52 protein-coding genes (2 of these 52 running past the window's edge) are annotated in these 57671 nt (G+C 68.2%); 28 read left to right on the plus strand and 24 right to left on the minus strand.

The window, feature by feature from the left end:
• The 4 genes in view from ACWIBS_RS13755 to ACWIBS_RS13770 are tightly spaced (at most 21 nt apart) and all read right to left on the minus strand, a layout consistent with a single transcriptional unit that may run on beyond the window.
• Positions 1-1312: the 5' portion of an aldehyde dehydrogenase family protein gene (locus tag ACWIBS_RS13755; RefSeq protein WP_376127744.1), read on the minus strand. Its footprint begins 146 nt before the window's first position; only the first 1312 of its 1458 coding nucleotides appear in the window; the start codon lies at positions 1310-1312; its stop codon lies beyond the left edge, outside the window.
• A complete protein-coding gene (locus ACWIBS_RS13760) occupies positions 1309-2079 on the minus strand; it encodes an SDR family NAD(P)-dependent oxidoreductase (protein WP_376127746.1) in 771 nt (256 codons plus the stop codon). Before ACWIBS_RS13760 ends, ACWIBS_RS13755 begins: the two co-directional genes overlap by 4 nt.
• Complete coding sequence (locus ACWIBS_RS13765; RefSeq protein WP_376127748.1) at positions 2076-2831, minus strand: FadR/GntR family transcriptional regulator; 756 nt, start codon at positions 2829-2831, stop codon at positions 2076-2078. The genes ACWIBS_RS13760 and ACWIBS_RS13765 overlap by 4 nt, the downstream gene beginning before the upstream one ends.
• A 21-nt stretch (positions 2832-2852) precedes the next feature.
• A complete protein-coding gene (locus tag ACWIBS_RS13770) occupies positions 2853-3809 on the minus strand; it encodes a C-terminal binding protein (RefSeq protein WP_376127749.1) in 957 nt (318 codons plus the stop codon).
• Between the two features lie 196 nt (positions 3810-4005).
• Here ACWIBS_RS13770 and ACWIBS_RS13775 point away from each other — a divergent pair, with 196 nt between their 5' ends.
• The 9 genes from ACWIBS_RS13775 (at position 4006) to ACWIBS_RS13815 (ending at position 12909) form a co-directional block, all read left to right on the plus strand.
• Positions 4006-5034, plus strand: coding sequence for a BMP family lipoprotein (locus tag ACWIBS_RS13775; RefSeq protein ID WP_376127750.1), 1029 nt, complete (start codon positions 4006-4008; stop codon positions 5032-5034).
• Entirely contained in the window at positions 5027-6580 is a 1554-nt protein-coding gene (locus ACWIBS_RS13780) for an ABC transporter ATP-binding protein (RefSeq protein WP_376127751.1), read from the plus strand. The genes ACWIBS_RS13775 and ACWIBS_RS13780 overlap by 8 nt, the downstream gene beginning before the upstream one ends.
• Positions 6577-7677, plus strand: a complete 1101-nt coding sequence (locus tag ACWIBS_RS13785) for an ABC transporter permease (protein WP_376127752.1) — start codon at positions 6577-6579, stop codon at positions 7675-7677. The genes ACWIBS_RS13780 and ACWIBS_RS13785 overlap by 4 nt, the downstream gene beginning before the upstream one ends.
• Before the next feature lie 2 nt (positions 7678-7679).
• Positions 7680-8603 carry an ABC transporter permease gene (locus ACWIBS_RS13790; protein WP_376127754.1) on the plus strand — a complete coding sequence of 308 codons (924 nt, stop codon included), beginning with the start codon at positions 7680-7682 and terminating at the stop codon, positions 8601-8603.
• Entirely contained in the window at positions 8603-9043 is a 441-nt protein-coding gene (locus ACWIBS_RS13795) for a cytidine/deoxycytidylate deaminase family protein (protein ID WP_376127756.1), read from the plus strand. Before ACWIBS_RS13790 ends, ACWIBS_RS13795 begins: the two co-directional genes overlap by 1 nt.
• On the plus strand, positions 9024-9509 hold the full coding sequence (locus ACWIBS_RS13800; RefSeq protein ID WP_376127757.1) for a VOC family protein: 486 nt from the start codon (positions 9024-9026) through the stop codon (positions 9507-9509). The genes ACWIBS_RS13795 and ACWIBS_RS13800 overlap by 20 nt, the downstream gene beginning before the upstream one ends.
• Positions 9506-10684 carry a fumarylacetoacetate hydrolase family protein gene (locus ACWIBS_RS13805; RefSeq protein ID WP_376127759.1) on the plus strand — a complete coding sequence of 393 codons (1179 nt, stop codon included), beginning with the start codon at positions 9506-9508 and terminating at the stop codon, positions 10682-10684. The genes ACWIBS_RS13800 and ACWIBS_RS13805 overlap by 4 nt, the downstream gene beginning before the upstream one ends.
• 43 nt (positions 10685-10727) lie before the next feature.
• The gene (locus ACWIBS_RS13810) at positions 10728-12086 is read left to right on the plus strand and encodes an NAD-dependent succinate-semialdehyde dehydrogenase (RefSeq protein ID WP_376127760.1); all 1359 of its coding nucleotides are present in this window, start codon (positions 10728-10730) and stop codon (positions 12084-12086) included.
• 232 nt (positions 12087-12318) lie between these two features.
• Positions 12319-12909 (plus strand): hypothetical protein, encoded by a 591-nt coding sequence (locus tag ACWIBS_RS13815; protein ID WP_376127761.1) that lies wholly within the window; start codon positions 12319-12321, stop codon positions 12907-12909.
• A 295-nt stretch (positions 12910-13204) separates the two neighbouring features.
• Here the strand turns inward: ACWIBS_RS13815 and ACWIBS_RS13820 are convergent, their stop codons facing one another.
• The 5 genes from ACWIBS_RS13820 to ACWIBS_RS13840 all read right to left on the minus strand — a co-directional run bounded on the left by ACWIBS_RS13820 (position 13205) and on the right by ACWIBS_RS13840 (position 19225).
• Positions 13205-15943, minus strand: a complete 2739-nt coding sequence (locus ACWIBS_RS13820) for a class III lanthionine synthetase LanKC N-terminal domain-containing protein (RefSeq protein ID WP_376127763.1) — start codon at positions 15941-15943, stop codon at positions 13205-13207.
• On the minus strand, positions 15944-16219 hold the full coding sequence (locus tag ACWIBS_RS13825; RefSeq protein WP_376127765.1) for a hypothetical protein: 276 nt from the start codon (positions 16217-16219) through the stop codon (positions 15944-15946).
• A gap of 309 nt (positions 16220-16528) precedes the next feature.
• Entirely contained in the window at positions 16529-16813 is a 285-nt protein-coding gene (locus ACWIBS_RS13830; RefSeq protein ID WP_376127766.1) for a DUF421 domain-containing protein, read from the minus strand.
• Positions 16729-17079: a DUF421 domain-containing protein gene (locus ACWIBS_RS13835; protein ID WP_376127780.1), complete on the minus strand. Its 351-nt coding sequence runs from the start codon at positions 17077-17079 to the stop codon at positions 16729-16731. Before ACWIBS_RS13835 ends, ACWIBS_RS13830 begins: the two co-directional genes overlap by 85 nt.
• A gap of 412 nt (positions 17080-17491) precedes the next feature.
• On the minus strand, positions 17492-19225 hold the full coding sequence (locus ACWIBS_RS13840; protein ID WP_376127768.1) for an AMP-binding protein: 1734 nt from the start codon (positions 19223-19225) through the stop codon (positions 17492-17494).
• Between the two features lie 129 nt (positions 19226-19354).
• Between ACWIBS_RS13840 and ACWIBS_RS13845 the strand changes: the two genes are divergently transcribed.
• Positions 19355-20191, plus strand: coding sequence for a helix-turn-helix transcriptional regulator (locus ACWIBS_RS13845; RefSeq protein WP_376127770.1), 837 nt, complete (start codon positions 19355-19357; stop codon positions 20189-20191).
• A gap of 105 nt (positions 20192-20296) precedes the next feature.
• On the opposite strand, the gene ACWIBS_RS13850 is transcribed toward ACWIBS_RS13845, so the two are convergent.
• Entirely contained in the window at positions 20297-21634 is a 1338-nt protein-coding gene (locus ACWIBS_RS13850) for a DUF222 domain-containing protein (RefSeq protein WP_454137037.1), read from the minus strand.
• 386 nt (positions 21635-22020) lie between these two features.
• On the opposite strand from ACWIBS_RS13850, the gene ACWIBS_RS13855 reads away from it, so the two are divergent.
• The 3 genes from ACWIBS_RS13855 (at position 22021) to ACWIBS_RS13865 (ending at position 28808) form a co-directional block, all read left to right on the plus strand.
• A complete protein-coding gene (locus tag ACWIBS_RS13855; RefSeq protein ID WP_376128751.1) occupies positions 22021-25236 on the plus strand; it encodes a M20/M25/M40 family metallo-hydrolase in 3216 nt (1071 codons plus the stop codon).
• 358 nt (positions 25237-25594) lie between these two features.
• Positions 25595-27160: a helix-turn-helix transcriptional regulator gene (locus tag ACWIBS_RS13860; RefSeq protein WP_376128749.1), complete on the plus strand. Its 1566-nt coding sequence runs from the start codon at positions 25595-25597 to the stop codon at positions 27158-27160.
• Between the two features lie 304 nt (positions 27161-27464).
• Positions 27465-28808: a hypothetical protein gene (locus tag ACWIBS_RS13865; protein ID WP_376128747.1), complete on the plus strand. Its 1344-nt coding sequence runs from the start codon at positions 27465-27467 to the stop codon at positions 28806-28808.
• Positions 28809-28823: 15 nt separating this feature from the next.
• On the opposite strand, the gene ACWIBS_RS13870 is transcribed toward ACWIBS_RS13865, so the two are convergent.
• The 3 genes from ACWIBS_RS13870 to ACWIBS_RS13880 are packed head-to-tail and all read right to left on the minus strand — an operon-like array spanning position 28824 to position 32002.
• Positions 28824-30158, minus strand: a complete 1335-nt coding sequence (locus ACWIBS_RS13870) for a threonine/serine exporter family protein (RefSeq protein WP_376128745.1) — start codon at positions 30156-30158, stop codon at positions 28824-28826.
• A gap of 10 nt (positions 30159-30168) precedes the next feature.
• Positions 30169-31713, minus strand: a complete 1545-nt coding sequence (locus tag ACWIBS_RS13875) for a helix-turn-helix transcriptional regulator (protein ID WP_376128743.1) — start codon at positions 31711-31713, stop codon at positions 30169-30171.
• A gap of 46 nt (positions 31714-31759) precedes the next feature.
• Positions 31760-32002 (minus strand): LapA family protein, encoded by a 243-nt coding sequence (locus ACWIBS_RS13880; protein WP_376128742.1) that lies wholly within the window; start codon positions 32000-32002, stop codon positions 31760-31762.
• Between the two features lie 177 nt (positions 32003-32179).
• Here ACWIBS_RS13880 and ACWIBS_RS13885 point away from each other — a divergent pair, with 177 nt between their 5' ends.
• The 8 genes from ACWIBS_RS13885 (at position 32180) to ACWIBS_RS13920 (ending at position 42118) form a co-directional block, all read left to right on the plus strand.
• Positions 32180-33463: a metal-dependent hydrolase family protein gene (locus tag ACWIBS_RS13885; RefSeq protein WP_376128740.1), complete on the plus strand. Its 1284-nt coding sequence runs from the start codon at positions 32180-32182 to the stop codon at positions 33461-33463.
• 55 nt (positions 33464-33518) lie between these two features.
• Positions 33519-34928 (plus strand): glutamate decarboxylase, encoded by a 1410-nt coding sequence (locus tag ACWIBS_RS13890; protein WP_376128738.1) that lies wholly within the window; start codon positions 33519-33521, stop codon positions 34926-34928.
• Positions 34929-35009: 81 nt separating this feature from the next.
• Positions 35010-35723, plus strand: coding sequence for a hypothetical protein (locus tag ACWIBS_RS13895; RefSeq protein WP_376128736.1), 714 nt, complete (start codon positions 35010-35012; stop codon positions 35721-35723).
• On the plus strand, positions 35720-36763 hold the full coding sequence (locus tag ACWIBS_RS13900; protein WP_376128734.1) for a DUF998 domain-containing protein: 1044 nt from the start codon (positions 35720-35722) through the stop codon (positions 36761-36763). Before ACWIBS_RS13895 ends, ACWIBS_RS13900 begins: the two co-directional genes overlap by 4 nt.
• Before the next feature lie 2 nt (positions 36764-36765).
• Entirely contained in the window at positions 36766-37437 is a 672-nt protein-coding gene (locus ACWIBS_RS13905) for a GAP family protein (protein ID WP_376128732.1), read from the plus strand.
• 8 nt (positions 37438-37445) lie between these two features.
• A complete protein-coding gene (locus ACWIBS_RS13910; protein WP_376128731.1) occupies positions 37446-39101 on the plus strand; it encodes a cation:proton antiporter in 1656 nt (551 codons plus the stop codon).
• 7 nt (positions 39102-39108) lie between these two features.
• Complete coding sequence (locus ACWIBS_RS13915; RefSeq protein WP_376128730.1) at positions 39109-40029, plus strand: multidrug DMT transporter permease; 921 nt, start codon at positions 39109-39111, stop codon at positions 40027-40029.
• A 31-nt stretch (positions 40030-40060) separates the two neighbouring features.
• The gene (locus ACWIBS_RS13920; protein ID WP_376128729.1) at positions 40061-42118 is read left to right on the plus strand and encodes an FUSC family protein; all 2058 of its coding nucleotides are present in this window, start codon (positions 40061-40063) and stop codon (positions 42116-42118) included.
• On the opposite strand, the gene ACWIBS_RS13925 is transcribed toward ACWIBS_RS13920, so the two are convergent.
• A complete protein-coding gene (locus ACWIBS_RS13925; RefSeq protein ID WP_376128728.1) occupies positions 42071-42352 on the minus strand; it encodes a hypothetical protein in 282 nt (93 codons plus the stop codon). The genes ACWIBS_RS13920 and ACWIBS_RS13925 overlap by 48 nt on opposite strands.
• Positions 42353-42609: 257 nt before the next feature.
• Here ACWIBS_RS13925 and ACWIBS_RS13930 point away from each other — a divergent pair, with 257 nt between their 5' ends.
• Positions 42610-44700, plus strand: a complete 2091-nt coding sequence (locus ACWIBS_RS13930; protein ID WP_376128726.1) for an ABC1 kinase family protein — start codon at positions 42610-42612, stop codon at positions 44698-44700.
• A gap of 11 nt (positions 44701-44711) precedes the next feature.
• Here the strand turns inward: ACWIBS_RS13930 and ACWIBS_RS13935 are convergent, their stop codons facing one another.
• Positions 44712-45473, minus strand: coding sequence for a patatin-like phospholipase family protein (locus ACWIBS_RS13935; protein ID WP_376128725.1), 762 nt, complete (start codon positions 45471-45473; stop codon positions 44712-44714).
• A gap of 140 nt (positions 45474-45613) precedes the next feature.
• Here ACWIBS_RS13935 and ACWIBS_RS13940 point away from each other — a divergent pair, with 140 nt between their 5' ends.
• Complete coding sequence (locus ACWIBS_RS13940) at positions 45614-46570, plus strand: carbon-nitrogen hydrolase family protein (RefSeq protein ID WP_376128723.1); 957 nt, start codon at positions 45614-45616, stop codon at positions 46568-46570.
• Here the strand turns inward: ACWIBS_RS13940 and ACWIBS_RS13945 are convergent.
• On the minus strand, positions 46465-47085 hold the full coding sequence (locus ACWIBS_RS13945) for a MarR family winged helix-turn-helix transcriptional regulator (RefSeq protein WP_376128721.1): 621 nt from the start codon (positions 47083-47085) through the stop codon (positions 46465-46467). The genes ACWIBS_RS13940 and ACWIBS_RS13945 overlap by 106 nt on opposite strands.
• 188 nt (positions 47086-47273) lie before the next feature.
• Between ACWIBS_RS13945 and ACWIBS_RS13950 the strand changes: the two genes are divergently transcribed.
• Positions 47274-47639: a DUF7882 family protein gene (locus ACWIBS_RS13950; RefSeq protein ID WP_376128720.1), complete on the plus strand. Its 366-nt coding sequence runs from the start codon at positions 47274-47276 to the stop codon at positions 47637-47639.
• A 9-nt stretch (positions 47640-47648) separates the two neighbouring features.
• On the opposite strand, the gene ACWIBS_RS13955 is transcribed toward ACWIBS_RS13950, so the two are convergent.
• From ACWIBS_RS13955 to ACWIBS_RS13985, 7 genes are all read right to left on the minus strand, one after another.
• Complete coding sequence (locus tag ACWIBS_RS13955; RefSeq protein ID WP_376128718.1) at positions 47649-48170, minus strand: flavin reductase family protein; 522 nt, start codon at positions 48168-48170, stop codon at positions 47649-47651.
• Positions 48171-48184: 14 nt separating this feature from the next.
• Positions 48185-49264 (minus strand): LLM class flavin-dependent oxidoreductase, encoded by a 1080-nt coding sequence (locus ACWIBS_RS13960; RefSeq protein ID WP_376128717.1) that lies wholly within the window; start codon positions 49262-49264, stop codon positions 48185-48187.
• Positions 49261-50487, minus strand: coding sequence for an acyl-CoA dehydrogenase family protein (locus tag ACWIBS_RS13965; protein ID WP_376128716.1), 1227 nt, complete (start codon positions 50485-50487; stop codon positions 49261-49263). Before ACWIBS_RS13965 ends, ACWIBS_RS13960 begins: the two co-directional genes overlap by 4 nt.
• A 9-nt stretch (positions 50488-50496) precedes the next feature.
• Positions 50497-51495: an ABC transporter substrate-binding protein gene (locus tag ACWIBS_RS13970; protein ID WP_376128714.1), complete on the minus strand. Its 999-nt coding sequence runs from the start codon at positions 51493-51495 to the stop codon at positions 50497-50499.
• Complete coding sequence (locus ACWIBS_RS13975; protein WP_376128713.1) at positions 51492-52259, minus strand: ABC transporter ATP-binding protein; 768 nt, start codon at positions 52257-52259, stop codon at positions 51492-51494. Before ACWIBS_RS13975 ends, ACWIBS_RS13970 begins: the two co-directional genes overlap by 4 nt.
• The gene (locus tag ACWIBS_RS13980; protein ID WP_376128712.1) at positions 52256-53125 is read right to left on the minus strand and encodes an ABC transporter permease; all 870 of its coding nucleotides are present in this window, start codon (positions 53123-53125) and stop codon (positions 52256-52258) included. Before ACWIBS_RS13980 ends, ACWIBS_RS13975 begins: the two co-directional genes overlap by 4 nt.
• 138 nt (positions 53126-53263) lie before the next feature.
• Positions 53264-53674 (minus strand): NUDIX hydrolase, encoded by a 411-nt coding sequence (locus ACWIBS_RS13985; protein WP_376128710.1) that lies wholly within the window; start codon positions 53672-53674, stop codon positions 53264-53266.
• 38 nt (positions 53675-53712) lie between these two features.
• Between ACWIBS_RS13985 and ACWIBS_RS13990 the strand changes: the two genes are divergently transcribed.
• The 4 genes from ACWIBS_RS13990 (at position 53713) to ACWIBS_RS14005 (ending at position 56994) form a co-directional block, all read left to right on the plus strand.
• Positions 53713-55194: an SDR family NAD(P)-dependent oxidoreductase gene (locus tag ACWIBS_RS13990; protein ID WP_376128708.1), complete on the plus strand. Its 1482-nt coding sequence runs from the start codon at positions 53713-53715 to the stop codon at positions 55192-55194.
• Positions 55191-55436: a putative acetyltransferase gene (locus ACWIBS_RS13995; protein ID WP_376128707.1), complete on the plus strand. Its 246-nt coding sequence runs from the start codon at positions 55191-55193 to the stop codon at positions 55434-55436. Before ACWIBS_RS13990 ends, ACWIBS_RS13995 begins: the two co-directional genes overlap by 4 nt.
• 79 nt (positions 55437-55515) lie before the next feature.
• A complete protein-coding gene (locus tag ACWIBS_RS14000; RefSeq protein WP_376128705.1) occupies positions 55516-55995 on the plus strand; it encodes a transporter substrate-binding domain-containing protein in 480 nt (159 codons plus the stop codon).
• A 3-nt stretch (positions 55996-55998) separates the two neighbouring features.
• A complete protein-coding gene (locus ACWIBS_RS14005; protein ID WP_376128704.1) occupies positions 55999-56994 on the plus strand; it encodes a cation diffusion facilitator family transporter in 996 nt (331 codons plus the stop codon).
• 9 nt (positions 56995-57003) lie between these two features.
• On the opposite strand, the gene ACWIBS_RS14010 is transcribed toward ACWIBS_RS14005, so the two are convergent.
• Positions 57004-57671, minus strand: partial view of an FUSC family protein gene (locus ACWIBS_RS14010; RefSeq protein ID WP_454137038.1) — the 3' portion only. Its footprint extends 418 nt past the window's final position; only the last 668 of its 1086 coding nucleotides appear in the window; its start codon lies off the right edge, out of view; it ends in the stop codon at positions 57004-57006.

Genomic DNA, 57671 nt, shown 5'->3' on the forward strand with positions numbered 1-57671 from the left:
TCGTGGCCGGGTATGGTCCGCCGTGCTGCTGTGCATGGGTGACGGACACTCCGGTCGGCCACTGGTTCCACAGCACGCGGCCGGCCTTCTGCGTCAGGAGGGGGACGAGCTCACGGGCGATCGCGAGGTCTTCGGCGTCGTCGTCGGCTACCAGCGTCGCTGTCAGCTGGCCTTCGAGAGCCATCGTGAGGTCTCGCAATCGTGCCGGATCGGAGTAGCTGACGATCAAGCCGAACGGGCCGAAAACCTCGGTCACCGTCCCGTCGGGGTTCTTGAGCACGTCTTCGATATCCGCGTGCAGCAAGGTGAGTCTCGGCTCCGTCAGGCTCGTGTCAGCCTCGCGCAGGGGGTTCACCCCGTCGCGCGCCTGGAGCTCGTGGAGGCCCTCGACGTATCCCTTCAGAATCCGGTCGTTGAGCAAGGGTCCACCCACAGGAGCGGTGGCTTCGCGCAGTGCATCGATGATGTCGGAGCCAGTGGGCACCACGAGCATCCCCGGCTTGGTGCATAGCTGTCCTTGGCTGCCGGTGACGGACGCGACATAGCCCTCGGCGATCTCAGCTGTCCGGCTGCGCGCCGCTGCGGGTGCGACGAAGGCCGGGTTCACGCTCCCGAGCTCTCCATAGAAGGGGATCGGTACAGGGCGCGCGTTGGCGATGTCGAACAGTGCCCGTCCGCCCGCGATCGAGCCCGTGAAGGATGCCGCCTTGATGAGTGGATGACGTAGCGCTTCGACGCCGCGCTGGGTGCCGTGGATGACGGTGACCAGATCCGCGGGCGCTCCGACGCGCTCCACGGCTCGCGCGATCGCCGCAGCGGTCGCGTCGGAGAGTCGGGGATGCCCCGAGTGCGCCTTGACGAGCACGGCATTGCCCGCCGCGAGGGCTGCGGCGGTGTCGCCGCCGGCCACCGAGAACGCGAACGGGAAGTTGCTGCCGGCAAACACAAGCACCGGTCCAATCGGCACGAGCATGCGTCGCAGGTCCGGTCGAGGTGCACCCATCTGCCACTGCGGATCCGCGCGGTCGATACGCGCGTCGAGGAAACCACCCTCCTCGGCCACGTCCGCGAACAGACGCAGCTGGAAGGTTGTCCGTGTGAGTTCGCCGGCCAGCCGAGGCAGGGCCAGGCGAGTCTCCTCCTGGGCGATCGCGGTGAGGTTCGCGGCTGCAGCATCGAGCTCGTCGGCGATGGCGCGGATCACGCGCGCACGCTCGACGTACCCATACAGTGTCCACCGGTCGGATGCTGCGGCGACGCGGGACACTGCCTCGTCGACATTCTGCTCGAGAGAGCTGTCGCCTGTCGTCATGATGCCAGCCATCCGCCGTCAACGTTGAGAACTGTGCCCGAGATGTACTGCGACGCGGGGGAGAGGAGGAACACACACGCGTGTCCTATGTCGGTGGGATCTCCCAGTCGGCGCATGGGGATCCTGCCCATGATGCGGTCATGGTCTGCGGGGTTCTGGAGCAGCCCCTCGGTCATCTCCGTGGCGAAGTACCCCGGGCCGATGACGTTGGATCGGATGCCGTGTACCGACCATTCCGTCGAGAACGCGCGGGCCATGCCCACCAGGCCGGTCTTGGACACCACGTACGGCGAGATGTTCGGCAGACCGATGCTCGAGTTCAGCGAGCCGATGAAGATGTGGGAACCGCCCCGCGCTCCCGCGATCTGCTGCCGGGCGATCGCCGTGCTCAGGAAGTACGGCGCGTGCAGGTTCACCGCCTGGATCCGCAGGAATTCGGCCGGGGTGACGTCCACAGCAGGCTTCCGCAGCTGGATGCCAGCGGCGTGCACCACGGCGTCGATCGGCGCGATTCGTGAGATCTCCTCAACGAGTGCGTCGATGCGGTCGAGCTCGCCGACGTCGGCGGGGACCGCCTGCGCCGCACCGCCTTCGGCCGTGATCGCGTTGACCGTTCCGGCTGCCTGCTCGGAATTGCGCGCGACGATCGTCACACGACCTCCGGCGCGTGCGACCGCGTGCGCGATGGCACTCCCGAGGCCGCGGCTTCCGCCGGTGACCAGCACGTGCGCGTTGCCGAGGTCGAAGGGATGGGCGTCGATACTCATTGCGCTCCTGAGAAGTCGATGTGCGGGGCGAGCGCCTCGGCCGCGGCCGTGACGCGGTTGATGTGCGCGATCGTCAGTTCGCGCGCTGTCGGGGCATCGCTTGCGGCGATGGCCTCGGCGATGAGTCTGTGCTCTTCGTGGGTCTTCGATCGCTCCGGCGAGTACCCCGGACTGCGCAGATAGGTCGCGGCGAGGATCTCGTTGATCGGCAGCGACATGTGCGCGAAGAACGGGTTGCCCGTCGCCCGGGCGATGACGGAATGGAAGCCCAGGTCGGCGGCGACGTGCGCCGCGGTATTCGCGCTCTCGCCCTCGTGCACCACCTCGATGAACTCGACGAGCTCGAACAGTTCATCGAGTTCTGCGTCGGTGCGGCGCAGCGCGGCGTGCGCAGCCATCTCAGGTTCGAGTGCTCGCCGCATCTCCATGAGTTGCGGGAACGTGCCACCGCCGAGGCGCAGCATGAGCGCTACTTGACGGGAGAGATTGCGCTGATCGAACTGGGCGACCTGCATGCCTCGGCGCGGGCGGATGCTGACGACACCGCGTGCCACGAGAGTGCGCCCGGCTTCGCGGATGACGGTGCGACTCACACCGAATGCCTCGGTCAGCTCCGGCTCGGTGGGCAGTTGGTCGCCCGGCCGGAGGTTCTTCTCGAGGATGTGCGCCGTCACCGCATCGGCGACCTGCTCGGACAGCGGACGCCGCTCGGTGGTCGCATCGGACAGCGCGGTTGCGGGCGCAGGCATCATCGTCGTCGTCTCCTCGTTAGGTCAAGCGACCTGGCAGCGCAGGGCATCGCCGTTGAGAGCCCGGAGGGCCTCTTCACTCGCCAGACGCTGAAGATTATCGAGCGACTCCTCGTCGTAGAACGCGGCGTGCGGCGTGATGACCAATCGTGGCACGTCGCGCAGCGGCGAATCTGCAGGCAGCGGCTCGGCACGTGTGACATCGAGCAGCGCACCCGCGAGGTGGCCGGATTCGAGAGCGGCACCCAGTGCCTCTTCGTCGACGAGCCCGCCGCGGGCCGTGTTGACGAGGAGCGCGCCCTCCGGCATCCGGGACAGAAACGCGGCGTCGATGACATTCGACGTCTCGGGCGTCAGTGGCGCGTGCAGCGTGAGCGCGGTTGCTCGGTGCGACAACTCGTCGAGATCGACGCGCTCGACACTGGCGGCGGCGAGCACCTCGTCGGGGCAGAAGGGGTCGTAGGCGACGGAGCGGACGCCGAACGCCTGCAGGCGGCGATGTACCGCCTGAGCGATGCGACCGAACCCGAGATAACCGATGGTGTGCTGGCGAAGGCTCCGCACAGGACCGAGCCCGGTGGGCGTCACCCATCCGTCCGAGCGCAGGGCACGATCGTAGAGAGGCAGTCGACGGGCGAGCGCCACCAGCGATGCCGCCGCGTGGTCGGCCACGGTCTCGACGCCGTAGTCCGGCACGTTGGCGACGCGGATGCCTAACTCCGCGGCGGCGACCAGATCGACGTTGTCGACGCCGACGCCGTAGCGGATGACAGTGCTGCCCGGGCGCATCGTCTCCAGCACGCCCCGGGTCATCGGTGCGAAGTTGACGAGCGCGACATCCGCGTCGACGACTGCCTCCCCCGCAGATTCCTCGGTCTTGGCGGCGTACTCGCAGAACGACGCACCGGCGATGCGTGCCGCTGCCTGCTCGTGATGCGTATCCGCGAACGCGTGATCGGTGACGACGATGCGCTGACTCATGCGCGCCCCTTCCGCTTGCAGCTCGTGTCTGCGAACGGTGCTTCTCGGTGAGAAGCATGGGTGCGTCGTCGCAGCGGTGAAAGCACTGGTTGATCTGACAAGAATAGTATCATAATATGAATGCTGATCGAGTGAAGAAGCCTAGGCTGCTCGGTTTCGAGAACCCGTTCTTCACAACCCAATGGAGGGAAATCCTGTGATCACCAACGCTTCGCGCATCGGAACCCGATCGCTCGCCACGCTCACACTCGTCGGTGCTGCGACGCTCGTCCTCGCCGGCTGTGGGGGCCAGGCGCCCAATACGTCCGGACAGGGTGGCGCAGAGGATGCGCTCAACGTCGGGATCTTCGTCGACAACGCCTTCGGTGACGGTGACTTCTTCGACCAGGCGGCGCTGGCGCAGTCTTCCCTCGAGAGCGACTTCGATGCGCGGGTCACGACGTATGAAGGGCAGCTGCAGGCACAGAATTTCGCACCCCTGCTCCAGGATGCCGCGGACCGAAACGACATCGTCTACGTGCTCGGCTTCGAGGCCATCGACGCAATGATCGACGCGGCTACGGCAAATCCCGAGACCCAGTTCGTCTTCATCGACGGCGACGCGGGAAGCGAGGATGTCGTGTCGGCAGTGTTCCACACTCAGGAAGGCTGTTTCATGGCGGGTGCGCTCGCCGCGACAGTCAACGCCGACAACGGCTCGACGGTTGCCGGCTTCATCGGGGGCGTCAATGCGCCCGTGGTCGAGAACTGTGAGTCGGGCTACACGCAGGGCGTCACGCACGTCGACTCCGCGCAGTCGGTCGCGTCGCAGTATGTCGGCAGCTTCGTCGACCCGTCGAAGGGATCCGAGATCGCCTCGTCGCTGGCGTCGACGCGCGGGGCGTTCGGCATGTTCGCCTACGCCGGACTGTCCGGCTCGGGCGTTTTCGACGCCGCCAAGTCGGGTGTCGACATCGCACCCATCGGCGTGGTGGCAGACAAGTCGTCGCTGGCACCCGGCAAGGTTCCGGGAAGCCTCATCATGGGCGTCGACAGTGTCATCCTCGACCTGACCCAGCAGTACATCGATGGTGCGCTGAACGGCGGAGACGTTGTCGAGTTCGGTTTCGCCGAGGGCGGCTGGGACATGGCCTACGACGAGGCGATCCTCGGAGCTGACAACATCGCTGCGCTCGAGACGTTGCAGGAGTCGATCATCGCGGGCGATGTGACGATCAATGACTGACAAAGCCCCCGTGGCAGCCCCGGTCCTGGAGCTGCGCAACATCTCCAAGCGCTTCGGCGACGTGCTCGCCAACGATCGGGTCGACCTCACGCTCTATGCCGGCGAGATCCACGCGCTCGTCGGAGAGAACGGTGCCGGAAAGACGACGCTCATGCGCATCCTCTTCGGGATGTATCGCGCTGACACGGGCGCTGTGCGACTCAAGGGCAAAGAGGTTGCCTTCCATCGCCCGAGCGACGCGATCCGTGCCGGGGTCGGCATGGTGCACCAGCACTTCATGCTCGTGCCGTCGTTCACGGTCGCCGAGAACGTGGTCCTCGGCGCGGAGCCATCGCGCGGTGGCGGATACAGCGCCCGAGCGGCGGCCGAGGCGATCGCCCCCGTCGCGAAGCGTCTGGGGGTCACCGTCGATCCGCAGGCAATCGTCGGAGACCTGAGTGTGGCGACGCAGCAGAAGCTCGAGATCATGAAGGTGCTCTACCGCGGAGCACAGATCATCGTCCTCGATGAGCCGACCGCCGTCCTCACCCCCGCCGAGACGACCGAACTGTTCGCGCTGCTGCGGCGGCTGGCATCCGAAGAGAATGCGGCGATCGTCTTCATCTCACACAAGCTGCGCGAGGTGTTCGAGGTCGCCGATCGGATCACCGTGCTGCGGCAGGGCCGGACCGTCGAGTCCTTCCTCGCGGCCGAGACCGACACGGAACAGGTCGTGGCGGCGATGACGGGACGCAGCGATGTGAACCTCGGTCGCGTTCAACGCGTGCACCACATCGCAGAGACCCCCGTGCTCGATGTCAGCGGGCTCACGACCGAGAAGGCCACGCACGACGCGGCCCTTGAAGACGTGAGCTTCACGGTCCGTCCGGGTGAAATCGTGGGCATCGCCGGTGTCGAAGGCAACGGCCAGACCGCGCTCGCCGAGGCGCTCGTCGGTGCGATCCAGCCCGCCGGTGGACACATCCTGCTCGACGGGACCGAGCTCACCGGACTCTCCCTCGCGCGTCGACGCGATCGAGGGATCGCCTTCGTGCCCGAAGACCGCCAGCGTGAGGGGATCCCGATGAATGGATCCGTCCTCGAAGGGCTCGCAGCGGGCAAGATCCGCCGTGTCCTGCGCGGGCCGTGGCTCGTGAACGCATTGCCCAAGAGCACCCGCGAATGGGCCAAGGAGATGGTGGATCGCCACCGGATCCGCACTGCGTCGATCGACACGCGATGCGCGTATCTCTCGGGCGGAAACCAACAGAAGATCGTGATCGCGCGCGAGCTGGAAGAGAGTCCGAAGCTGCTCGTTCTTGCTCAGCCGACGCGCGGGGTCGACCTCGGGGCGATCGATTTCATCTACTCCCGCATCGTCGAGGCCGCGGCCAATGGATGCGCCGTTCTGCTCATCTCAGCGGACCTCGACGAACTGCTTCGGCTGAGCGATCGCATCCTCGTGATGTACGACGGACGCATCGCCGCCGAGGAAGAGGCGACCACCACTTCCCGTGAACAACTCGGGGTGCACATGGTCGGACTCGGAATCAGGGGTGAATCATGACGGCCACGACGACGTCCATCATCATCGCGCAGTCCAAGCGCGCCACGGCTCACACGCTCCGCTCGGTGCGCAACGGAGCATTCGTGCTCGTCATCGCTGTCGTCGCAGCTGTCGTGCTTATCCAAGCCCAGGGGTACGCCGCTCTGCCGACGATCGCGGCGGGCTTCGACTACTCGCTCGGCTCGCTGAACGCCGTGGCGCGCACATTCGCGTGGGGGCTTCCTCTCGTGGTCGCGGCCCTCGGTGTCTCGCTGGCCTTCCGGTCGGGCATGTTCAACCTGGGTGCCGAAGGTCAGGTGTTCGCCGGTGCTATGGCCGCAGCCCTCGTGGGCGCCTACATCGGGCCGATGTTCTCCCCGCTCCACCTCGCCCTCACCACCCTCGCCGCGGCAGTCGCCGGCGGTCTCATCGCCGGCGGACTCGGCTGGCTGCGGGCGAAGTGGAACGTGGACGAGGTCGTCTCGAGCCTGCTGTCCAACTACATCGTGATCCTGTTCTGTGCGTACCTCGTAACCGGTCCTTTGCGCGATCCCTCGCGCCAGAGCGGCACGACCGAGCGCGTGCACGACACGGCGATGTTCTCCGAGCTGATCCCGCGCACGGGGCTGACATGGGGCGTGATCGTCGTGCTCGCCATCGCTGTTTTCGCCTGGTGGCTGAGCGAACGCAGCGTGACCGGCTACCGCTGGCGCATGACGGGAAACGCCCCCGGCTTCGCCGCAGCGTCGGGAGTGAGTACGGTCCGATCGCAGATCCGCTCCATGGTGATGAGCGGCGCGCTCGCCGCCGTCGCTGGCTCCATGCTGGTCACCGCGTCTCAGGGACGCTACTGGACCGAGATCGGCGCTGGCATCGGATGGGATGCCGTACTCATCGCCCTCGTCGCCCGAGCTCGCCCGATCCCGACGATCATCTGGGTCGGCATCTACAGCATCATGCGTTCGACGGCACGCGGGATAGAGCAGGTCTCGCTCGTTCCGTCCGAGCTCTCCAGTGTGCTGATCGCCATCATCATCATCGTCGTCGCGGCGCGTGCGGGGCTGTTCGCCCGGGTCTCCGACCTGTTCACGCGTCTGACGACGCGAAAGGAGCGTTGAGCATGGAGATCCTGGACGCGTTCCTGTCCTCCGGTGTCCGGTTCGTCACGCCGATCCTGCTCGCAGCACTCGGGTGCCTTCTGACCTCATGGACGAAGGACCTGAACGTCGGGCTCGAAGGCGCCATGCTCTTCGGCGCGTTCTTCGGTGTCGTGATCGGTTTGGCGACAGGCGATGCCCTCCTCGCCGTGACGCTCACGGTGCTGCTCGGCGCGGTTGCCGGAGCTTTGTTCGGAATCCTCGTGTCGGTCTTCAAGGTCAATGTGTTCGTGGCCGGCATCGTGCTGAACATCTTCGCCGCGGGCGCGACCGTCTACATGCTGCGCAGCTTCTATGGAGTGAAGGGGACGCTGAGTGACACGGCCATCCCGTCGCTGGCGAAGATCACGGTTCCCGGTCTCGACGGCGTGCCGATCGTGGGTGCCATCCTGTCCGGGCACACGGTGCTGACCTATATCAGCTGGGTCATCGTGATCGGCCTCGCCCTGGCGGCCCGCTATACGATCATCGCGCGCCATCTCAAGGCCGCGGGCGAGCACCCGGAGGCGCTTGAGTCTGCGGGAGGCAACGTCACCCTCATGCGCGTCCTCGCACAGGTCTGGTGCTTCATGCTGTGCGCGCTCGCGGGGGTGCAGCTGAGCATGGGCCAGCTGTCGCTATTCACCGAGGGGATGACGAGTGGGCTGGGCTTCGTCGCGCTGGCGGCGGTGATCTTCTGCCGCGGCCGGGTCGGCCTGCTCACGCTCATGTGCGTGCTCTTCGGGATGGCCACGGCCACCTCGATTCTCGTTGACGAATCGATCATGCCTCCGCAGTTCGCACAGATGCTGCCCTACGTGGTGGCGTTCATCGGACTCGTCGTGCTCGCCAGGACGTCCAAGTCGGGTGGCATGCGCATCGCCACCCCCAAGCTCGAGGAGGCATGATGACCCGTGTCCCAGACGCATCTGAGGTCGAATTGTACGACGCGGCCAAACAGTTGCTCATTGCCCGGCACGACCCCGACATCCACCAGGTCGCTGCCGCTGTGCGCGCCGACGACGGCAACGTCTACCTCGGTCTGCACATCGGGTCCCGGCGTGTCAACGTGTGCGCCGAATCATCGGCGATCGCGAACGCCGAGATGGCGGGCGCGGGTGACCTGCGCACCATGGTGGCGGTCTGCAAGAACGACGCCGGCGACATCGTCGTCACCAACCCGTGCGGCGTGTGCCGTGAGCTGATGGGCACCTACGCGCCGAACGCCGACGTCATGGTCGATGACCGCGGTGACGTCGTGATGGTCGGTGCGGATGCCCTGATGCCGACCCGCTGGATGTTCCCCCACGAGAACGATTGGACCCCCCATGAGCCTGCTGGCCAATAGCGGTGGCGCGCACCGCCGCCCGACCATCACCGACATCTGCCTGATCACCCCCGATCTTGACGGAAGCATCGCCTTCTATGTCGAGACGCTCGGGTTCACGCTGCGTAGCCGCATGCCCGGCTTCGCCGACTTCCAGGGACCCGGTGTGATTCTCGCCCTGTGGGAAAGTGGCCAGCTCGAGAAGACCACGGGTGTCCCAGGGCACGCTGCCGCCGGGCCCGGACGCACAGTCATGCTGGCCTGCGAGGTGGAATCGCCAGCCGAGATCGACCGCATCTACGAGGAGTACCGCGGTCGGGGCGTGCACTTCTCGGCCGAGCCCCGCGACTATCCATGGAACGCCCGGTGCATCTACTTTGACGGCCCCAACGGAGAGTTCTGGGAGTTCTTCGCGTGGTATGAGGGCGGTGAGCCCGGCATCGTTGACGCCGGGTCGGCCGTCCAAGAGCAGCGAGGTGCGAAATGAGCACTCGACTGCGCGCACATGACGTGCTGCCCGCCGACGCGGACGCCCTCCTTGTCGGGCGCGTCCATTCTGCCGAAGCAGCGGGCGCGAGTCTGGTCGTCGTGGATGGCGACCAGCTCGTCGATATCACCGACCTCGGGCCGACGACGACTGTCCTGTTCGCGGAACCCGATCTTCCCACGCTGCTGCGCAGTGCGCGTTCCGACGCCCGCCGTAAGCGATGGAGTCTCGACTCAGCGCTCGACTTCGACCCGCAGCATCCGACCGCAGCCGACGTGCGGCTCCTCGCTCCCATCGACCTGCAGGTCGTGAAGGCTGCGGGGGTCACCTTTGTCGAGTCGATGCTCGAGCGCGTCATCGAGGAGCGCGCGGGCGGTGATGCTGCCCGTGCCGACAGCATCCGTGACCAGCTCGTTGAAACCATCGGTGGTGCCATCTCGACGATCCGGCCGGGATCCGCTGAGGCTGCGAAGGTGAAGCAGCTGTTGCAGGCGGAGGGGCTGTGGTCGCAGTACCTCGAGGTCGGCATCGGCCCCGACCCGGAAATCTTCACGAAAGCGCCCGTCCTATCGGCGATCGGCTCCGGCCATGCCGTCGGGGTCCACGCCGAATCGACGTGGAACAACCCGGAGCCCGAAGTCGTGCTCGTCGTGCGCGGTGACGGTGTGGCGATCGGTGCGGCCCTGGGCAACGACGTAAACCTGCGCGATTTCGAGGGTCGCAGCGCGCTTCTACTCACCGAGGCGAAGGACAACAACGCTTCGTGCGCGATCGGTCCCTTCGTCCGCGTCTTCGATGAACAGTTCGACATGGATACCGTGCGCGGTCTCGACGTCCGACTGAGAGTCGACGGACCTGACGGGTTCGTGCTCGACGGATACAGCTCGATGCGCAACATTAGCCGTGACCCGGAGAGTCTGATCCAGCACGCATGGGGCGACCATCACCAGTACCCTGACGGCTTCGTGCTGTTCACGGGAACGCTGTTCGCCCCCACACAGGATCGACACGCGCCCGGTGCCGGGTTCACGCACGAGCTGGGCGACGTCGTCAGTATCTCGAACCCGTCGCTTGGAACTCTGGTGAACACCGTCATGCATGCCCAGAACGCTCCGCGATGGGAGATCGGCATCTGGGAGTTCGTGTCCAATCTGCGCAAGCGCGAGTTGCTGTAGTCGCGCCCGCACCGCCGAAACCACATCGACCAAGGAGACTGACATGTATAGAGTTGTGAACCCCGCGACCGGGGAGACGCTGAGCGAGTACCCCACCTTGAGTGACGCAGAGCTCGACAACGAGATCGAGACGGCAGCGGACGCGTTCCGCTCCTGGCGCGAACTCACAGTCGCCGAACGCGCCGCTATCACGCGGCGCGTGGCCGAGGTGTTCGCCGCGCGCAGCGACGAGCTCGTGCGAACCATGACGCGGGAGATGGGCAAGCGTCCTACGGAAGGCCGCGGCGAGATCGAGACCGTCGTGTCGATCTTTACCTATTACGCCGACAGGGCCGACGATCTCCTTGCCGACGAGGAGTTGGAGATCGTCGGCGGGAAGGCGACGATCCGACGCCTCCCGACGGGCGTCATCCTCGGCATCATGCCGTGGAACTACCCCGCCTACCAGGTCGCCCGTTTCGTCGCGCCCAACCTCGTGCTGGGAAACACGATGGTGCTCAAGCACGCATCCAACTGCCCCGAGACGGCGCTCGCGATCGCGGACGTCCTGCGTGAGGCGGGCGTTCCTGAGGGCGCTTATCGGAACGTCTTCATCGATACGTCACAGGTGGAGCGGGTCATCGCCCACCCGGCGGTGCAGGGTGTCTCGCTGACCGGAAGCGAGCGCGCGGGCAGGGCCGTCGCCGAGGCCGCGGGGCGACACCTCAAAAAGGTCGTACTCGAGCTGGGCGGCTCGGATCCCCTCGTCGTGCTCGATACCGACAGCGTCGCTGACACGGCGGCCACGATCGTCGAGTCGCGTCTGAGCAACGCCGGCCAGGCGTGCAACGCGCCCAAGCGCGTCATCGTGCTCGACGAGCTCTACGACGAGATGCTCACTTCGGTCGTCGCCCAGGTCGAGCGGTACACGGTCGGTGACCCCGACGATCCCGCCACGATGCTCGCGCCGCTATCCTCGCGGAAAGCAGCGGAGGACGTCGTCGCTCAGGTGCGGCAGGCCGTAGAAGACGGCGCCACACTGCACACCGGTGGTGATCTGATTGACGGTGCGAGCGCGATGATGACACCAGCAGTGCTTACCGGCGTTGAGCCTGGCACCGCTGCGTACGCCGAGGAGATCTTCGGGCCCGTCTTCGTTCTGTTCTCGGCCGTGAACGTCGAGGAAGCCATCGACCTCGCCAACGACACCGGCTTCGGACTCGGCTCGAGCGTGTTCAGCAACGACCGTGACCGTGCGCGCGAAGTGGGCTCGCGCATCGACGCGGGAATGGTGTACGTCAACCAAGCCGGCGGATCTCAAGCAGATCTGCCGTTCGGTGGAATTAAGCGAAGCGGCTTCGGCCGCGAGCTCGGCCCCTACGGTATCGACGAGTTCGCGAATAAGATGACGATCCGTCACTGACGATCCGACTCTGAGGGAGTGCGCCATCGCCGTTCGTGCACGGCGGTGGCGCACCGATCGCTGACGGGGCGGGCCGGGCGTCTATCTAGAACGTCGGTGCTTCGCTAACACACCGATAACGGCCACCGTCCATACGTTCCGAGCGCGGTCGCCCTGGGAATTCCGTGGGTATGCGCGGGAGACGGCGGGACGCGGGCGTAGCGTCGCTCGGACCGAGATGAAGGAGCAGGCCATGTCCATTCGCACTCGATCCGCCGCAGCATTCGTCGCCGTAATTCTTGCCGTCTCGCTCACCGCGTGCGCGACACCGGCCACGACAGGGCCGACCGATCCGGTGGGCATCAGCGCGACGCCGACGGCATCCTCGCCGGCCGCAACGGCAGGCCCCGATGAGATCGAAGGAATTCGCGTCGGCGAGCCGTTCTCCTCGGCGACTGCGGCGATCCCCGAATTTGCGACGACACCCGGGTGTGAATGGGTCGGCTCGGCGCCCCGCGACGGATACAGCCTGGTGGTCCAGCGCGAAACCGATGGCGACGATGACGCGCCGGTCGTTCTGGTCGCGGTGTCCGCCCCCTCCGATGAAGCCGCGGCCGCGGGCCCGATCACGCCTGAGGGGATCGGAATCGGCTCGAGCGTCGAGGATGCGCGCGCGGCGTACCCGGACGCGGTCGAGATCCCAGGCGTCGGCGACCGTCTCTACCTGAAGGTTCCCGGCGATGCGGGTGCGGCGCTCTTCCTCTCGTACTCGGATGGCGGCGACGTGATCTGGGCTCTCACGGCCACGTCACTGCAGACACCGCCGTACGAACCGTGCGCCTGACCCTGGCGCGCATTCGACTGAGGTCATCAACGGCGGCGCCGACGGCGCTGACGCCGGCGACATTTCCAGGCAAGACTGCGTTTGCCTGCAGCGCCGAAGCGAGCTTCGACGAGATCGCTCGGGCGGCTGTTTGGCCTCCCATTCTCGATCAGAAGGTGCGGTCGCCCTTGACGACGCTGCTCGCGGCCACCGGTAGACGACAGCATCTCGTTTAGGCGCGGACGCTGGTGATCATCGGAGGCGAAGCTCGGTGCGGCTCAGTATGCCGGTGCGCGGTGGGAGAAACCGTCGAGGCTCAGTGTGCCGGTGCGCGGTGGGAGAAACCGTTGAGGCTCAGCTGCCTCGGGCGAGTGTCGGGTTCGGCGAGACGTAGCAGAGTCATCGCGATGCCCGCGTATCCGAGCATGTAGTCGGGGCTCGTCACATTCGGGGTGTCACCGAAGTACAGCACGCCGTGCTCGGTCGCGGAGGCGTACGCATCCAGCAGGCGTCCGACCGCAGCGGCCTCGGTCAGGTAGTTTTCGTTCTTGGTCGACTGGTAAGCGTCCAACAGCAATTCGATAGTCGCCGCGTGCCCGTGGCACTGGGCGGGACCGAGGTGTCGTCCTGAGCTTGCAACTGTGCGCGCCGCGCGTCCGAGCAGTTCCAAAGACCGTGCTCCGATCCCTGCTTTCCCCGCCGATCGGAAGAAGATCGCGATCCCTGCACCACCGTGGCACCACGACCCGGTCATTACACCCGAACCGTCCGCGTGGTCGGGCCAGCGCGTCCCCTGTGACGGGGTGGTCACCGCGAGAGACTCCAGCCGTTCAGCGATCTGACTGGCCGTTTCACGCCACCGCTCTCCGCCTGTCGCATTGTGGAGGTCGATGAGAACGTCGCCGATCCCGGCGTAGCCGTGTGCGTAGCCGGTGCCGATGGGGCCGGCGAGTTTGCCGAAGCCATCTGCCAGGGACCAACTGAGTCGTCCGTGTTCATCGGGTTTCGCATCGTCGAGGAGTCTCGTGCCCGCGAATTCAGCGTGTTGCAGGTGGCGGCTGCCACCCACGACCTGGTGAACGAGCAGGTGGAACCTGACGCGTCCGGCTAAGCCGTTGAAAAGGTCGGGTGCTGTTCCGGGCATGCGCGCGACATCATCGCTGATTTCTTCCGCGATTGCGATCAGTCCGAGGTCATCGAGCACCTGTCCGGCTCGCAGGATGGCTGCGCCCCGGCCCGCAAGGCCAACGTAGAGCCCGGCCAGCGGAGCACCGTCGGCGACCGGCGCATACCGCAGCGAGAGCGCAGTTCGGCGGAGCACGTCGCGTGCCTCCTCATCACCGTCGCATGCGTCAACGAGTTCGGCGTAGGCGAGCACTGCGCCGGCACCACCTATGTTGATGTCGCCGGCATCGAACCCGCGAGCCTGCGGATGACGTGTTCGCCAGAAGGTCCGATCGCCGTCGCGGTGAACCGTTGCGTCCATGGCGGAGAAGAGTTCTCGTGCACGGCGCATGGCGTGTTGTTGGGCCGTCTGCCCATCGTTCGCAGTGTCTCGGTGTGCCGCGGTGGCGTTCGCCACGTCATGCCGAAGGGAGTCCAGAGCTTTGGAGATATCGTGCATCGTGGCCGGACGGCTTGCCCGATCCGACCGCAGACAGCGCTCGATCAGCTGAGCCAACAGTGGATGCATGCGCGGGTTCATCAGTAACGGTCGGCGTGCCAGAAGGTCGTTCACATCGGGCGCCTGAGAGGGTTCGGCGCCCGTGGTGAGGAAGTAGAGGAGCGCACCGAAGGAGAAGACGTCGTCCGCGACGCTCGACGATTCGCCGTCTCTTTGCTGGGGCGCCATGTACCCGGGCGTGCCGTAACCTCGACGGTCGGGAGCCGCGTAGCCGACGGGTGCGGCGAGCTCGAAGTCGATCAGACGCGGGCGGTCATCGTTGCCCAGGATCACATTGGACGACTTGAGATCGTGCAAGACCAAGCCGCGCTCATGAATTCCGGCGACCAGCGAGGCGAGTTCGGACGCGATGCCGACCACCCAGTCCTCGTCATATTCGGCGCCTGTTTCATACCGGTCGCTCACAGCGCGCGTGATGGTGGAGCCGGGGATGTCCTCCAAGGCCAGGAAGAGATCGTCCTTGAACTCGAACAGACCGTACTGCCGTGGGATCCGCGAGTCGTCGGCGAGCTGAGTGAGGATGTTCGATTCGTGGCGTAGCCGATCGCGCGCGTCGAGACCGCTCGACTCGATCACCCCGCCGCGTCGGGCGTGTTTCAGCACGACTGTCTGCCGCGTGTGCAGATCGAGCGCGAGATGCACGGCACCCCGCGCACTCGTGTGCAGCGGCGCCCCCACGACGACGAAGCGTCCAGCGACGAGTGCGGGGGAATCGCCGGAGTCGCGGTCGCCTGATACGTCGTCGTCGTCGCCCTCGAGCGTGGCGAGCGGATCGGAGACCCAATCGGGACGCGAGAAGCGCGACCCTCGCTCGTCCGGGACGGGAACGCCGTCGGGCCCGAGGAGAGCGGGCAGGTACTCGCCGAGCGGGGTTTGCAGCCACCGTGCGCGAAACGAACCGTAGCGGTAATAGACGATGCTGCCGGGTCGTACCGGGCGATCGGAGGAGATGACCGGGCCGTGAAGATGCGACGTCGCAGCATCCACCTCCCGCGCCAGCGTGACGAAACCATCGTCGCTCGGCGGATACACCGTGATGAATTTTCCGACCTGGCTGAAGTTCTCGCCGTGACCCTGATTGAGTATTCCGAGAAGCTCGTGTGAGCGCAGCACCTTGAAGGCGCAGTCGTGAGAGAGCAAGACGGGCAGTGCTGATTCGAGCACGGCGTCGGCTGTCAGCGGCGAGGCCGACAGGTGGATCTTCCAACCTTGCTCCGGCACCGAGGTGTTCGAGGAGACACGGATCCAGTCGTCAGCATGCGCGAGAGACCACCGATCCGACGCACGTCGGACGGCGGCCTCGAGCGTCGTTATCACGGACGGCCGAGGAGCCACCTCGATTTCGTCCGACGGTGCGGGGGCGCCTGGCACCTAGTGGATGGAGACGAAGCACGTGCCGGGACACATGCTGATGGTGAACCAGCAGGTCCCGTCGCAGCACTGGTGCCGCCGAGCTTCCGTTTCCTGCAGACTTGCGTCGTAGTTGAGTACGGCGTCGACCGAGGCCGGCGGAATCCCCACCCCCGTGAGAACCGACGTCGGCTCCTCCTTGAACATGCGGGCAAGCTCTGGGTCCGCATTCACCTTGGCGTTGAGTTCCGCGATCGCCTCGCGTACCTCATCTGGCATCATCGTCAGCGTTGACATCGTCGTTCCCTCCGCGATCCTCTCGGACCGATTGGTTAGCATACAACCACACTCCCGGTCGGCGCGCACCGCTTTCGTCGCGGCATTCTGGTTGCATGAGTGACTGACCGTGCCGCGCACCGTGGGGGTCTTTCGCCTCCCGACCGACTGGCGCCGGGGTGCTTTCGCTCACTTGCTCTCGGCCGAGTACTCGGCGAAATGATCGTGGCCGGGCCGTTGGCGCACTACTCAGCAGTCGACGAGCGAGGCTGCCGCCGCGCGCGGTGACGGCCAGTAGTGCGAGCGTTTGAGCTCGCCCGCGCGTGTGAATCACGGAGCCTGCGGCTCGATCGGCTGATCGGGCTCCGCCCCGTCGCGACGGATGATGCTGATCTCGCCGTTCGGTTCGATGAAGGCCCGGCGCACGTCGTTCATATCCTCGATGCCGTGCAGTCGCAGCTGGCTCCTCAGCTCTTCCAGCGATAAGAACTCCCGCCGCATCGCTCGGCGATTGGGTCGCCCGTTCTCGATCAGAAGGTGCGGTTTGCCCTTGATGATGATCGCCGCCCGCGGCCATCGGTAGGCGACGGCGTCGAGAGCGATGCTCCAGCCCATGATCGTCGCGACCAGGATGATCCCATCGGTGATCGAGGACGCGTCCCGATGAGACCGGGTGCGGCCGCTTGGGCGATCAGGACGATGACCAGCAGATCGGTGACGCCCAGCCCGCCGGACTCGCGCTGGCCGAGGAATCGCTCCAACGCGAGCAGCACGAGGAAGGTGACGGTACCGCGCAGCACCAGTTCGACGAGCGGCAGGCTCGGCAAGAACATCGCTTCCCAGTCGAACATGCCGCCTCCCGAAGGATTCAGCGCGCCCACTCGCGCAGACTTGCGTTCAGGTTAGTCGGACACCCCGGTGTCAGAGCGACTCCCAGAGTGTCGAGCGCCCGTGACGACCGCGGTGCGCGCATCGGGGATGCCGCCGGCCGCTGCCGCCATGACCTCAGGTGACCACTCGCCATCGCGAGAAGGGCCGGCGCCCGGACGCGCGACAGGTGGTGTGCGGCATCCGTTCAGTTGATGATGAAAGACGTCACGGTCCGTGCGGGAGCGGGGGGAGCGACGCCCGTCATCGCGGCGTTGCGCTGATTCACCTTCGTCAGTCGGGCGTCGTGCACGGCGTGCCGCAGGTGCGCGATCGGTCCGAGCCGGGACAGCGCTACGCGCGGCGCAGCCCTGACGCTCGACGAGCTCGTTCAGATGACCGTGGGTCTGCCCTGACGCCCGCGCCTCACGAACGGCGGGCCGCGAGCGGAGTCTTCTTCGCGGATGCCGCGCGAATGTGGTCGTCACGCCACTCGTGTGCGACCTCCTCACCGCGCGCGATCCGCTCTTCGCGCTGGCGCAGGTCGACGCGGCGGATCTTGCCCGAGATCGTCTTGGGCAGCTCGAAGAACTCGATGCGTCGGATGCGCTGGTACGCCGAGAGGTGGTCTCGCGCGTAGACGAGGATCGCGTCGGCCGTTTCGGCGGTGGGTTCGACGCCGTCGGCCAGCACGACGTAGGCCTTCGGCACCGCGAGCCGCAGTTCGTCGGGAGCAGGGACGATCGCCGCCTCGACGACGGAGGGGTGCTCAACGAGCACGCTTTCCAGCTCGAACGGACTGATCTTGTAGTCCGACGACTTGAAGATGTCGTCGGTCCGCCCGACATAGGTGAGGTAGCCGTTCTCGTCGCGCACGGCGATGTCGCCGGTGTGGAAGTACCCGCCCGCGAACGCGTCGCTGTTCCGGGCGGCATCCCCGACGTACTCGGTCATCAGGTTGGTCGGCGCTTCACCCGTGTCGACACAGATCTCGCCCTCGTCGGCGGGTTCGCCGGTCACCGGATCGATCAGCACGATCGGGCATCCCGGAAGCGGCCGGCCCATCGCGCCGTCGCGGATCTGCTGGCCGGGGGAGTTGGCGATCACCGCCGTCATCTCGGTCTGGCCGAATCCATCCCGGATCGTGAGTCCCCACTGCGTGCGGACCTGCGCGATCACCTCCGGGTTGAGGGGCTCGCCGGCGGACACCGTCTCGCGGAGAACGCCCGGACCCGCCGAGAGATCGGCCTGGATCAGCATCCGCCACACCGTCGGTGGAGCGCAGAACGACGTGACGCCCTCGACGCGCATCGTCTCGAGCAGCCGCTCGGCGTCGAACCGCCCGTAGTTGTAGACGAAGATCGTCGCCTGCGCGATCCACGGGGCGAAGAAACAGCTCCAGGCGTGCTTGGCCCATCCGGGCGAGCTGATGGCCAGGTGCACGTCGCCCGGTCGCAACCCGAGCCAGTACATCGTCGTGAGATGACCGACCGGGTAGGAACTGTGCGTGTGCTCCACGAGTTTCGGCCGGCTGGTCGTGCCCGACGTGAAGTAGTGCAGCAGGGGGTCGGTCGCCCGCGTACCAGGGTGCGAGACGGGAGCAGCCGGCGCGCGGAAGGCATCTTCATAGGCTGCCCACGTCGCGGGGCCCTCGCCGATCCGGATGCCGGTGACCGCGGTCGCCATGCCGTCGAACTTCGACGCGTGCTCGGCCGCGGCGATGACGTGCGTGACCGAGCCGCGCACGAGACGGTCTTCGAGGTCGCTGCCGCCGATGGCGAGTGTCGTGGGCAGGATCACGGCGCCGATCTTCATGAGCGCCAGCATCGATTCCCACAACTCGACCTGGTTGCCGAGCATCAGCAGAACCGCGTCGCTGCGGGAGACCCCGAGGCCCATCAGCCAATGCGCGAGCTGATCAGAGCGTGACGCCATCTCGTCGAAGGTGCGCGTCGTGCGCTGGCCGTCCTCTTCGACGATCACGAGCGCAGGTGCGTCGTTACCCCGTGCGATCGCGTCGAACCACTCGATCGCCCAGTTGAACTCACCGTCGATCGTGGGCCACGAGAACTCCGAACGCGCGCGGGCGTAATCCTCTCGGAGCGCGACGAGCTGATCTCGAGCCTGCCGGAAGCGCTCGCTGTTGACGGTCGTGGCCATCGGATTCCTCCCCATCGAAGACATGCTGAGACAAGCTTCGCGATCCGTGCACCCGCGCACCATCCCCCAAAGGGGGTGCGTGCCGGGGCGAGGATACAATCGGCGCGACACGGCAAGGAGGGCGGTCGGATGCGCAGACGCGAAGATATGGACGCACTGCGACGAATGCTGCGCGGCATTCGCGTCGCCTCCCGGTTTCCGATCGTCTTCGGAGGCGTCGTACGGGGTGGCGGGCTGCGGCTGACGGAGTTCTCCGGAACGACCACCGACAGCCTGCGTGAACTGGTCGTCGAGCCGGGCAGCGGTGCGGGCGGACGGGCGCTCGCGGGCAAGAGCATCGTCGTTGTCACCGACTACCGTCGTGCGACATCGATCAGCCACGACTATGACGAGCCTGTCCTCGCCGAGGGCATCCGGTCGGTCATGGCGGCGCCGATCGTCGTGAACGGCGCGACGAGGATGGTCGCGTACGCGGCGACGCACCACCCGGTGACGTGGGGGACTCGTGCGCGAGACGACTTCGCCGTCGCTGCGGACGCACTCGCCCGAGAGATCGAGATCCGTGACGAGGCGGACCGCCGCATCACTCTGCTCGAAGCGGCCGCGGCCGAGCGTGATGTCGAGCTCGCTCACGCGGCCCAGGAGGTGTCGGCCGAACTGGACGAGTTGGCGCAGCTCATCACGGACGAGTCCGTCGCGTCACGCGTTATTGCGGCGTCGCGTCGACTCGCGGGTGTACAGCCCGCGTCGAGCACGACGATCCTCACCCGTCGCGAAACCGAAGTGCTCGAGCTCGTCAGCTTGGGTCTGACGTATGCCGACGTGGCGCGGCAGCTGAGCCTTCAGCCGGCGACGGTGAAGACCTACATGAAGAGCACGATCGCCAAGCTCGGTACGAACAGCCGTCACCAGGCGGTGATTCACGCACGCAGGCAGGGACTCCTCGGGGCGGTCGCGGAACGCTGAACGACTCCGTCGCCAGGGTGTGCGACTGCGCGGGTTCGCTGTTGCGGCCGGGTGGGTGTCCGAGCGGATACCTCGCGGCTGTATGCGTGTCGCGGTTCGTCGCCGTTAGAAGGGTGGGGGTTCGGTGGAGGTGAATCCGGTGGGTGTGGTGACTTCGACGGTGCCGTTGTCGCGGGTGCGGTAGGCGAGCTTGGTGCGATGTCGATGGGTGTGGTCGGGTGGGCAGAGGGGGCGGAGTTGGCGGATGTTGGTGGGTCCGCCGTGTGCCCAGGGGGTGGTGTGGTCGATGTCGGCGTCGAGGGCGAGGCGGGTGCAGCCGTCGCGGGCGCAGGTGCCGTGTTGGAGGGTGAGCCAGTCGCGTTGGGCGGTGGTGGGTCGGTAGGTGCGGCGGTCCATGTCGAGGATGACGCCGGAGATCGGGTCGGTGATGATCCGGTGGAAGGCGTTGGTGTCGAGGAAGATCTGTTTCGCCGCGAGGGGTGACAGGGGCCCGTGTCCGACGATGGTGGCGCTCTCACCGAGGCCCGCGCGGACATCCGCGCCGGCTCCCGTGCTGGCACCGGCCTGGTCGACGCCGCCGGCGCTGCCGCGGCCGGGCTTGCTGCTGCTGGCGAGGAGGGTGGCGGGGATGGTGACGAACACTTTCGTTTTCACGGCGGTGGGGGTGCCGATGCCGCGGGCCCAGGCGGAGAGCAGGTCGGCGCGGATCTGGTCGCGGGATCGGGTTTCGTGGGGGTGTGTGGCCAGGTGCTTCGCGGTCGCTGTCAGGCGGCGTTTGATCGCGACCGCATCGATCGAGGGCACCAGGGCTGACACCCATGCCATGCCGTCGCCGACGTGTTCGACCAGGACCTTGCGATCCCGCAGCGCCGCGGTGTGCCGGGTGTCAGCGGTGCGGGCATCGAGGGTGTCCAGCAGGCGGGCCAGGCGGGACCGGAACCCGGCCGGTGTGACGGCGACCGCCCATTCCTCGGCCCGGGAGTCCAGTTCGCGCAGCGCCGCAGCGGAGACGGCGCGTTCGTCATCGGAGGCTCCGAACGGGGGGAGCAGTCGGGCGGCGCCGGTGACGGCGGACTCCACGAGCGAGAGCGAGAGGAAGCCCTCTTCGGCACGCTGCCACAGCATCGGCAACCGGGTACGCGCGTCACGGACCAGCCGGGCCACATCCTGCACCGCCCGCTCGGACAACTGCAACCGCAACGCGATATCGACGATCACCGCACGCTCGGCCAGATTCGACCCCGCCCGGCCCTCGACCGACGTGTACACGTACGGGTGGCGCACCGCGGTATCGATCGCCTCGACGATACGACCCGCACGAAGAGCCAGACGACGATTCGCGTCCATATGGTCGGCCAGCGCAGCATCCAAAAGATGACCCAAGATCTCTTCGGCGGGCAGGCGTGCCGGTGTCATTTCTTCGGGATACGGGTCCTCCGCCATACCCTCGAGTATAGTACAAAGCTACGACAGGAGGAAGGGTTTGCCGGAGAAAGATTCGATCGGGTGTCCCTGTGGCAGGGCTCGCCACGCTATGAGTTCCAGGGCCGAAACGCTCACGGCAGGACGACGGTGCCGGGGTGTCGCCCATCGACGTCTTCGCGACCGCCGACGGAGCGACGCTGCGGCTGTTCGCTCGCGTGCGTGGACGATGGCCGGGTCGCGGCATCCGTTCTTCTGGTCCCGCTCGCGTCCGATGCGAGACCGTTGACACGCTGGGAAAACACTGGGAGCGTTTGGCGAGCAAGGATGTTCGCCCCCACGTTCATCCAGATCCAGCCAGGGAGATCACGATAATGCGGAAGAAGCCACTTGCACTGACACTCGGCGTGTCTCTGCTTCTGTCCATGGGTATCGCCGGCGGAGGCGCCGCGGCCCAGGAAGGCACGAGCGGTGTCGGCGCAGACGACCGCTTCGAGCCGAACGTCACCTACGACCTGTCGGTGTCAGGCGATGAGCGCGACAAGATCCACGCCGAAGTAGAGGCGCTCGCCGGTCTCGTGGAACGCGCCCGCGTGGGCGACGGCACCTACGACCCTCTCACCCTCGTGGGCGCGATGCTCGACGGCTCAAGCTACGACTCGATCTCGCGAGGCGGCACGGCCGCGACGGCGTACCCCTTCCCCGTCAGCAACACCGAGGCCAACCAGTACGAGTACGACCGGAAGGTCGCCAAGCTCGCCTGGGTCGTCAAACTGGCCAACGACCTCGGCTTCCCGGTGGTCGTCCAGCGACAGGCCGACAAGTACGTCTACATGGAGATCGGCGATCCGGATGCACCGGAGATGATCATGGCGCTGAGCCACCTCGACTCGCCGACCTCATCCGTGACGGCCGCGCAACTGGAGCGGTGGCGCGATGCCGACGGCAACCTCGGGATGGACGGCGCCTACCATTCGCCCTACATCCAGGACGGCTGGATCTACGGAGCGGGCATCCAGGACGACAGCGGCCCGACGCTGGCCACGCTGCTCGCGGCCAAGGCGCTCATGGAGGCCGGGCTTCCGCTGGATCGCCGCATCCGCATCGTGATGGGCATCTACGAAGACGGCGGCCCGGGAACTCCCACGGCGGCGAACACCGCCACCTTCCAGTCCATCCCGTACAACGCCAACCCGAGCTTCTACGACAACTGGGCCTACAAGAACCTCAACCGCGAGGAGATGCCGATCGCGGCATACACCTCCGACTCGCGGTTCCCGGTCATCGTCGGCAACTCCGGCTCGGTCACGCCCCCGGTGTCGATGGATCTGTCCGCTGACAGCGCCAAGGCGTTCCGGCTGACGGATGCCACCGCGGGGGTGACCCTGCGCGCCGGCGACCCGACGCTCAAGGACATCGCCTACGGAAGCACGACGCAGATCGCTTCGCGAGCCACCTTCACCCTCGACGTGGCCGGCGCAAGCGCCGCCGAGCGTGAGGGATTCGTCGCGGCGGTCACCGCGGCCGCGACGGCGAAGGGCTGGCTTCCGGCAGCCGCCGGCACCACCCCGAAGGTGCAGACCACGATCACGGGCGACTCGCTGACGCTCGAGGTCAACACCGACGTCGCGATGGAGATGCCGACCCCGCAGTACGGCAAGAACGCCGTCGTGTGGGGCATGTTCCTCATCTCCGAGGCGCTCGGGTCCCGCGGCGTCACCGCGGCGGACATGCAGCTCAAGAAGGCCGCCGAGGGCATCGCCGACCTGTTCTTCCGTGACGGCGTCGAGGGGGAGGCCTACATCGGCCGGTACATGGGGATTCCCGAGGCGCTGCTGCGCAATCCGAGCAACGGCACCCCGAACCTGACTTTCGCCCTCATGGCCAACATCAACTCCGAGGTGCCGCGGAGCTTCTACACGGCCGAGACGAGCAGCCTCAGCATGCCGATGTACGTGCGCAGCATGCACGTCACGGCCGAGGACTCCACTCAGGCGATGACGGCGGTCGCGGCGGCGTTCGAGTCGAAGGGCTTCACGATCGGCGCTCTCGGAGCACCCATCGGCGCCGGGCTGTACGTTACCCACGACAACCCGCTGACGGCTCTTCAGTACGGCAGCTACAAGGCCTCGATCGACCACGATCCCGCGGCGTTCGCGGACCCGTACGCCCTCCGGGACATCGTCTATCCGCAGGGCACGACCGGTGGCACTCTGGCGAGCAACTTCCGCAACAAGATGACCGCGTTCGGCGCGGTGATCCCGGGCAACGAGCGCTGGTGGCACACCGCCAACGAGCGGATGTCGCTGGATTCGGCCGTGCAGATGACCAAGATGATGGCCGACGGCATGCTCGAGATGGCCCGGTACACCGGGCCGGCCGGTGCGAAGTTCATGTGGGCGGACATTCCCGGACTGAACGCGGACCGCTCCGACCTCGACCTGCTCGACGTCACCATCGGGACCTTCCAGGACGCATCGGCTGAGGTCGGTGCGAGCCGGCTGGACGGCCGGGCACTGCTCGGCGCCACCTCGTTCAACATCCCGATGTGGGAGGGGCGCGGCAACAACACGCGGCCCGCGGCGGCGTTCGAACTCGGACACGCTCCGGGCGGGGTCTACCTCCCGCTCGACAACCCCGAGTACCTCAGCTCGACCTATGTCGCACCGATGCGGCTCGAGTTCAAGGTGGAGCGCCCCGATCACCTGTCGGATGCCGCGTGGGCGACCTTCGTGGACGGCGGGTACGGCGCCTTCGAGTTCAACGTCCTCGTCGGCGACGAGGTCGTGCCGCTGTCGGTTCCCGACGGGCAGAGCGCGGACACCTACTTCTCGTCGCGCACCTCGGCCACCAACCCCGACGCCGTCTACCTGTCGGTCAACCTCGCGATCACGGATGCCCCGTACTCCGGGGTGCAGGCTGTTCTCGCGGATTCCAAGACCGACCTGTACACGGTCAACCCGACGTTCCTCGAGACGAACGCCGACCCGTTCCCCGAACGCGGCGCCATCGAGCAGCGGGGATTCTTCCTGCTCGGTGACGGAGCGAAGAACGCGGAGTTCTCGTCGCCCGGCGCCGTGTACGTGACAGTCGACAACGCCGTCGTCGACGCCGAGCCGACGGCGGTCGTGAAGAAGCTGACGGGCGACACGAACGAGTTGACCATCACGGTGAACGAGACGCGCGTCGACGGCAGTGAGTCCTCTGTCACCGAGACGTTCACGATCGACAACAACGCCGCGGGCACGTACACGGTCGGTGAGTACAAGGTGTATGTCGACACGAAGGGCAACACCCAGGTGCGGGAGATCTACATCGTCGAGGGCGAGCTCGTCGGCGTCGATGTCGACGTGACGCCGCGGACGCTCGCGGGCAAGGTCTACCTCTCGGTCGAGGCGACCAACACGGCAGCGGTGCCGGCGGACATCGTGATCACCACGGCATACGGCAACAAGACGTTCTCGGCCGTTGCGCCCGGAAAGACGGTTGCGGTGTCGGTCAACTCCCGTATGGCGTCCGTGCCCGCGGGGGAGGCGTCGGTGAGGGCGAGCACGTTCGTGGACGGTGAGCGGGTGGCCGTGACGGAGACTGCTCCGTACGGGGCGTATCCGCCCGGACGCTGATCTCGCGACACCACCGGGGTGGGGATGCTCTGGCATCCCACCCCGGTGGTCCGCGATTTCAGACGAGCCGGCGCGTCGGCGACTCGCCTCGGGTGATCCGAGGGTGACGCGGAGGGTGATGTGGCTGCACGCGTTCATCACCCCGCTCCCACCATGCGCTAGACAAGAGTCACAGCGACGAGTCAGGGGTGATTCGACGTTCTGGAACGAACAGGTCCAAGGGGGGGACCTACGAGTCAGATTCGCAGATTCAGAGGAACAGATCAGTGGAAGCTACTGTGCACCGCTCGTGTGACCTATCGACCGCGCATTCAGCGAAACCGCCTGTCGAGCCGGGGGGTCTCCGAGAGGCCAGGTCGTGAACTTCAACGACCCCCAGCGGGCCGAAGCCGAACTGCGCCGGGCGATCGATTCCGGGAACGCGGACTCGATCGCGCAGGCGGCGACGTCGAACATCTGGCCGCTGTTCTCCGCGCACCACGACATGCTCGTCGCCGCCATCGTCGCGCTTCCGAGCGCGACGCTCGAGCGCCATCCCGTACTCAGGGTGCTGCATCCGATGACTGCCGTGCTCGCACAGACGACGCGTCCGTTCCTGCCCGTCGCGCCTCCCGACGATTCGCGCGCGATGCCCCCCGCCGAGGTCGATGCGCTCGTCGTCGCGCACATGATGGCGTGCCGGATGAGCGGGAACGTCACCGCTGCCCTGGGCTACGCGCGTCGTCTCGAGGATCGCATGATGCGCACCCGCGTCGAGGCTCGCGACCGGATGGACGGTCCGCTCTGGTTCTACCACCACCAGATCGGCACGACCCTTCTCGTCGCCGGGGACACCGGACGGGCCCTGCTCGAATTCGCGACGTCCCGCCAGCTCGGGTCGTTCTCGATGCAGCCCTATGCGGAACGCGTGGCCCTCGGCCAAGCGGCGGTGGCGCACGCCGTGCGCGGCGCGCTCGCCGAAGCGGAACGCGTCCTTTCGGATGCTGCGCGGATGCCGGCACCCTCGGCCGCTTTCAGGGCGTTGAGCGCGACATCGGAGCGGACCGCGGCAGCGCTCATCGCCGTCGAACGCATGTCGGACGACATGGACGACCGGCTGATGGAGCTCGAATCGTATGACAGCATCCAGATGACGTGGCCCTTCGCGCTCCTTGCGCGCGCTCGCGCCTTCCTCGCTCGGCAGCAGCCGGAAGACGCGCTCGAGGCGATCCAGCTGGCAGCGGGATCGCACCGCACCGATCCCGGCTCTTTCGCAGCGGAGGTGATCGCGGCCATGTCGATCAAGGCTCTCCTGGCGATCGGGGACATCCCCCGCGCTCGCAGCATGGCGAACGAGCGCCCCGACGCAGGGGTTCTCACCCGATTGGCGACCGTGCGCGTGTCGTTGCACGAAGGCCGGTTCGACGACGCCTCGCAGGCCCTCCAGTTCCTCGCCCGCGACCGCCGACTCGGACCCGCTCAACGCGCGGAGTCCGTGCTGCTGTCGGGATGGCTGGAGCTGGCGAGCACTCATGATCTCGGTCGCGACACGGCACTGCAGATTTGCCGGATCGCCCGGCGGGCCGACAACCGACGACTGCTCGCGATGATGCCGCGCCAGCTCGTCGATCACGTGCGGCAGCGGTTGTCGAGCGAGTCCGCGGCGGATTTCACCGCGGTGACCGCGGGTCTGGCGAACTTCGAGATGCGGGCTCGTCCAGCGCTGACCCGGGGTGAACTGCGCGTGCTGAACGCGCTCCCGATGAACGATTCGGTCGCGGCGATGGCGTCGAGCTTCCATGTGTCGCCGAACACGATCAAGTCGCAGCTGCGTTCGCTCTACCGCAAGCTCGGATGTTCCACGCGTGCCGAGGCGATCAGCGTGGCGCAGCGACTGAACATCCTGGAAGTCACGCCCGCGCCGGCCATCTCGGCGCGGGCATAGGCGGCGCCCGAGCGCGCACCGAGGTGAACGGAGGGTGATGCCGCGGATGACCCACCGGGCGAAATCTCCCACGGAGCCCGGGGACGGTGCCCCGGACGCGGGATAGTCTCCGGCTGACAGCAGTCGCGTCCCTCGCCGGACGAGATCCCCCACGAGCACCGGAAGGCCATACATGTCCGCCACACCCGACCGCGCCGTCACCGGCATCCGCATCGCTCTCGCCACCGGGGGGATCCGCGCCGTGTCCTACGGGCGCACCGCCGCGCGCGCGACGACCGGCGCGCGCGTCTAGGCGGCGGCACCGGTGTCTGCTCGCGAGGAGGACGACAGCGTCTTGCAGGCGCGGATCGCGCAGCTCGAGGCGGAGAACAGACGCCTGATCGAAGCGGATGCCGCGCGCTCGGCGCCCGGTCCGCGCCGAGGCCGATCGTGGCGGGCCTTCCTGTCCGCGATGTGCATCGTGCTGGCGGGATTGCTCGTGCCCGTGTCGATCGTGGGCGGCTGGGTGCGGGCGGAACTCGTCGACTCCGACCGGTTCGTCGCGACGTTCGGCCCGCTCGCGGAGGACCCCGCCGTCCAGGCGATGCTCGTCGCCGAGATCTCCGGAGTCATCGATGACCACGTCGACGTCGCTCAGCTGACCGACGACCTCTTCGATGGCGTGGCGACTCTGGACCTGCCGCCCCGGGCGCTCGCTGCCCTGGAGCTGCTGCGCGTGCCGGCCGCCGCCGGGGCGCGCGGCATCGTCGACAGCACGGTCACGCGAGTCGTGGAATCCGAGACCTTCGCGGACGTCTGGCGCACCGCGCTCGGCGCGAGCCACCGTGCGCTCGTCATCGCGGCGACCGGGGGAGCCGACGGTGGCCCGGTCACGATCGACGGCGCGGGCGTCATCGGCATCCAACTCGGTCCGATCATCGGCGAGGTCAAAGCCCAGCTGATCGATCGGGGTGTGACCTTCGCGAGCGTCATCCCGCAGGTGGACCGAACGATCGTCGTCGCGCAGAGTGACGCCCTCGTCACGCTCCGGCTCGTCTACGGCCTGGCCGTGACCGCGGGATGGTGGCTGCCGGTCATCGCTCTGGCTCTCTTCGCCGTCGGGGTGCTCGTCGCGCGCCGACGCACGACGGCGATCCTCGGCGTCGGCGTCGCGTCGGCTTTCGGAGGCGCGACGCTCGCCGTCGCGCTCGGCGTCGGCCAGCTCGCACTCGAGCTCGCGCCCTTGGAGGCCGGAGTGAGTACCGACGCGCTCCTGGCGATCTACGAACAGGTCATCGCCGCGATGCGTCAGACCGCCGTCGTCGTCGCCGTCGTGGGAATCGCCGCGGCGACCCTCGCCTGGAGCCAGGGCCGCTGGCGGGCCGCGACCTCGCTTCGCCGTCTCGTCGCCGCCGTGAACGCGTCCGTCCGGCAGGTGCTCGCACAGCGCTCGATCGGCTCGGGTGCGTTCGGAGCGTGGATGGACCGTCGCCGGGTGCTCGTCCGGACGATCATCGGGGCCGGGGCCGTGCTCTGGCTCGCCGCGCTGCGACCGCTCGGGATAGGCGACATCGTGGTGGTGATCGTCGTCGCACTGGTCGCCTGGTGGTTCTGCGAGCTCGCGCGCCGGCCGGGGACGCCCGAGATCGACGACCCGCTCGCGGCGTGATCTCGGCCCGGGCGGTCACGCCTGCGGTCGCCGCCAGCCCTTCGCCAGCACAGTGGCATCGCGACTGAGGCCGCCACCCAGCAGCATCCCGATCGCGATGGCGATGAGGGACCCGAAGGTCCGCAGGATCGTGCTGGTTGCTCCCGCCGTACCGGATGCCGCCTCACTCAGCCCGATGAAGCCCATCGACCCTGGCACGAGCACCCAATACGCGCACGTCAGCATGATCGCCGTCGACGCTGCGGGTGTGAGACGGCGGGCGAGGTACACGGCCGGGATCACGATGAGCGCGCCGATGAGTCCCGACAGCTCGGCCCCGACGAGCAGGTTGCCCAGCAGCTGCGCCGAGTGCGCGACGACGAGGGCGTACACGATCCAGATCAGAGACCCGGACGGCGCCGAGGAGAAGAGGTAGTAGCCCAGGCTCACGAGGAGGAGGCCGACCCACGGTGCCCAGGCACCCAGTTGAGCGGGAGCCGTGGTGATGGCGGGAGGCTCGCCGGCGACCGAGATGCCCGCGAAGACCCCGAAGGCGAGAAGGCCCAGCCGCGCGAGCCCGAAGACGAGCCGGCTCGCTCCGGCCATCACCTGGCCGGAGGTGAGTTCGACCGCGGCGATGGTGAGGGTGAGTCCCGGGAGGAACGAGACGAGCGACGGTGCGACGAGCCGCAACACGTCGTCGTGGACGAGCGGACGCACCAGCAGCGAGATCAGGAGGGTGACCGTGAAAGCGGTCGCGACGGGCAGGAGCAGCGAGAGCGTGGGGATGCGGGCGCCGATGAACACGATGGCGCCGACGATCACGCCGAGCACGACATAGACGGGCAGAGCGGTGACGGTGGGATTGAGCACCAGGCCGAAGCCGACGGTCAGGAGCGCATAGCCGATGACCGTCAGGATCGAACCGAATCGCGGCGGTGCGGCTTTGATCTCGGCGAGCGCCGCGACGACCTCTGCCGGCTCGGGCGCCTGCGCGAACGCGCGCTGGACGACACGCTCGACCGCGCCCGCCTGATCCAGCCGGAGGGGCTCCTGGTCGGCGGCGACGAATGCCATCTGCGCCGGAGACGTCGAGGGATCTTCGAGGAGCACGAGCGTCGGGAGGACGAAGATGCGCAGCTCGGGTCGTTCGTAGCGCACGGCGAGCTCCTGCAGCGTCACCTGGACATCGCTCGTGGCCTGAGAAGAGGCGAGCAGCGTCGCGCCGAGCTGCCCGAGCATCCCCGACACTCCGGCGTCTCGCTCCGCGGTCGCGTCGGCGCCCGCGTCGGGGTCGGCGGGACGCAGCGCGAGCAGCGCACCGCGGGCCCGGGCGAGGAACCCGGGTTCTCGCTGTCCGCCACGCGACATCGTCGACTCCTCAGCCGACCGGGACGGCGATGAGGCGGTGGCGGATCGCGACCTTGAGCGCCTCTTCGCGCGTCGAGCAGCCGAGCTTGCGGTAGATGGACTTCAGCTGCGACTTCACCGTGTTGGGGGAGACGTGGAATGACGCCGCGATGGCAGCCGTGGTCGGGTGCAGGGGGAGCGCGTTCAGGACGCGGAGCTCACCGGGGGTGAGCGCGGGTGTGCGATGGCTCTCGGTGTGCGTGAGCCCCGCCGTCGCGTCATCGAAGGCGGCGGCCTCCGGCTCCGGAAGGTCCGCACGGACGAGCGAGATCAGCTGCTGCGGCATCGTTGCGAGGAGCCGGCGGACATTCCTCTTCGCGGTGAGGCGCGCGATCTGCCGTGCGGTCTCGGGATCGACCGCGTCGGTGCGCATCATCTCGACCCACGTCGACAGCAGGAGCGCCTCGACCCGCTGCCCGGGCCCCAGGGTGAGATCGGCCGAGATCTGCCGCACACCCCGCGCGGCGAGGTCGAGACGCGAATCCTGCAGCGCGAGTCGAACGGACGCGATCGTCGTGAGGGTGCCGGCCTTGGCGTTCGTTCCCGCCACGCGCCGTGCTCCGGCCGCGTCTCCCGCGGCCCACAGCGCCTCGATGGTCGCCGAGTGGATGACATCGGACGCGAAGGATCCGTGCTGAGTGGGGTGCGCATCGCTCGCCAGATGAAGGGCTTCCAAGGCGTCGTCGGCGCGATGACGCGCCAGCAGCGAGCGCGTGCGAGCGAGGAGCGCGAACGGCCAGCTCAGCTCGATGCTGTCGTAGGACTCCAGATCCGCGAGCAAATCGTCGACGTCGTCCACCATCCGCTCGACGCCCACGAGCGCTGCCGCGGTGCGCTCGGTCATCGTGCTCGAGTTGACGTGCGCACCGGTCGGCGGCGGCTGGTGCACGAGCTCGGCCAGCGCGAGTTCGGCATCATCGAGCGACCCGCGCACGGCGTGCGCGAGGGCCGTGCGCCCGAGCGCCAGTCGTTCGGCATCCGCCTGAGGCGAGAGCCGTCCGAGCTGTCGCGCGGTGGCGAACTCGAGCAGCGCGCGTGAGGAGTCGCCCGCGGCGAGCAGGGTCGACCCGATCTGCTGGTGGTAGTACCACAGCGGTCCGTCGATGCGCTCGCGCGATTCGACCCGCACCTGCTGGATGCGCTCCTCGAGACGACGCGCATAGATGAGGGCCGCGGTGACATCACCGCTGAACCGGAACGCGATCATCTGCACGAGAGTGAGGATGTCCAGTTCGTCGGGGGACATCGATCGGGCGTCGTCGGGATAGATCAGCGGCTTGAAGGGACGCGTCGTCCGGGCGAGCACCGGTGTCATGCGGTGCACGATCCGCAGGACGGGATACCGGGCCAGGACCGAGTTCGGCAGGGCCTCGGTCGCGGCGGTCAGCAGCTCGAAGTGCGCGCTGTAGAGCGGCCACACGTTGGACATCGCCGCCCGCGCGATCGTCTCCGGCTTTCCGGACGCGATGGCGCGTCGCAACTCGGCTTCGGCTCTGACATCGTCGTGGAGGTTCATCAGGAGGCATCCGGCCGCACCACTGTTGTGCACATGCGGGCGGGCGCTACTTCTTGCGCGGGCGGAACCAGGGGAAGAGGGAACCGATCACGACGCCGGCGATGAGGACCGCGAGGAACCATCCCCAGGCGGGCATCGTGAACTGCAGGAACAGGAACCGCAGCGTCGCCGGTCCGACGTTCGAGAAGACGAAGGTCAGCGCAGCGATCGACAGGAGGATCGCGAGGATCACTTTGCCGTTCGCGGCGCGAGTCTCCTTCTCCGCCGCGGTAGTTTCCTTGTCAGGCATACGTTCTCCTTCTCGCCCTGCGATGAGCGTCTCGCAACGGACCCTATCCGCAAACGCACCTCGCGCACGATGGGGTGAGATGCGGGTGATCAGTGGGTGAGAGGCGAGATGACGGGCCGGGCGAAATCCTCTGGGATCCGGCTCGCGATATGAACGACGCGGAATAGTCTCGCCGGCATGACCCCAGGCACCAAGGCACCGCAGAGAATGATCATCCGCAACGTCCGCGTGTTCGACGGCGTGAGCGACACGACCCAGGACAACGTCGACGTCCTGATCGAGGGCGCACACGTGGTCGCCGTCTCGTCGTCACCCGTCGCCGGCGACGCGTCCGACGGCGTGCTCGAGATCGATGGCGGCGGGCGATTCCTGATGCCGGGGCTGAGCGATGCCCACGTCCACCTGATGGGCAACGCCAACAGCATGATGGAGTTCCTGCAGGGCCCGACCGGAGCCCTTTACGGCAACACGATCGCCGAGGCCAAGCGCATGCTGCTGCGCGGGTTCACGACGGTCCGCGACATGGGCGGCGACACCGCGCCCGTGAAGTCGCTCATCGACCGCGGCGTGTTCGAGGGGCCTCGCATCTTCCCGAGCCAGGCGATGATCTCCCAGACCTCCGGTCACGCCGACTTCTCGTTCGTGTACGACGTTCCGGAGGAGTTCGGCGGCAAGCCCAGCCGCACCGAGGACATCCACTTCACGCGCATCGCCGATGGTGTTCCCCGCGTGCTGGCCGCCGTGCGCGAGCAGCTCAAGCACGGCGCCAGCCAGATCAAGCTCACCCTCGGCGGCGGTGCGGCGTCGATGTACGACCCGCTCAACACGCTGCAGTACACGCCGGACGAGATCCGCGCCGCCGTCCAGGCGGCGACCGACTACGGAACGTATGTCGCGACGCACGTCTACACGCCGGCCGGAATCGCGCGTGCGATCGACGCCGGTGTGGCCTCGATCGAACACGGTCACCTGGCCGACGAAGAGACCATCAAGCGCATCGCTGACGCGGACATCTGGCTCTCGACGCAGCCGTTCGCCGAAGACGACCACCACTACCCCGACCCGTCGCGAGCGGCGAAGAACACCGAGATCTGCCACGGCACCGAGCAGGTGTACGAGTGGGCGAAGAAGTACGGCGTCAAGACCGCGTGGGGCACCGACCTGCTGCTCGAGCCGCAGTCGGCTCCGCGGCAGAGCGTCATGGCGGCCCGTCTGAGCGAGTTCTACACGAACGCCGAAGCGCTCAAGATGCTCACGTCGGGCAACGCCCAGCTCTTCGAGATGGCCGGTGAACGCAACACCTACCAAGGCGGCAAGCTCGGCGTCATCGCCGAGAACGGCTGGGCCGACATGATCCTCGTCGACGGCGACCCGCTCACCGACCTCTCGCTCATCGCGGACCCGGACACCAACTTCCGCCTCATCGTCAAGAACGGTCAGGTCGTCAAGAACACCCTCTGATCGGCCTGCTCGACGCCGACCGATTCTCGATATCCCCGCAATGTCAGGAGTGAAAGTGACTTCCAACACCAGCAAGGCGCGTCAGTCGACCAACATCGACCCGACGCTCGCCATCAACCCCGTCTTCGTCCGGCCCGGCGAAGCGACCGAGTTCGACAAGTTCGTCATGCCGGACGGCCCGAGCCTTCCCGAGACCGCCTATCAGATCGTGCACGACGAGGCGATCCTCGACGGCAACTCACGCCTCAATCTCGCGACCTTCGTCTCCACCTGGATGGACGACCACGCGCTGAAACTGTACACCGAGGCAGCCGACAAGAACATGATCGACAAGGACGAGTACCCCGCGACGGCGGCGATCGAGGACCGCTGCTGGCGCATGCTCGCCGAGCTGTGGCACGTCCCCGACACGGCCGACACGATCGGCACCTCCACGATCGGCTCGTCCGAAGCGTGCATGCTCGGCGGTCTCGCCCTGAAGCGCCTGTGGCAGGAGAAGCGCAAGGCCGAGGGCAAATCGACCGAGAAGCCGAACCTCATCATGTCGGCGGCGGTCCAGGTCGTGTGGGAGAAGTTCTGCAACTACTGGGACATCGAGCCGCGGTACGTCCCCGTCACGCCCGACCACATGGTGCTGGACGGCTTCGAGCTCGAGAAGTACGTCGACGAGAACACCATCGGCGTCGTGGCGATCCTCGGCCAGACGTTCACGGGGGCCTACGAGCCCGTCGAGGCGATCGCGAAGAAGCTCGACCAGATCCAGGCCGACACGGGACTCGACGTGAAGATCCACGTCGACGGTGCTTCGGGCGCCATGGTCGCGCCGTTCTGCCAGCCCGACCTGGTGTGGGACTTCCAGATCGACCGGGTCAATTCGATCAGCACGTCGGGTCACAAGTACGGACTGGTCTACCCCGGCGTCGGCTGGGTCGTGTGGCGCAGCCAGGCGGTGCTCCCCGAGAGCATGATCTTCCACGTCAGCTACCTCGGCGGCGACATGCCCACGCTCGCCCTGAACTTCTCGCGGCCCGGTGCTCAGGTGCTGCTGCAGTACTACCAGTTCCTGCGTCTCGGACGTGAGGGCTACCGCGCCGTCCAGCAGAACTCGATCGACGTCGCGACGTACCTGTCGAGCGAGATCGCGAAGATCGGTCCCTTCGAACTCATCAGCAAGGGCGACACGATCCCCGTGTTCGCCTGGGTCCTCAAGGACGGCTACACCGACAAGTGGAGCCTCTACGACCTCGCGGACCGCCTGCGCATGAAGGGCTGGCTCGTGCCGGCCTACCCCATGGCCGACAACATGTCGGACATGGTGCTCCAGCGCATCGTGGTCAAGGTCGGGCTCAGCCGTGACCTCGCCTCGGCGCTTCTGGCCGACATCAAGGGCGAGGTGGAGTTCCTGCAGTCGCTCACCGCGCCGCTTCCTCGCGAAGTGGCCAGCGGGTCCCACTTCCACCACTGATTCGACCGTGTGCGGGGAGGACGCTCGGCTGCGTCCTCCCCGCACACGCGATTCACCGACCGAAACACGGATGGAGAGACCATGACGACGGCGGCCATGACGGTGGACGTTCCCCGGCGCTTCTTCGTGCCGACCGTGACGAAGCAGTGCTGGATCTTCATGATCGGCTCGTCACTGTTCGCTGTGGGGTCCGCACCCGGACTCAGCGATCTGATGGGCGCGAGCGCATCGAACCTCTGCTATTTCGTCGGCGCCTGGTTCTTCACGACGGCGGGACTCATCCAGCTCTTCCTGAGCGGCGCCATCGCCGTCCCGGTGTCGTACGCGCCCGGACGGATGGTGCGTGCCGAGTGGCTCGCCGCCGCGACGCAGACGTTCGGGACGCTCATGTTCAATGTGAGCACGACGGCCGCCCTGCATGCGAAGACGGTCACCTCTCAAGAGCATCTCGTGTGGAATCCGGATGCCGGCGGCTCGGTCGCCTTCCTCGTGAGCGGCGTCCTCGCCTTCGTCGCGTACGCGCACCACGCGCGCCTGCTCGACCTGGGCAAACGCGCGTGGTGGTCGGTGCTGGTCAACTTCATCGGCTGCGTCGCGTTCGGCCTGTCGGCGGTGGGGTCCTACATCCTCCCCGGCGGCGACACGATCAACAACGCTCTCGCCAACGGCGGGACGTTCGTCGGCGCGATCTGCTTCTTCCTCGCGTCGCTCATCGTGCTGCCCCAGTGGAACCGCTCGGCGAACCGGGCGGCCGCACCCCGCGGGGCGGACGGCATTCCCCCGGTCATCCAGTGATCTCCGAGGGCCTTGCGACCGATCCGAAGCCGCGTCGCGCGCTCATCGACGACGAGTCCGCGGCGATCATCATCGCCGCCTCCGTCTTCGTCGTCTCCGCCATCGTGGCCGCGGTGGTGTTCTGGGGTCGTGAGCTCCCGATCGCCGGTCGCGGGTCGCTCGGCGAATTCGTCGCGATAGCGGGAGCGGTGGCGGCAGCCCTCGCCTTCGCGGGCGGCCGGTGGGTGGCATCCGTCCTCAAGATCGGGGGGATCCCCGGGCAGACCCGCGCGCGCTATCTGTGGTTCGATCTCGTGGCGCTCTCGGTCGCGCACGCCGCGATCGCGCTCCTGGGCTGGACCGGCATCGCGACGGTCCTCGAGCACAGCTTCATCGGCGCCACGGTCTTCACCACTCCCGCCGTCGTGATGGCCGCAGCCGCGACGGCGCTGAGCGGATACGCGGCGTATCTGTCGGGGCTGAGCCTGACGCCGCGCCAGCTGTCGCTCGTGCTCGCGCTGTTCCTCGCGGTCGGGATGATCACCGCGATGCTGAGCTCGAACGATCCGCAGTGGTGGCAGATGAACCTGTCGGCGCTCGGGATCACGCACGACATCTCCTCGCTGACGTTCAACCTGACCCTCATCATCTCGGGCGTCATCGTCACGACGATCGCGCGCTTCGGCACGGCGTCGCTGCCGGCCGAGACCGTGGCGGAGCGTCGTCGCCGTGCCGTCGTCCGCGCGCTGTTCGTACTCATCGGCGTCATGCTCGCGTGCGTCGGGGTCTTTCCCGTGGACCGCTTCTTCCTGCTGCACAACACCGTCGCGACGGGGATGGCGGTCGCCTTCGGCGTGCTCGTCATCGGTGCGCCGTGGCTGCTGCCCACGGTGCCGAAGACCTTCATCGTGCTCGGGTACGTCTTCGTCGCCGCCGTGGCGGGGCTGGCCCTGCTCTTCGCGGTCGGCATCTACAACCTCACGGCGGTCGAGCTCATCGCCGCCGTGCTGATCTTCGCGTGGATCATCCTGTTCCTGCGCAACGTGCAGACGAGAACCTGACGATGCTCGTCGTCCTGGCAGACCTGCTGACCATCGCGGTCGCGGTCGCCATCAGCCCGCTGGCGATCGTCGCCGTGATCCTCATGGCGACGGCGGGGAAGGGCCGCTCCAACGGCACGGCCTTCGTGCTCGGCTGCTACGTGTTCATGGTCGTGTTCGTCGGGGTTCTCGTGCTCATCGGTCGCGCCGCGGGAACCGAGGATGCGCATTCCGTCCCACGGCTGCTCGTCGACGGTGTCGAGATCCTGCTCGGCATCGCGCTGCTGACGATGGCCGTGCTGCAGTGGCGCAAGAGAGGGACGAAGGACACCCCCGGCTGGATGGACAAGCTCGACGGACTCACGGTCGGCAAGGCGTTCATCGTCGGCGTCCTGCTGTCCGGTCCGCTCTCGCCCAAGGACCTGCCGCTGCTCATCGCCGCGGGAGGGCGGATCTCCCAGGCCGACCTCCCCGTCGAGCAGATCGCCTCGGTCATCCTGATCTTCGCCGCGATCGGCATCACCGCGGTCGCGATCCCCTGGGTCGTGAGCATCGTGGCCCCGCACCGCGCCGAAGCGACGCTCGCCAAGCCGCGCGACTGGCTGGTCGCGAACCACGCCGTCATCGTGACCGTGCTGTTCATCATCCTCGGGTTCAAGCTGGTGGGCTCGGGCGTCGCCGACCTGGTCGGGTGATCGCCGGAATGTCCATCGAACTGCTCGTCGTCGCGGTGATCGCGATCATCGCGATCACCCTGACCTCGACACTGGCCGATCGCATCGGGGTCGCGGGGCCGCTCGTCCTCGTCGCCCTCGGCGTCGTCGTCAGTCTCGTGCCCGCGATCCCGGCGCTCAGCGTCCAGCCCGAGCTGATCCTGGTCGGTGTGCTCCCGCCGCTGCTGTACTCGTCGGCGGTGTCGGCTCCCGCGATCGAACTGCGGCGTGATCTGCGCGCGATCAGCGGCCTCGCGATCCTGCTCGTCATCATCAGCTCCCTCGTGCTCGGACTCTTCTTCGCCTGGGCGATCCCGGGACTGGGCCTTCCTCTCGCGATCGCGCTGGGTGCGATCCTCAGCCCCACGGATGCCGTCGCCACATCGATCGTCCGCAAGCAGGGGGCGCCGCGCCGGGTCGTGACACTGCTCGAGGGGGAGAGCCTGCTCAACGACGCGACGGCGCTCGTGCTCCTGCGCACGGCGATCGCCGCGGCCGCGGCGGGCTTCTCGTTCGCGGCGACACTCGGCGCCTTCGCCTGGGCGGTGCTGTCGGCCGTCGCGATCGGCGCCGTCGCCGGGGTGATCGCGCTGCGACTGAGGGCGTGGACGCGCAACGCGACGGCGAGCACGGCGGTGGGCCTGATCGTGCCGTACCTCGCCTATCTGCCGACCGACGCGGTCAACGGCTCGGGGCTCGTGGCGGCCGTCGTCGCCGGTGTCGTGTGCGGTCAGGGTGCTGTGCGCCGGCTCACACCGGAACAGCGGATCGCGGACAAGGTCACCTGGCGCACCGTCGAGTTCATCCTCGAGGGCGCCGTCTTCCTCGTGATGGGGCTCGAGCTCTACGGCATCGTCGAGAAGAACATCGCGGCGCACGAGGGTCTGCTGCACGGGGCGATGATCGCGGGCGCGGCGTTCCTGATCCTGATCCTGGTGCGCGCCGCCTATGTCTTCCCGATGCTCGCCTTCCACTCCTCGCGCATCAGGCGCGCCACGCGAAGGCGGCTGAGCACGGCGAGCGGCACGAGCCGGCGCGCGAGCGTGAAGCGCGCCGGGCGGATCCGTGCCGACATCGACTACTTCGATGCGTCACCGCTCACCTGGCGTCACAGCGTCATCGTGACGTGGGCGGGCATGCGCGGCGTGGTCACGCTCGCGGCGGCGCAGACGCTGCCCAGAGACACGCCCGAGCGCGAGCTGCTCGTGTTCATCGCCTTCGTCGTCGCGGCGGGAAGCCTGCTCCTGCAGGGCATGTCGCTGCCCGCGGTGGCGCGGATCGTGGGACTGGGCTCGTCGCCGCAGACGGGGTTGCCCCGTCGCGCGCTCACCTCGGTCAACCACGAGCTTCAGGATGCCGCGCAGTCGGCGATCGCGAACCGCGCGCTGCATCGCGAGAAGGGCGCCTTCCCGGAGAAGCTCTACGCGCATCCTCCGTCGCGCTTCCTCGCGGGCCTCGGGTCCGACGCCGAGGCCGAGGGTCCCGAGAGGCTGGAGTTCGAGCTGGCCCTCATCGGCGTCATGAGGGTGCGACTGCGTCAGATCGCGGCATCCGGTGCGCACAGCACGAGCGTCGTGCGATACGTGTTCGACGAGCTCGACGCGTACGAGATCAGTGTGCGGCTGCGACTCGAGAGCGAAGGGTGACAGACGGATGGACCTCACTTCCCTGCCGTTGGCGGGCATCGGACTGGCCGTCGCCTCGGCCGCGGTGCTCTCGGTCGGCAACCTCCTGCAGGCGCGCGGCGTGCACGCCATGGAGGAGCGGATGGACCGCGGCGCCGGCGGCTCGCGCACGATCCACCTGATCCGCACGCGCCTGTGGCTGCTGGGCGGCGTCCTCCTCGGCATCGCGATCCTCCTGCAGATGGGCAGCCTCGCGTTCGCGCCGCTCATCGTCGTGCAGCCCATCGGCGTGGCAGCCCTCGTCTTCACCGTGCTCATCACCGCGATCGCCGTGGGGCGACGGCCGCCGCCGGCCGTCGTGCGGGCGATCGTCGTGTGCGTCGTCGGGGTCGCGGCCTTCGTCACGGTGGCAGCCCTCGTGAGCACGCAGCACGCGATCACCGACGTCCAGCTCATCGCGGTCCTCGTCGTGCTCGCGGGAGTGCTCGTCGCGACGGGTGCCCTCCTGATCGTCGGCCGCGCCCGGACCGCTCCGCCGATCCTGTGGGTGCTTCTCGGCGGGGTGTACTCGGCGTTCGTCGCGACGCTCGGCAAGACCGTCATCCTGCGGGTCCAGACGGCGTGGCGTCACCGTGACTTCGCGATCGACGCCACGAACCTGCTCACGATCGGCTGCCTCGTGGGGATCGCGGTCGCGGGGGCCCTGTCGATCTACTTCGTGCAGCGGGCGCACGTGTCCAACCGGCCCGAGGTCGTCGTCGCGGGCCTGACCGTCATCGACCCGACGGTCGCGGTGGTCCTGGGGATCACGATCCTCGGCGAGGCGAGCGACGCACCGCTGTGGGCGGTCTTCGCGTTCATCGGCGCCGGGCTCGTCGCGGTCACGGGGGTGTTCGCCCTGTCCCGCGCCGAACGCCGCAGCGACATCGGCGAGGGGGCCCCTTCGTGAGGTCGTCGGCCTGCCGCGTCACCGACGACCGATGCCCGTGACGCCCGACGCCGCCCGGGGAGCACCCGGGTGGTTCCGGGCGCTCGCGCGCACGACGCCCGCGCCTCTGCAGTGGGATCGCGTCGTGCTCACCTCGATCGGTGTCGCCGCACCGGTCGGACTGGGCGTGCTGCTCGCGCCCCAGCATCCGGCGGCAATCGGGCTGGGCTCGCTGGCCTCGATGGGGGCGATGGCCACCTCGGTGATGGACCTCGGCTCGGCCGGAGCCGAACGCATCCACCGCATGGCCCTCGTGTCGGTCACCGCTGCGCTCGGATTCGCCCTGGGGACGCTCGTGTACGGGAACACCGTCGCGACCCTCGTCGCCGTGGTCGCCGCGACGCTGGTGTCCGGGCTCGCCGGCACGGTCAGCGCGACCGCGTCGAGGTCGGGACTGTACTTCCTCGTCTTCGCCGTCACGGCGGCCAACGCGGACTTCGGGCTCGCGAATCCGTGGGAGGCGCCGGTGGTGTTCTTCCTCGGCGCGGTGTGGCGGCTGAGTCTGACCACGGTCGTCGCCGCCGTGATCGGCGCCAATCTGGCACCCGAGAAGCGCGCCGTCGCCGCCGTGTACGACGCGATCGCGAATCAGCTCGCGGCGTCGGGCACCCCCGCCGCGGACGCGGCGGGGTCGAGGCTGACGAACGCGCTCAACAACGCGTACGACGTCATGATCGCGGCGCGCACCGCCGTCGCCGCGCGGGACGTGCGATGGCAGAACCTCGAGACGGTGCTGAACGCCTCTGCCCCGGTGGTGGATGCCACGATCGCCACGACGACGAAGGGGCTCGCGACCGATCCCGATGTCGTGACCTACGTGCGAGCGGTGGCAGCGTGGATCAAGGATCCGAGAGCGACCCCGCCCGCCCCGCCGTCGCCGGCGGGAGCGGGCGGGCCGGACGCCGAACGCGCGGCGCTCGCGTCGTCCGTGCGCTTCCTCGCCCGCGTGGTCGAACGGGTCGGCAGTGACGAACGGCGGCGGTTCGTCGCGGCATCCCGGGCAGGACTGCCCGTCGGGCCGTCCGTCCTGGAACGGCTGCGCGAGGCCGGCCGCACACTGGCGGCGGGCAGCGAGACGTGGCTCGCGATCCTGCGGCTCGTGCTGTGCATGGCCGTCGCGCAGGGGATCTCCCTCGTCCTGCACCTCGAGCACCCCTATGTCGTCATGCTCACCGTGGCGCAGATCATGAAGCCCGACCTGGGATCCGTTTTCGCACGGGCGATGCAGCGCGGAGCCGGCACGATCATCGGCGTCATCCTGGCCACGATCGCGACCGCGCTGATCCCGCACGACGGATGGCAGGTGCTCGCCGTCCTGGCACTGGCGGCCCTCATCCCGATCACCATGCCGCGGAACTACGGCCTCTATTCCGGCGTCAGCGTCTGTCTCGCCGTCCTCCTCGTCGAACTGCACGCGGGAGCGAGCGCGTCGCTCATCGAATCCCGCCTGTTCGACACCGTCCTCGGGTGCGTCGTCGTGCTGGCGATCGGATATCTGCCCTGGCCGTCGACGTGGCGCGCGCCTCAGCTCCTCGCGCAGCAGGTCGCCGACCTCGCCCGCGGCATGGCCGACTATGCGACCGTCGCCCTCGCGGATTCCTCCGCCGTTCGCCCGCCGAACGGCGACGGTCCGGCAGACCCGTCGATTCCCGGTCGCGCCCAGACGACCGCACGGCGCCAGACGTACCGCCGCATCTCCGATCTGCGCACGCGCATCGTGAGGTCGCTCGCCGAGCCCCCGGCGATCAGCGCCGCAGCAGCGTCGTGGACACCCGAGATCACGGCGCTGGAACGCGTGGCCGACGCGGTCACGGCCGCCGCGACGACGACCGTCGTCTCGGGCGCCGAGCTCGAGTCGCGCGATGTCGACCGCGTGCACGGGGCGCTGACAGACCTCGCCGCCGCGATCGCCGACGACCGTGCGCCCGGCGCGGACGACGTCCCCTCTTCCGGCGCGCTCGCCGATGTGGGCGACGAGATCAGGTCGGCGAGGGGCGCGCTGTCATTGCGCGTCCGGCAGCGCACGCACCACGTGCGTGCCGAAGCGTGACGAGGTCTCGAGGAGCCGGAACACCTCATCCGATGCGCCCACGACACAGACCTGCAGCACGCCGCTTTCGAACAGCTGGTGCATGAGCTCGTCGGTGAAGTCGGTCGTCACCGACTCCACCTCGTCGGCGACGAGTCTGAGCTCATCGGTGAACGCGAGGATGTGGGAGCGGCGGACGATCATCTCGGCGGCGGCCCGGGAGTCGGATGCTCGGGGGAGCGTGATCGAGTCCATTCGTCTCTCCTCAGGGGCGGTCGGAGCGAATCGACCCCGCTCCGGCTGCCGCCAGCCTAAGCACGGCACCGGGAACCGCCGCCGTCTCGCCAGCCGATTTCGCCCGCACCGTACCCCGGCCATCACCCTCGCCGACGAGCCGGTGCGGCAGGGTGATGACGGGGTGATCGGGGGAGTGCGCGGCGGGTGAAACCTGACGGAGTCACCGGGATGCGCCCCGGCGCGAAGTTAGAGTCTGGGGGTCACCGGGAGGTTCGATGTTCGAGGTCGTCATCACGATCGTGCTCGGTGCCGTCTTCGCCGTGGGTGCCGCCTGGGTCGCGCAGCACGTGCTCGGCACGCCGATCGGCTGGGTGCGGGCGATCATCTTCGTCGCGATCATCTATACGGCCACGGTCCCGATCGTGCGCGCTGCGCTCGAAGCCGGCGATGTCATGGTCGACGGACAGTTCGTGGTCTCCAGTCCGATCGGCGTCGTGTTCATCGCGGTGGCACTGGGCTGGCAGTTCGCCCTCGCGGTGACCGTCATCATGATCTCCGAGCTCTTCTGGCCGTCCGGGCGAGGGTGGCATCCGATCCGCGGGGTGAAGGAGCTCCTTCACCGCCGCAAGCGCATGCTGCGTTACGCGCAGACATTGCGGATCGCGTCCAAGCACGGTCTCAGCCTCTTCGGCAGCCACCGCAAGGGAGAGGACCAGGACGTCCCGGCGGCCGTCGTGGCCGCGATGAACGAGGCCGGGGTCACGTTCGTGAAGATCGGGCAGGTGCTCTCCACGCGCGACGACGTGCTTCCGAGCGAGTTCACGGATGCATTCGCGACGCTGCAGATGCAGACCACTCCCCTTCCCTGGGACGACGCGAAGGCGGCGATCGAGGCGGAGCTGCCGGGCACCATCGACGAGGTGTTCGCGTGGGTGGATGAAGTCCCGATGGCGGCGGCCTCGCTCGCTCAGGTGCACGCCGCGCGGCTGCATCCCGCGGAGGGCGAGACCGAGGGGGCGAATGTCGTCATCAAGATCCAGCGCCCGGACGCCCGCGCCTCGGTGCAGATCGACTCGGACATCATCGTGCGTCTGGCACAGCAGGCCGAGCGCCGGGCGGCGTGGGCGCGGGCCTACGGGCTGAACGCGCTCGCGGGCGAATTCGTGCGTTCCCTCAAAGAAGAACTCGACTACCGCATCGAGCTGGCCAACACCGAGCTGCTGCGCGACACGCTCGCGCGCTCGAGCGTCCGTGCGGTGCACGTGCCCGAGGTGTACCCGGCGCTGTGCACCGAGCGGATGATGGTGCAGGAGCGGATCGAGGGCATCCCGTTCTCGAACCTGGACGGCGGCCTTCCGGCCGCCATGGCCGACGCCGAGCCGCGCGAGCGAACCGAGGAGGAGCGGTTCGAGGTCGGCGACGTGGCCGGGACCGTCTCGTGGACGCGACCCGACCCGCTTCCCACGGCGCACGAGATCGCCGACGTCCTGGTCGACACCGTGTTCGAGCAGATCGCGGTCCGCGGGGTCTTCCACGCCGACCTGCACCCGGGGAACATCATCCTGCGCGCCGACGGGCAGATCGCCCTCATCGACTTCGGCTCCGTCGGCATCCTGGAGCGGAGCATGCGACGAATGCTGCTCGCGATGATGTCCGCGATGGGCGCCGAGGACGACATCGCCCTCACCGATCTGCTGCTGATGATCGCCGGCGAGCCCGCGGATGGATCGGAACTGGATCGGCGGGCACTGCAGCATGAGATCGGCGTCATCCTCACGCGCGTGCACAACGGGCGCACCGATGCGAGCATCTTCACCGAGGTGATCGACGTCCTGCGCCGGCACCAGCTCGCGCTTCCGCCCGCTCTCATCCTCGTGTTCCGCACGATCGCCTCGATGGAGGGCTCATTGCGCCGGCTCGTGCCCGACTACGACATGGTCGATCAGGCGCTGACTCGGACGACGTATTTCGCGCGGCTCGCGTTCGATCCGCGGGACATGCTGGCGGATGCCCGTGTGCAGCTGCAGGTGGTCGGCGAACAGCTGCGACGGCTGCCGCGACGGATCGAAGCGATCGGCGCGCAGTTCGAGAACGGCACCTTCGGCATGAGCCTGCGGATGTTCCGCGACCCCAACGAGCGCAGCTGGATCGCCTCGCTCGTCGGTCAGCTCACGACGGCGCTCGTGGGCGTCGTCCTCGTCATCGCGGCGGTCGTTCTCGTGGTGTTCGGCGGCGGGCCGCTGTTGACTCCCGACGTCTCTCTCTTCCCGTTCCTCGGTGCCGTTCTCGGTCTCGGCGGCATGCTACTGGTGCTCAGATCCCTGCGAACCGCACTCATGCGGGGCGATACGCCCGCAGGGCGGTAGCCGGAGGGTGTCTATCGCACGGGCGCTGCCGCATCGAGCGCGGCGGCCGCGGCACGTCGTCCCTCGGCGATGAGGCGCCCGACGTCGCGCATCGTCCACTGCGCCATCCGCTCCATCTCGGGTTGAACGAGCACGACACTCGGATCGCGCGCGAGATCGGCCGTCCGGGTGGCGGTGCGCATCATGCGCACGTTCTCCCACTTCGCGTGGAGGTGCACGACGATGACACGCTCCGCACCGAGCTGTCGCGCCGCCGCGTGCGGCACGTTGTCGACCATTCCGCCGTCGGCGAGCAGCTGGCCGCCGAGGCGCACGGGCGGGAGCAGCCCCGGCACGGCGATCGTCGCGCGCAATGCCGTGCTCAGCGGTCCGGTGTCGATCGTGACGGCACGGCGAGTGCGCAGATCGGTGGCGACGGCTCCGAAGTGACGCGGCAGGTCCTCGATGCGCGGGTCCTCCTGGAGGAGCCGCTGGATGGCATCGGTCACGACGTGCGAGTCCAGCAGCCCCCAGCGGGGCCGGAAGGTCCACCGGGCGACCCGACTCCAGCGGAAGGTCCGCGCGATCCGCTCGATGGCGTCGCCGTCGAGTCCCGCGGCGAAGGCAGCGCCCACGAGGGCGCCCGAACTCGTGCCGGTCACGATGCCAGGACGGATGCCGCGCTCCTCCAGCACCTGCAGAACCCCGACGTGTGCCGCACCGAACGCGCCGCCACCGCTGAGCGTGACGGCGAGCCGCGCATCGTCCGCGGCATCGCCTGTGTCGGGGATCACGTGGTGACCGTACCACCGGGCGAGCCGGGCACGGCAGAGTGAGAACCGGGTGATTCCGCGGGTGAGGAGCCGGGATGATTCCGCGAGCGTCGCGCACCGGCACGATCGGTAAGGTGCAAGCAGGAACGGACGGAGACGTGATGACGCGTGTAGCGGTTGCTCAGGTGGGCTCGGTGCTGTTCGACACCGACGGCACGATGCGCAAACTGCGCGCCTACGTCGATGACGCCCGTGAGCGCGGGGTCGAGTTCCTCGTCTTCCCGGAGGCGTTCATCGGCGGCTATCCGAAGGGGCTGTCGTTCGGCGCCGTGCTCGGCTCGCGAAACGATGCCGGGAGGGACGAATTCCTCCGTTACACGCGGGCCGCGATCTCGATCCCGGGGCCGGAGATCGATGAGATCGGGCAGCTCGCCCGCGAGGCTCGGATGACGATCGTGGTGGGGGTGATCGAACGGGACGGCGGCACCCTGTACTGCACCGCCGTGTATGTCGGGCCGGAGGGGGAGTTCCTCGGGAAGCACCGCAAGCTCATGCCGACCGGCACCGAACGTCTCGTCTGGGGTCAGGGCGACGGCTCCACGATCAGCGTCGTCGATTCTCCGGCCGGCCGTTTCGCCGCCACGATCTGCTGGGAGAACTACATGCCCCAGTTCCGGCTCGCGACCTATCAGCAGGGCGTGCAGCTGTGGTGCGCTCCGACCGTGGATGACCGCGACATCTGGCAGGCGACCATGCGTCACATCGCCTACGAGGGCCGGTGCTTCGTGCTCAGCGCGTGTCAGTACCTCAACGTCGACTCGCTGCCCGACGGCTACGATCTGCAGCGTTCCGGCGACGCCCGCGGCGACCTGATCCGCGGCGGCAGCGTCATCGTCTCACCCTTCGGTGACGTGCTCGCCGGCCCCGTCTACGGGGAAGAGACGCTGCTGGTCGCCGACATCGATCTCGAAGATCAGCTGCGCGGAAAGTACGACCTCGATGTCGTGGGTCACTACGCGCGGCCGGATGTGTTCTCGCTCACCGTCGACACGACGCCGAAGTCCGCCGTCGTGCGGTCGGGTGCATCCGATTCGGGAGCGCCCGCACCGGTCCCGTGATACGCGGCGCCGCCGTCGGCGACGGAGCGGTCCAATGCGTCGGCGAGCCGTGAGATGACCGTCGCGGCGGCGGCCGCTTCATCCTCGGAGAGCCCGTCGATCACCTCGACGATCGTCTCGTGGTGACCCGAGAACGCCTCGTCGACCCGTCGCACGGCCTCGTCGGTCGGAATGAGGTAGCGCGCGCGCCTGTCGGTCGGGTGCTGTTCTCGCGTGACGAGTGAGCGCCTGACGAGACGTTCGACGATGTTCGTGACGTTCGCGCTGGAGGTCGAGAGCATGACGATGAGGTCTTTCGGCCCGATGGCGCGGTCGTCGCGACGAGCCTGGACGAGGTATCGCAGGGCCGTGAGATCGAGATGCAGCAGTCCGGAGGACCGGAGAGCTCGCTGCGACTGCAGCCGTTCCGCACGTCGCAGCCGGAGGATGGCGTCGCTGAGCCGCTGCCCCTCGGGGGTCTCGGGCGGGGCCGCATAGAGGTGTTCGCCTTCGCGGCGCATGATGCTTCGCGGCACTGCTGCTCCTCTGCGCTCCTCGTGGCGCATCCCCAGCGTAGCCACACGGCAGCGGCCATCGCCAGGGAATTGCACAATATCGAGGAATCACATCGGATGTGAGTGTAAGAAAGGAAAAGACACTTCAGGTGAATTACTAGCTAGGTTGTAATAAAGCTCGTTTCCCCTTCCCCCAGAGAGGAACCCCGATGGGCTACCTGTACTACGGCGCTGAACGCACGCCTGCCGAGATCCCCGACCGCGTCCTCGCTCATATCAAAGTGGTCGTCACGACCAAGCTGCGCCGCAATGAGAGCTTCACACTGACCTGGCCGCACCCCGACGGCGCCGCGGGCCGCACGTCGATCTGGCTTCAGCCGTCCATCCCGCTGCGCTTCGTGTTCGACACCCCCGAGGCCGAGCGCCTCGATGAGCAGATGCTGCGTTCGTACGCCGAGCAGGCGCATTCGTCGAAGGGCCTCGTCATCGACTGGCGTGAGGAGCATTCGTCGACGGCGCCGTCACTGAAGATCGCGTCCCAGCCGGAGGACGTGCCGGAGCGTCAGGTCGCCTGAGGCGCGCGGTCACGCCAGAGCGGTGTCGGCGGGCAGCGCGTACCACGTGCGGTCGTGATAGATCAGCGGTCGGGAGCGCGCGGCCGCGTCGGCCTGCTCCGTGATGGCGAGCGCCTCGATGATGCACAGCGTCGACGTGCCGGCGCGCACCCGTTCGACGACGCGCGCCCGGACGAGGACGGGCGCACCCACGAAGTACGGTTCGCCCTCGGGCGTCACCGCCCACGTCCGCGGATCACCGAAGCGGTCGGCATCGTGCCGTGCGCCGAGTCTGGCCAGCCATGCGCTGCCGGCGTCGAGCAGATGCACGATGAGCGTCTCGGCGCGCAGCAGCACGGGTGCGCTCGAGGACTCGTCCGACACCGAGAAGACCAGCAGCGGCGGTTCCGCGCTGACCGATGCCAGCGAGCTGACCGTCATCGCGACGTGCCGCCCCGCGTGGGTGGCCGTCACGAGGGCCACGCCGGCCGGGTGGTTGCGCAGCGCATGCCGGAACCGGTCCGCCGTCGCGGCGTCGATCGTCAAATTCATGGTCGGCTCCTTCGCTACGACGTGACGGCGGGGGTCCACCCCAGGGCGGGCGCGATCGTCGTGGCGAACTGCTCGAGCCGCGCGATGCTGAGGTCGGCGCCGGGCGTGCTGTCGCCGGCGGCGGGGTAGAGGCCGACGGTCGGCAGCAGGTCGGTGACGTACCCGAGCAGTGCCGGATCGTCGCGCAGGTCGTCGATGACGTCGTCGACCGTGCCGTACCGCGTGACGCGTCTCAGGTATCCCTCGGTCGACAGGTCGGCGAGGTCGGGCTTGTAGGCGTCGGCGAAGGTGCGTCGGAAGGTGTTCAGCCCGTCTTCGACCGTGCGCTCGATGCTCTCCCGGCTCTCTCCGACATAGGTGAAGCGCAACGCGCCGATCCGCGGCGCCCGGTCGGCCGGCTGCGTCGCCTTCCACGCCGCGAGATAGGCGTCGATCTTGGCGCGCTGATCGTGCACGGGGTGGTCTGCGAACGTGCCGATCAGCAGTCCGTTGCCCGCCGCGGCGGCTTCGGCGGCACGTTCGGGGGTGCCGACCGACTGCCACAGGCGGTCGCGCAGGCCGGGTGCGACCGGACTCAGCCGGCGCGGCTCGTCGTCACCGGTGAGCGATCGTCCTTCCAGCAGCGCATGGAGCGTGCGCAGGTTGCGGTCGAACAGCTCGCGGCGCGCGGCGTAGTCGAGCCCGAACGCCGTGAACGCCGCGCGATCGCCCCCGCCCGACCCCAGCCCGAGGTTGAGGCGGCCGCCGCTGACGAGGTCGAGCACGGCGGCATCCTCGGCGAGTCGCACGGGGTCTTCGAGCGGCAGCACCGTGATGGCCGTGCCGAGCGTGATCCGCTTCGTCTGGGCAGCAACCGCCGCGAGCAGCACGAGGGGGGACGAGAGCCGACCCGACCCGAGCCCGAAGTGGTGCTGCCCCACCCACACGCTCTCGTAGCCGAGTTCCTCCGCGGCGACGATCGTGTCGATGAGCTGCGCGAGCACGTCGGCATCCGACTGCCCGGGCACCCCCGGCACCTGCGTGAAGAACCCGAGCCGGAAGCCCGGCGCGACGGCGGCGCGCTCGGGCGCCTTCTCGATGATCGTGCTGCTCACGGTGTCGTTCCTTTCGGTGGGGGCACCGCACCGACCGACCAGCGGCTGTCGAGCTCGCCGTTGACGAGCCAGTCCCCGACGAGTCGGGAGCGGTAGACGATGGGATTGTGGCTCGCGATCGTGCGAGCGTTGCGCCAGTGCCGGTCCAGCGCCAGCGTCCGATCCAGTGCCGACGCGCCCAGCGCATCGAAGGCGCGCCCGGCGGCGTCGGTGACGAGTCGGGGGACGACGGTCTGCGCCTGGTAGGTGGCGGCGGTGACGGCGCGGTCATCGTGCGGCTCCCCGTCGGGGTCGTCCGCGAAGAGCGCGTCGTGCCGGCGAGCCACATCGACGACGATCGCCTCGGCCGCTGCGGCCGCCGCGGCGACCTCGCCCACGATCTGCAGGATCTGCGGATCGGCCTGCACGGTGTCGGCGGCGCCGTGCGCATAGACGCGCCGGCGACGCCGCACTTCGCCGGCGAGATCGTCGCTCGTGCGCCGGGCGATGCCCGCCGTCACGGCGAGCAGGACGAGCTGCAGCAGATCTCCGTCACGGGCATCGGATGCCACCGGCGCGATCTGCCACGCCTCGATGAGCACGTCGTGGAAGTTCGTCGCCCCGGTCGCCGTGAGCTTCTGCCCGAAACCGTTCCACGTGTCTTCTCGCGACACCCCCGCGGCGTCGGCGGGAACGATGACGACCTCGGGGGACGCGTCGCCCTTCGCGACGATCACGAGGATCCAGTCGGCGTAGAGGTTGCCCGTCGAGTACTCCTTGCGTCCGCTCAGTCGTGCCGTGCCGTCCGCAGACCGCCGCAGCGTGACCGAGGACCCGCCGAGCGGGGTGCCCGGCGTGTCGGTGACGCCGTTCGCGATGAGATCGCCCGCCGTCACCGCGGCGAGCAGCCGTCGCCGGTACTCGCTGTCGGGAGAGCGCACCACGCCGTGCACGGCGTGGAAATGGCCGCGGAACGCCTGCGCGATGTTCGGATCGGCGGCGGCGAGGTCGATGAGCAGACGCGTGAGGTCTTCGATGCTCCCGCCGAGGCCGCCGTCGTCCTCCGGCACGAGCAGCGTGCCGAACCCGGCGACCTTGAGCGCGGCGATCTCGTCGAACGGAAGCTCGCGAGTGTCGTCACGGTGAGCCGCGTCGCGTGCGATGGCGGCGAACAGCGGTGCGAATCGCTCGCGCAGCAGCCGGTACACGGCGGCGCGGGCGGGCGCGATGGCGAGTGTCGACATGTGCTCGCCTCAGTCCACGAGGATGTCGTTGAAGTCGGACACGTAGATCTCCTCGAAGCCCTCGGGGAACGTCTGGAAGGCGCCGGTGCCGACGAAGAATTCGATGAGGGCGCGCTCGGTCTCGATGAAGGCGTCGTCGATCGGGATCCACGTGCTGCTCACCTTCTCGCCGGCGATCCGCGCGGCATCCACCGAGATCCCGTTGAGTGCGGCGACGTCCGCCGCCTCTTTCTCGGGGTCGTCGGCCGACGTCGCGAAGAAGTCGTTGAGCGCGGCCAGATAGCTCTCCAGCGCCGCTCGCTTCGCAGGATCGTCGAGACGGCCCTGATCGGTGACGAGGGGATAGTAGTTGTCGATCCTTCCTTCGCCGTCGGACAGTTCGCGCAGGCCCTTCGTCTCGACGAGCGAGCTCGAGACCGGCTCGATCGAGATGATGAAGTCGACCTGTCCCGACAGCAGAGCCGACGTCGCGTCGGGCACCTGCTCGAGGATCGTGAAGTCGTCCTCGCCGAGGCCCACCTCTTCGGCGGCCTTCAAGAACTGGATGTAGGAGTTCGTGCTGCGCGAGAACACGGTCGTGCCGCCCTTGAGGTCGGCGAGTGACCGGGCGGTGCTGTCGGGGCCGACCAGGATCGTGTGGGCCGAGCCGTTGGCATCGGTCGATCCGATGACGCGGATGCCGGTGCCGCCGTTGACGTACGACGTCACGGGCCCGACCTCGCCCCACTGCGCGAGATCGAACGCACCTGTCGTCAGACCCTGCGCCACGTCGATGCCGGCGCCGTCGACGTAGGTGACCTCGAGCCCTTCGGGCTGCAGGTCGGCGGCAGCGGCACGATTGAGCGGTCCGTTGAAGATCGAGTACTGCACGGTGAGCTGCAGCGGCCCGTCGCCGTCGGCTGCGGTGTTCTCGGCGGCCGACGAGCCGCCGGCGGCGCATCCCGCGACGGCCAGCATGAGTGCGAGGGCGGCGACGGGGAGGGCGGCGCGCAGGGGCTGTCTGGTCATGGGGTGTTCGCTCCTTGGTGCTGATCGGCGGGTGAGAAGTCTTCGTCGGCGTCCACGCCCAGAAGTGCCAGCACGACGCCTTTGAGGTCGGTGACACGGTGATCGGCGTGCGAGCGCGGGCGCGGCAGATCGACCCGGATGTCGGCGACGATGCGCCCCTCGTCGACGATCACGACGCGGTCGGCGAGCACGATGGCCTCCTCGACGTCGTGTGTGACCAGCGCGACGGCGAAGCCGTGCTGACGCCACACGCGCGACACGAGCGCTTGCGCCTGGAGCCGGGTCAGCGCATCGAGGGCGCCGAAGGGCTCGTCGAGCAGCAGCAGCCGAGGCTCGAGGGTGAGCGCCCGGGCGAGTGAGACCCGCTGGGCCTGCCCGCCCGACAGGGTGTGCGGCCAGGCATCGGCGAAGGCGTCGAGGCCCACTTCGTGCAGCGCTGCCACCGCGCGCCGCTTCAGCTCGCGCCTGTCGTCGCGGAGGCCGAAGACGACGTTCTGCCACACACGCTGCCACGGGATGAGACGCGAATCCTGGAAGCCGACGGCGACCGGTGCCGCCGTCGAGACGCTTCCCGCGGTCGGTCGCTCGATGCCGGCGAGCACGCGAAGGAGCGTGCTCTTGCCGCATCCGCTGTGTCCGACGATCGCGAGGAACTCGCCCGCGTCGACGGTGAGGTCGACCTCTCGCAGCACGATGTTGTCGTCGAACGCCTTCGTGAGGTGGTGGACCGCCGCGGCGGGTCGGGTGTCGAGGAGGGCGGTCATGGGGTGAACCCCTTCCGCCACGGCAGCAGCACGCGTTCGAGCAGCGACACGAGACCGCTGATCAGCAGGCCGATGAGGGCGTAGAGCACGGCGACGAGGATCATCGCGTCGGTCTGACTCAGCTGCGACGCACGCCACAGGATGTAGCCCAGCCCCTCTTGCGGTGCGATCTCCTCGGCGAAGACGAGCGCGAGGAAGCTGATCACGAGGGCGAGGCGCAGGCCCACGAGGAACTGCGGCAGTGCGCCGGGGAAGACGATCGTGCGCAGCAGCCTCCATCCGCGCACACCACGGGTGAGAGCGAGTTCGCGCAAGCGCGGGTCGATCCCGACGACACCGGCAACCGTGTTGAGGTAGATCGCGAATGTCGCGGCCAGCACCAGGATGCCGATCCGCAGCGTCTCGCCGACGCCGAGCCAGATGAGCAGCAGGGGGATCAGTGCCGGGAACGGGATCGCCTTGATCGCGTGGAGCGTGCCGTCCAGCACGCGGTGACCCCATCGCGACAGGCCCGAGAGCAGACCGAGCGTGACCCCGATCACGATGCTGAGCCCGAGACCGACGAGGACGCGCCGCAGCGACACGGCGACGTCGCGCACGAGCGTGCCGTCGGCCAGACGCGTCGTGAACTGCTCCCAGACCCGCTGCGGAGACGCCAGGAGCAGCTCGCTGACCCACTCGTTCGACGTCGCGACGAACCACAGGACGACGGCGGCGGCAGGAAGCAGCAGCGACACCGCGACGGGCGTGAGGCTCGAGCGTCTCACGCGGCGCCGCCGAACCGGGGTCGCGGGCGCCGCCCCGTCGTCGGCGGGGGCGACGTCGCCCGGCGATGGCGCCGCGTCGATCAGAACGGTTGTCGTCATGGGCCCAGGACACACCCGCACCCGGCGCCGCTCAACTTCCGTTGCGAAGTGTGTGCGCCTGTGACTCCGCGTGAATCCATCGCGCGAGGGTCCTTGCGCGCGAGCCGTGCCGTCGGCTATTCGCGCTCGCGGTGAAGATCAGTGCGGCAAGAAGTTCTCTCGCGCGAGCGGCGCGACCTCGAGGTGTTCGGCGTCGGCGCGCGTGACCCATCGCAATTCGGCGATCTCGGCCGCGATCACCGGAGTCTGGGCGCCGATGTCGGCGACGAAGACATCGGCGACGACGACGAATCCCGGCTCGTTCGCGGCCGCGGCGGTGAACTCGCCGAGCGGCCGCAGGTCGCCCGGATCCACGCGCAGGCCGAGCTCCTCCTGCAGCTCGCGGCTGAGGGTCTCATCCGCAGACTCACCCGGCTCCGGCTTTCCGCCGGGCTGCATGAAGGCCGATGTGCCGGTCTTGCGGACGAGCAGCAGGCGACCGTCGTCGTCGGCGATGACGGCGGCCGACACGCGAATGCTGCGCGCGTCGGGTTCGGCGAGAGAGGTCACCCCGGAACGCTAACAGCCCGCGCGTCGTAGAATCTCGTGTGCCTCCCGAGACTTCTGCCGCGACCGACCTGCCGCCCAGCGGCATCGACCCTTCGGATCTCGAGGTCACCCTGCGGGTGCTGGACGGGATGGCGGGGCTCGATGAGACGCATCCTGATTTCGTCGCCGTGCGGCGCGCGACGGCGGCGATGTTCAAGGCGGTCAAGAAGGTGCGACGCCGTGAGATCCGCGAGGCGATCGCGCAGGCCGACCGCGAGGTCGTCGCGGCGACCGCCACGGGAGCCCCCGACCGCATCGACGACGAGACGCGCGGCATCCCGATCTCGACGTCGACGACGGCGCCCACCGCGGGCACGCTCATCAAGGCGCGCGCCTGCTACATCTGCAAGCAGCTGTACACGCTCGTCGATGCGTTCTATCACCAGCTGTGCCCGGACTGCGCCGCGATGAGTCACGCCAAGCGCAATGCGCGCACCGACCTCACCGGCAAGCGGGCCCTGCTGACGGGCGGGCGCGCCAAGATCGGCATGTATATCGCGCTGCGGCTGCTGCGCGACGGCGCGCACACGACCATCACGACCCGATTCCCCCGCGATGCCGTGCGGCGGTTCAGCAGCCTGCCGGATGCTCCGGAGTGGATCGATCGGCTGAAGGTCGTCGGCATCGACCTGCGCGATCCGGCACAGGTCATCGGCCTCGCCGACGACGTCGCGGCGGCGGGAACCCTCGACATCCTCATCAACAACGCGACCCAGACGGTGCGGCGCTCGCCGGGCGCGTATCAGCCGCTCGTGGACGCCGAGCTCGCACCGCTCCCCGACGGACCCCTGCCCGAACTCGTCACGTTCGGCCACACCAATGACCGGCATCCCCAGGCCCTCGAGCGTTCGGTGACGGCGCACCCGATCCTGGCCGCGGCGGCCGAGCGCGCGGATGAACTCACGGAGCAGGCCATGACGGCGGGGTCCAGCTCGCTCGAGCGACTGGCCGCCGGGACGGCGATCGATGCGGGCGGCCTTCTGCCCGACCTCGACCACGTCAACTCGTGGACCCAGCACGTGCAGGACGTCGATCCGCTCGAGATGCTCGAGGTGCAGCTCGCGAACACGACGGCGCCGTTCCTGCTCGTCTCGAAGCTGCGCCCGTCGCTCGCGGCCAGCCCGGCCCGTCGCACCTATGTCGTCAACGTCAGTGCGATGGAGGGCGTGTTCGGTCGCGGCTACAAGGGCCCCGGGCATCCGCACACCAACATGGCGAAGGCGGCCGTCAACATGCTGACACGCACGAGCGCGCGCGAGATGTTCGAGAGCGACGGCATCCTCATGACGAGCGTCGACACGGGCTGGATCACCGATGAGCGCCCGCACTACACGAAGGTGCGCCTCGCCGAGGAGGGCTTCCACGCTCCGCTCGACCTCGTCGACGGTGCCGCGCGGGTCTACGACCCGATCGTGCGCGGCGAAGCCGGGGAAGAGCTGTTCGGCGTCTTCCTGAAGGACTACGCCCCGGGTGCCTGGTGACCACCGACGATCGTGCAGCCGGGCGCGGACGCATCGCGCTCCCCGCGCCCGGTCACCGCGTGGTGGTGCGCTACCTGCTCGCGTCCGGTCAGGCGACGGATGCTCTGGGCGAGCTGCTCAGCGCCGACGAGAACACCCTCGTGGTCGACGGCAAGCGGGGCGTCGAGCGCATCGCGCGGGCGGACATCATCGCGGCGAAGGAAGTGCCGCCGGCTCCCGAGCCGCGACCGCGCAGGGCGTAGGCGCGGACGAATCATAGTCCGGGCCCGCGCCGGCGGATACGGCCCGGGTCGGTGGCATCGGCGGATCTATGCTCAGGGCATGTCGAGAAGGCTCCGGGCGATCGCCGTCGGCGCGATCGTCGCGATCGCCTCGCTCACGGGGTGCTCGGGCGGAATCCCCGCCGACCCCGAGGGCACCCTCGAGAGGGTGACCGGGGGGACTCTGCGCGTCGGCGTCTCGCACAATCCGCCCTGGACGCAGCTGAGTCAGACCTCCGACCCGTCGGGGTCGGAGGTCGAGCTCGTCCGGCAGTATGCCGAGCAGCTCGGGGCGGAGACCGAGTGGACCGAGGGGAGCGAGGCCCCGCTCGTCGAGGCTCTCGAGCGAGGTGAGCTGGACCTCGTCATCGCCGGGTTCCACGACGACACCCCGTGGACCGAGATGGCTGCGGTGACGGCGCCGTACGCGGAATCGACCGACGCCGACGGCAAGACCCGGCGCCACGTGATGCTCGCCCCGATGGGGGACAACGCGTTCCTCGTGAGCGTCGAGCACTTCCTGCGGAACTCGGAGGGCTGAGCCATGGCGGTGCGTTTCGGAAGGAACGAGCTTCCGCCCGACCAGGAGCAGGCCCTTCGCCGCGCGATCCGGATCGAATGGTTCACGATCGCGTTCCTCATCGTCATGATCGCGCTCATCTACCTCGTGATGGGCAATTCGCAGGCCATGAAGGCCGCGTGGATCGAAGACATCCTCTCGCTCGCCCCGCCGATCGCCTTCCTTCTGGCCGTGCGCATCGTCAACCGGCCGCCCTCGGCGAAGTATCCCTACGGCTTCCACCGCGCGGTCGGCGTCGCGCATCTCGTCGCGGGCGTGGCGCTCCTCGCGATGGGGCTGTTCCTCGTCGTCGATTCCGCGACGGGCCTGCTCACGGCCGAGCATCCCCCCATCGGCTCGGTCGAGCTCTTCGGAAACACCGTCTGGCTCGGCTGGCTCATGATGTTCGTCATGGCGCTGACGATCCCGCTGCCGGTCTATTTCGGCCGGGTCAAGATGAAGATCGCCGAGCAGCTGCACGACAAAGTGCTGTATGCCGATGCCGACATGAACAAGGCGGACTGGATGACCGCCGTGGGGTCGATCATCGGCGTGGGCGGCATCGGGCTGGGGCTGTGGTGGATGGACTCGGCCGCCGCGCTGTTCATCGCCGCGAGCATCCTGTGGGACGGTTTCAGGAACATGAAGTCGGCCATCACCGACCTGATGGACACCGCCGCGACCACCTTCGACGACAGCGAGCCGCACCCCCTCACGCGGCAGATCGACGAAGTGCTCCTGCGGCAGCCCTGGGTGCGGGCGGCCGGATCGCGGACGCGGGATCAGGGCCACGTCCTGCACGTCGAGGCGTTCGTCGTGCCGGCGACGACGGGCAAGGTGTCGGTGCGCAAGCTGCGCGAAACGCGCGAGGAGTGCATCAACCTCGACTGGAAGATCCAGGACATCGTCCTGATCCCCGTCGAGAAGCTGCCCGAAGAGGTCGGCGGTCCGTCCGAGCGTCAGACCGAGCGCAATTTCTGAATCGCGCGGCTACACGAAGTCGCGCGACACGTCGATGATGCGGCGCAGGGCGAGCACCGCCCCCGCCTCGTTCGCTACCTGCGGCATGGCCGCCGCCGTCTGATCGGTGAGCGCGCGCTCATAGGACTCCAGGGCATCGGATGCCGCGTGCAGCAGGTCCGGCGCCCGTTTCGAGCCGAGCGGGGCGTCGACGAGCTCGCCGGTGCGCCGGATCGCGCGCGCGAGGTCGTCGCGCAGGGTGCTCGTCAGCGTCGGATCCTCGGCGGCATCCATGTGCAGGATCACATCGATGAGGTCGCGCGTGAGGAACGACGTGCGCTCGAGCGCCGCGAGGCGCCGGGCGTTCTCATCCTGCTCGCCCGTGTGCCGACGGCCGCGCGGATTGATGCGCTGACTCTCGTCGCCCTGGGCGACGTCGTCGGTGACGGCTGCGATCACGGCGCCCAGCTCGTCGACCGCCGCGTGAAGGCGCTCGTCGTCGAGTCGCGCGTGCGCGACCGCGTCGCTCAGCTCGTCGAGGACCCGCACGACCGTGGCGCGCAGCTCGGTCAGCTTCTCGCTCGCGCGCCGCAGATACAGCGGCGGCACGACCACGAGGTTCACGACGACCCCCACGACGACGCCGAACCCCATCGTGACGAGGTACGACACCGAGAAGTCCTCGGCGTTGTTGCCGG

The organism is Microbacterium sp. NPDC055442, from assembly GCF_053644215.1.

Excerpts from the sequence above, each read along its gene's own strand:
- ACWIBS_RS13760 (WP_376127746.1), bottom strand. The coding sequence starts at position 2,079 with ATGAGTATCGACGCCCATCCCTTCGACCTCGGCAACGCGCACGTGCTG.
- ACWIBS_RS13765 (WP_376127748.1), bottom strand. The coding sequence starts at position 2,831 with ATGATGCCTGCGCCCGCAACCGCGCTGTCCGATGCGACCACCGAGCGG.
- ACWIBS_RS13770 (WP_376127749.1), bottom strand. The coding sequence starts at position 3,809 with ATGAGTCAGCGCATCGTCGTCACCGATCACGCGTTCGCGGATACGCAT.
- ACWIBS_RS13780 (WP_376127751.1), top strand. The coding sequence starts at position 5,027 with ATGACTGACAAAGCCCCCGTGGCAGCCCCGGTCCTGGAGCTGCGCAAC.
- ACWIBS_RS13785 (WP_376127752.1), top strand. The coding sequence starts at position 6,577 with ATGACGGCCACGACGACGTCCATCATCATCGCGCAGTCCAAGCGCGCC.
- ACWIBS_RS13790 (WP_376127754.1), top strand. The coding sequence starts at position 7,680 with ATGGAGATCCTGGACGCGTTCCTGTCCTCCGGTGTCCGGTTCGTCACG.
- ACWIBS_RS13795 (WP_376127756.1), top strand. The coding sequence starts at position 8,603 with ATGACCCGTGTCCCAGACGCATCTGAGGTCGAATTGTACGACGCGGCC.
- ACWIBS_RS13800 (WP_376127757.1), top strand. The coding sequence starts at position 9,024 with ATGAGCCTGCTGGCCAATAGCGGTGGCGCGCACCGCCGCCCGACCATC.
- ACWIBS_RS13805 (WP_376127759.1), top strand. The coding sequence starts at position 9,506 with ATGAGCACTCGACTGCGCGCACATGACGTGCTGCCCGCCGACGCGGAC.
- ACWIBS_RS13810 (WP_376127760.1), top strand. The coding sequence starts at position 10,728 with ATGTATAGAGTTGTGAACCCCGCGACCGGGGAGACGCTGAGCGAGTAC.
- ACWIBS_RS13815 (WP_376127761.1), top strand. The coding sequence starts at position 12,319 with ATGTCCATTCGCACTCGATCCGCCGCAGCATTCGTCGCCGTAATTCTT.
- ACWIBS_RS13825 (WP_376127765.1), bottom strand. The coding sequence starts at position 16,219 with ATGTCAACGCTGACGATGATGCCAGATGAGGTACGCGAGGCGATCGCG.
- ACWIBS_RS13830 (WP_376127766.1), bottom strand. The coding sequence starts at position 16,813 with ATGGGCTGGAGCATCGCTCTCGACGCCGTCGCCTACCGATGGCCGCGG.
- ACWIBS_RS13840 (WP_376127768.1), bottom strand. The coding sequence starts at position 19,225 with ATGGCCACGACCGTCAACAGCGAGCGCTTCCGGCAGGCTCGAGATCAG.
- ACWIBS_RS13845 (WP_376127770.1), top strand. The coding sequence starts at position 19,355 with ATGCGCAGACGCGAAGATATGGACGCACTGCGACGAATGCTGCGCGGC.
- ACWIBS_RS13850 (WP_454137037.1), bottom strand. The coding sequence starts at position 21,634 with ATGGCGGAGGACCCGTATCCCGAAGAAATGACACCGGCACGCCTGCCC.
- ACWIBS_RS13870 (WP_376128745.1), bottom strand. The coding sequence starts at position 30,158 with ATGTCGCGTGGCGGACAGCGAGAACCCGGGTTCCTCGCCCGGGCCCGC.
- ACWIBS_RS13875 (WP_376128743.1), bottom strand. The coding sequence starts at position 31,713 with ATGAACCTCCACGACGATGTCAGAGCCGAAGCCGAGTTGCGACGCGCC.
- ACWIBS_RS13880 (WP_376128742.1), bottom strand. The coding sequence starts at position 32,002 with ATGCCTGACAAGGAAACTACCGCGGCGGAGAAGGAGACTCGCGCCGCG.
- ACWIBS_RS13885 (WP_376128740.1), top strand. The coding sequence starts at position 32,180 with ATGACCCCAGGCACCAAGGCACCGCAGAGAATGATCATCCGCAACGTC.
- ACWIBS_RS13895 (WP_376128736.1), top strand. The coding sequence starts at position 35,010 with ATGACGACGGCGGCCATGACGGTGGACGTTCCCCGGCGCTTCTTCGTG.
- ACWIBS_RS13905 (WP_376128732.1), top strand. The coding sequence starts at position 36,766 with ATGCTCGTCGTCCTGGCAGACCTGCTGACCATCGCGGTCGCGGTCGCC.
- ACWIBS_RS13910 (WP_376128731.1), top strand. The coding sequence starts at position 37,446 with ATGTCCATCGAACTGCTCGTCGTCGCGGTGATCGCGATCATCGCGATC.
- ACWIBS_RS13915 (WP_376128730.1), top strand. The coding sequence starts at position 39,109 with ATGGACCTCACTTCCCTGCCGTTGGCGGGCATCGGACTGGCCGTCGCC.
- ACWIBS_RS13920 (WP_376128729.1), top strand. The coding sequence starts at position 40,061 with ATGCCCGTGACGCCCGACGCCGCCCGGGGAGCACCCGGGTGGTTCCGG.
- ACWIBS_RS13925 (WP_376128728.1), bottom strand. The coding sequence starts at position 42,352 with ATGGACTCGATCACGCTCCCCCGAGCATCCGACTCCCGGGCCGCCGCC.
- ACWIBS_RS13930 (WP_376128726.1), top strand. The coding sequence starts at position 42,610 with ATGTTCGAGGTCGTCATCACGATCGTGCTCGGTGCCGTCTTCGCCGTG.
- ACWIBS_RS13940 (WP_376128723.1), top strand. The coding sequence starts at position 45,614 with ATGACGCGTGTAGCGGTTGCTCAGGTGGGCTCGGTGCTGTTCGACACC.
- ACWIBS_RS13950 (WP_376128720.1), top strand. The coding sequence starts at position 47,274 with ATGGGCTACCTGTACTACGGCGCTGAACGCACGCCTGCCGAGATCCCC.
- ACWIBS_RS13955 (WP_376128718.1), bottom strand. The coding sequence starts at position 48,170 with ATGAATTTGACGATCGACGCCGCGACGGCGGACCGGTTCCGGCATGCG.
- ACWIBS_RS13965 (WP_376128716.1), bottom strand. The coding sequence starts at position 50,487 with ATGTCGACACTCGCCATCGCGCCCGCCCGCGCCGCCGTGTACCGGCTG.
- ACWIBS_RS13970 (WP_376128714.1), bottom strand. The coding sequence starts at position 51,495 with ATGACCAGACAGCCCCTGCGCGCCGCCCTCCCCGTCGCCGCCCTCGCA.
- ACWIBS_RS13975 (WP_376128713.1), bottom strand. The coding sequence starts at position 52,259 with ATGACCGCCCTCCTCGACACCCGACCCGCCGCGGCGGTCCACCACCTC.
- ACWIBS_RS13980 (WP_376128712.1), bottom strand. The coding sequence starts at position 53,125 with ATGACGACAACCGTTCTGATCGACGCGGCGCCATCGCCGGGCGACGTC.
- ACWIBS_RS14000 (WP_376128705.1), top strand. The coding sequence starts at position 55,516 with ATGTCGAGAAGGCTCCGGGCGATCGCCGTCGGCGCGATCGTCGCGATC.
- ACWIBS_RS14005 (WP_376128704.1), top strand. The coding sequence starts at position 55,999 with ATGGCGGTGCGTTTCGGAAGGAACGAGCTTCCGCCCGACCAGGAGCAG.